The organism is Flavobacterium facile (assembly GCF_036321945.1).
Lineage (GTDB): Bacteria > Bacteroidota > Bacteroidia > Flavobacteriales > Flavobacteriaceae > Flavobacterium > Flavobacterium facile.
The window spans coordinates 1-57,671 of record NZ_JAZAYT010000025.1 but is presented as its reverse complement, the minus strand read 5'-3'; the positions used below and the strand labels follow the sequence as shown (position 1 = coordinate 57,671).

General features: G+C 31.1%; 47 protein-coding genes and 1 tRNA gene (1 of these 48 running past the window's edge). 19 read left to right on the top strand and 29 right to left on the bottom strand.

The window, feature by feature from the left end; genetic code table 11:
* The 4 genes from UEQ13_RS01690 to UEQ13_RS01675 form a co-directional block, all read right to left on the bottom strand.
* Positions 1-616, bottom strand: the beginning of a protein-coding gene (locus UEQ13_RS01690; RefSeq protein WP_329804620.1) for a M3 family metallopeptidase. 1,409 nt of this gene lie to the left of the window's left edge; 616 of the gene's 2,025 nt are visible here — the first part of the coding sequence; the start codon lies at positions 614-616; its stop codon lies off the left edge, out of view.
* 256 nt (positions 617-872) lie between these two features.
* Positions 873-1,358, bottom strand: a complete 486-nt coding sequence (gene purE / locus UEQ13_RS01685; protein WP_329804619.1) for a 5-(carboxyamino)imidazole ribonucleotide mutase — start codon at positions 1,356-1,358, stop codon at positions 873-875.
* Between the two features lie 329 nt (positions 1,359-1,687).
* Positions 1,688-2,839, bottom strand: a complete 1,152-nt coding sequence (locus UEQ13_RS01680) for a 5-(carboxyamino)imidazole ribonucleotide synthase (RefSeq protein WP_329804618.1) — start codon at positions 2,837-2,839, stop codon at positions 1,688-1,690.
* Positions 2,840-2,952: 113 nt separating this feature from the next.
* Positions 2,953-3,504, bottom strand: coding sequence for a hypothetical protein (locus tag UEQ13_RS01675; RefSeq protein ID WP_329804617.1), 552 nt, complete (start codon positions 3,502-3,504; stop codon positions 2,953-2,955).
* 80 nt (positions 3,505-3,584) lie between these two features.
* Between UEQ13_RS01675 and UEQ13_RS01670 the strand changes: the two genes are divergently transcribed.
* From UEQ13_RS01670 to UEQ13_RS01655, 4 genes are all read left to right on the top strand, one after another.
* Positions 3,585-4,157 carry an adenylate kinase gene (locus UEQ13_RS01670; RefSeq protein ID WP_329804616.1) on the top strand — a complete coding sequence of 191 codons (573 nt, stop codon included), beginning with the start codon at positions 3,585-3,587 and terminating at the stop codon, positions 4,155-4,157.
* A gap of 31 nt (positions 4,158-4,188) precedes the next feature.
* Positions 4,189-5,463, top strand: coding sequence for a hemolysin family protein (locus UEQ13_RS01665; protein ID WP_329804615.1), 1,275 nt, complete (start codon positions 4,189-4,191; stop codon positions 5,461-5,463).
* Between the two features lie 186 nt (positions 5,464-5,649).
* Complete coding sequence (gene obgE, locus UEQ13_RS01660) at positions 5,650-6,651, top strand: GTPase ObgE (protein WP_166130464.1); 1,002 nt, start codon at positions 5,650-5,652, stop codon at positions 6,649-6,651.
* 210 nt (positions 6,652-6,861) lie between these two features.
* A complete protein-coding gene (locus UEQ13_RS01655; RefSeq protein WP_329804614.1) occupies positions 6,862-9,009 on the top strand; it encodes a S46 family peptidase in 2,148 nt (715 codons plus the stop codon).
* 371 nt (positions 9,010-9,380) lie between these two features.
* Here UEQ13_RS01655 and UEQ13_RS01650 read toward each other — a convergent pair whose 3' ends face one another.
* Entirely contained in the window at positions 9,381-11,291 is a 1,911-nt protein-coding gene (locus UEQ13_RS01650; RefSeq protein WP_329804613.1) for an ABC-F family ATP-binding cassette domain-containing protein, read from the bottom strand.
* A gap of 64 nt (positions 11,292-11,355) precedes the next feature.
* Between UEQ13_RS01650 and UEQ13_RS01645 the strand changes: the two genes are divergently transcribed.
* Positions 11,356-11,748 carry a DUF983 domain-containing protein gene (locus tag UEQ13_RS01645; protein WP_329804612.1) on the top strand — a complete coding sequence of 131 codons (393 nt, stop codon included), beginning with the start codon at positions 11,356-11,358 and terminating at the stop codon, positions 11,746-11,748.
* Here the strand turns inward: UEQ13_RS01645 and UEQ13_RS01640 are convergent.
* The 7 genes from UEQ13_RS01640 to topA all read right to left on the bottom strand — a co-directional run bounded on the left by UEQ13_RS01640 (position 11,737) and on the right by topA (position 21,399).
* Positions 11,737-12,792: an NAD(P)/FAD-dependent oxidoreductase gene (locus UEQ13_RS01640; protein ID WP_329804611.1), complete on the bottom strand. Its 1,056-nt coding sequence runs from the start codon at positions 12,790-12,792 to the stop codon at positions 11,737-11,739. The two genes, UEQ13_RS01645 and UEQ13_RS01640, sit on opposite strands and share 12 nt — an antisense overlap.
* Positions 12,793-12,991: 199 nt before the next feature.
* Positions 12,992-13,888, bottom strand: a complete 897-nt coding sequence (gene porN / locus UEQ13_RS01635) for a type IX secretion system ring subunit PorN/GldN (protein WP_329804610.1) — start codon at positions 13,886-13,888, stop codon at positions 12,992-12,994.
* Between the two features lie 19 nt (positions 13,889-13,907).
* Complete coding sequence (porM, locus tag UEQ13_RS01630) at positions 13,908-15,434, bottom strand: type IX secretion system motor protein PorM/GldM (RefSeq protein WP_329804609.1); 1,527 nt, start codon at positions 15,432-15,434, stop codon at positions 13,908-13,910.
* Positions 15,435-15,486: 52 nt separating this feature from the next.
* A complete protein-coding gene (porL, locus tag UEQ13_RS01625; RefSeq protein ID WP_329804608.1) occupies positions 15,487-16,122 on the bottom strand; it encodes a type IX secretion system motor protein PorL/GldL in 636 nt (211 codons plus the stop codon).
* Between the two features lie 55 nt (positions 16,123-16,177).
* Entirely contained in the window at positions 16,178-17,569 is a 1,392-nt protein-coding gene (porK, locus tag UEQ13_RS01620) for a T9SS ring complex lipoprotein PorK/GldK (protein WP_329804607.1), read from the bottom strand.
* Between the two features lie 135 nt (positions 17,570-17,704).
* Positions 17,705-18,847: a formimidoylglutamase gene (locus UEQ13_RS01615; RefSeq protein ID WP_329804606.1), complete on the bottom strand. Its 1,143-nt coding sequence runs from the start codon at positions 18,845-18,847 to the stop codon at positions 17,705-17,707.
* A 35-nt stretch (positions 18,848-18,882) separates the two neighbouring features.
* On the bottom strand, positions 18,883-21,399 hold the full coding sequence (topA, locus tag UEQ13_RS01610; RefSeq protein ID WP_329804605.1) for a type I DNA topoisomerase: 2,517 nt from the start codon (positions 21,397-21,399) through the stop codon (positions 18,883-18,885).
* 218 nt (positions 21,400-21,617) lie between these two features.
* Here topA and miaB point away from each other — a divergent pair, with 218 nt between their 5' ends.
* The 8 genes from miaB (at position 21,618) to groL (ending at position 28,799) form a co-directional block, all read left to right on the top strand.
* Positions 21,618-23,072 carry a tRNA (N6-isopentenyl adenosine(37)-C2)-methylthiotransferase MiaB gene (miaB, locus tag UEQ13_RS01605; RefSeq protein WP_329804604.1) on the top strand — a complete coding sequence of 485 codons (1,455 nt, stop codon included), beginning with the start codon at positions 21,618-21,620 and terminating at the stop codon, positions 23,070-23,072.
* 39 nt (positions 23,073-23,111) lie between these two features.
* Entirely contained in the window at positions 23,112-23,483 is a 372-nt protein-coding gene (locus UEQ13_RS01600; protein WP_329804603.1) for a GxxExxY protein, read from the top strand.
* Between the two features lie 41 nt (positions 23,484-23,524).
* Positions 23,525-24,796 (top strand): sigma-54 interaction domain-containing protein, encoded by a 1,272-nt coding sequence (locus tag UEQ13_RS01595; protein ID WP_329804602.1) that lies wholly within the window; start codon positions 23,525-23,527, stop codon positions 24,794-24,796.
* Positions 24,797-24,888: 92 nt separating this feature from the next.
* Entirely contained in the window at positions 24,889-25,392 is a 504-nt protein-coding gene (locus UEQ13_RS01590; RefSeq protein ID WP_329804601.1) for an LptE family protein, read from the top strand.
* 58 nt (positions 25,393-25,450) lie between these two features.
* Complete coding sequence (locus UEQ13_RS01585) at positions 25,451-26,290, top strand: tetratricopeptide repeat protein (RefSeq protein WP_329804600.1); 840 nt, start codon at positions 25,451-25,453, stop codon at positions 26,288-26,290.
* 10 nt (positions 26,291-26,300) lie between these two features.
* The gene (secG, locus tag UEQ13_RS01580; protein WP_329804599.1) at positions 26,301-26,639 is read left to right on the top strand and encodes a preprotein translocase subunit SecG; all 339 of its coding nucleotides are present in this window, start codon (positions 26,301-26,303) and stop codon (positions 26,637-26,639) included.
* Positions 26,640-26,775: 136 nt separating this feature from the next.
* Positions 26,776-27,051, top strand: coding sequence for a co-chaperone GroES (locus UEQ13_RS01575; protein WP_329804598.1), 276 nt, complete (start codon positions 26,776-26,778; stop codon positions 27,049-27,051).
* Positions 27,052-27,173: 122 nt separating this feature from the next.
* Positions 27,174-28,799 carry a chaperonin GroEL gene (gene groL / locus UEQ13_RS01570; protein WP_166130397.1) on the top strand — a complete coding sequence of 542 codons (1,626 nt, stop codon included), beginning with the start codon at positions 27,174-27,176 and terminating at the stop codon, positions 28,797-28,799.
* Between the two features lie 91 nt (positions 28,800-28,890).
* Here the strand turns inward: groL and UEQ13_RS01565 are convergent, their stop codons facing one another.
* The 6 genes from UEQ13_RS01565 to UEQ13_RS01540 form a co-directional block, all read right to left on the bottom strand.
* On the bottom strand, positions 28,891-29,643 hold the full coding sequence (locus tag UEQ13_RS01565; protein ID WP_329804597.1) for a DUF2490 domain-containing protein: 753 nt from the start codon (positions 29,641-29,643) through the stop codon (positions 28,891-28,893).
* Positions 29,644-29,752: 109 nt separating this feature from the next.
* Positions 29,753-30,517: a DUF2490 domain-containing protein gene (locus UEQ13_RS01560; protein ID WP_329804596.1), complete on the bottom strand. Its 765-nt coding sequence runs from the start codon at positions 30,515-30,517 to the stop codon at positions 29,753-29,755.
* Positions 30,518-30,520: 3 nt separating this feature from the next.
* Positions 30,521-32,128 (bottom strand): SulP family inorganic anion transporter, encoded by a 1,608-nt coding sequence (locus UEQ13_RS01555; RefSeq protein WP_329804595.1) that lies wholly within the window; start codon positions 32,126-32,128, stop codon positions 30,521-30,523.
* 19 nt (positions 32,129-32,147) lie between these two features.
* Positions 32,148-34,019, bottom strand: coding sequence for a proton-conducting transporter transmembrane domain-containing protein (locus UEQ13_RS01550; RefSeq protein ID WP_329804594.1), 1,872 nt, complete (start codon positions 34,017-34,019; stop codon positions 32,148-32,150).
* Between the two features lies 1 nt (position 34,020).
* Entirely contained in the window at positions 34,021-36,513 is a 2,493-nt protein-coding gene (locus UEQ13_RS01545) for a YbcC family protein (protein ID WP_329804593.1), read from the bottom strand.
* A 66-nt stretch (positions 36,514-36,579) separates the two neighbouring features.
* Positions 36,580-36,963: a hypothetical protein gene (locus tag UEQ13_RS01540; RefSeq protein WP_329804592.1), complete on the bottom strand. Its 384-nt coding sequence runs from the start codon at positions 36,961-36,963 to the stop codon at positions 36,580-36,582.
* 175 nt (positions 36,964-37,138) lie between these two features.
* Here UEQ13_RS01540 and UEQ13_RS01535 point away from each other — a divergent pair.
* From UEQ13_RS01535 to UEQ13_RS01520, 4 genes are all read left to right on the top strand, one after another.
* Positions 37,139-37,211: transfer RNA gene (locus UEQ13_RS01535), tRNA-Met, on the top strand.
* An 87-nt stretch (positions 37,212-37,298) separates the two neighbouring features.
* Positions 37,299-38,573: a tyrosine-type recombinase/integrase gene (locus UEQ13_RS01530; protein ID WP_329804591.1), complete on the top strand. Its 1,275-nt coding sequence runs from the start codon at positions 37,299-37,301 to the stop codon at positions 38,571-38,573.
* 88 nt (positions 38,574-38,661) lie between these two features.
* A complete protein-coding gene (locus UEQ13_RS01525) occupies positions 38,662-39,546 on the top strand; it encodes a DUF488 domain-containing protein (protein ID WP_329804590.1) in 885 nt (294 codons plus the stop codon).
* Between the two features lies 1 nt (position 39,547).
* Positions 39,548-40,381, top strand: coding sequence for a hypothetical protein (locus UEQ13_RS01520; protein ID WP_329804589.1), 834 nt, complete (start codon positions 39,548-39,550; stop codon positions 40,379-40,381).
* A gap of 113 nt (positions 40,382-40,494) precedes the next feature.
* Here UEQ13_RS01520 and UEQ13_RS01515 read toward each other — a convergent pair whose 3' ends face one another.
* From UEQ13_RS01515 to UEQ13_RS01490, 6 genes are all read right to left on the bottom strand, one after another.
* Entirely contained in the window at positions 40,495-42,012 is a 1,518-nt protein-coding gene (locus UEQ13_RS01515; RefSeq protein ID WP_329804588.1) for a hypothetical protein, read from the bottom strand.
* Positions 42,009-43,022, bottom strand: coding sequence for a nucleoid-associated protein (locus UEQ13_RS01510; RefSeq protein ID WP_329804587.1), 1,014 nt, complete (start codon positions 43,020-43,022; stop codon positions 42,009-42,011). The genes UEQ13_RS01515 and UEQ13_RS01510 overlap by 4 nt, the downstream gene beginning before the upstream one ends.
* A 437-nt stretch (positions 43,023-43,459) precedes the next feature.
* Entirely contained in the window at positions 43,460-44,392 is a 933-nt protein-coding gene (locus UEQ13_RS01505; protein WP_329804586.1) for a relaxase/mobilization nuclease domain-containing protein, read from the bottom strand.
* Positions 44,373-44,726: a plasmid mobilization protein gene (locus UEQ13_RS01500; RefSeq protein ID WP_329804585.1), complete on the bottom strand. Its 354-nt coding sequence runs from the start codon at positions 44,724-44,726 to the stop codon at positions 44,373-44,375. Before UEQ13_RS01500 ends, UEQ13_RS01505 begins: the two co-directional genes overlap by 20 nt.
* A gap of 591 nt (positions 44,727-45,317) precedes the next feature.
* Entirely contained in the window at positions 45,318-45,827 is a 510-nt protein-coding gene (locus UEQ13_RS01495; protein WP_329804584.1) for a hypothetical protein, read from the bottom strand.
* On the bottom strand, positions 45,824-46,591 hold the full coding sequence (locus tag UEQ13_RS01490) for a hypothetical protein (protein ID WP_329804583.1): 768 nt from the start codon (positions 46,589-46,591) through the stop codon (positions 45,824-45,826). Before UEQ13_RS01490 ends, UEQ13_RS01495 begins: the two co-directional genes overlap by 4 nt.
* 422 nt (positions 46,592-47,013) lie before the next feature.
* On the opposite strand from UEQ13_RS01490, the gene UEQ13_RS01485 reads away from it, so the two are divergent.
* Together UEQ13_RS01485 and UEQ13_RS01480 are read left to right on the top strand one after the other, a co-directional pair.
* A complete protein-coding gene (locus tag UEQ13_RS01485) occupies positions 47,014-47,577 on the top strand; it encodes a hypothetical protein (RefSeq protein WP_329804582.1) in 564 nt (187 codons plus the stop codon).
* A 4-nt stretch (positions 47,578-47,581) separates the two neighbouring features.
* Positions 47,582-47,713: a hypothetical protein gene (locus UEQ13_RS01480; protein ID WP_329804581.1), complete on the top strand. Its 132-nt coding sequence runs from the start codon at positions 47,582-47,584 to the stop codon at positions 47,711-47,713.
* A 782-nt stretch (positions 47,714-48,495) separates the two neighbouring features.
* Here UEQ13_RS01480 and UEQ13_RS01475 read toward each other — a convergent pair.
* The 5 genes from UEQ13_RS01475 to UEQ13_RS01455 form a co-directional block, all read right to left on the bottom strand.
* The gene (locus UEQ13_RS01475) at positions 48,496-49,923 is read right to left on the bottom strand and encodes a S41 family peptidase (protein ID WP_329804580.1); all 1,428 of its coding nucleotides are present in this window, start codon (positions 49,921-49,923) and stop codon (positions 48,496-48,498) included.
* A gap of 184 nt (positions 49,924-50,107) precedes the next feature.
* Positions 50,108-50,917 (bottom strand): DUF3667 domain-containing protein, encoded by an 810-nt coding sequence (locus tag UEQ13_RS01470; protein WP_329804579.1) that lies wholly within the window; start codon positions 50,915-50,917, stop codon positions 50,108-50,110.
* 447 nt (positions 50,918-51,364) lie between these two features.
* Positions 51,365-53,332: an OmpA family protein gene (locus tag UEQ13_RS01465; protein ID WP_329804578.1), complete on the bottom strand. Its 1,968-nt coding sequence runs from the start codon at positions 53,330-53,332 to the stop codon at positions 51,365-51,367.
* A gap of 10 nt (positions 53,333-53,342) precedes the next feature.
* Entirely contained in the window at positions 53,343-54,248 is a 906-nt protein-coding gene (locus tag UEQ13_RS01460) for a PorP/SprF family type IX secretion system membrane protein (protein ID WP_329804645.1), read from the bottom strand.
* Positions 54,249-54,299: 51 nt separating this feature from the next.
* Positions 54,300-57,671 (bottom strand): Ig-like domain-containing protein (locus UEQ13_RS01455; RefSeq protein WP_329804577.1); only part of this gene is annotated, 3,372 nt, incomplete at its 5' end.

The following is a 57,671-nucleotide window of genomic DNA, read 5'->3' as shown; positions in this document are numbered from 1 at the left end:
TGGCTAAATCGGCAGCAGCTTCTTTCGCACCATCTGGTAAACCTTTTAAATCCGATTCATTGGTAAGGTGCAATTGAAAATTATTGGTTTCTGCTAACGTATTTTCACCAAAAGTTAGTTGTAATTTGGCTAATTCGGTGTCGATTTCGCGTAAACGTGTTTTTTTATCTTCCGAAAGTAACGCTCCATTTCGAGCAAAACCTTTATATTTTTTATCTAATAAAGTAGCTTGTTCAGTTGTCAGATCTAAATTCGCTCTGTTTTCATAAATCGTTTTGACTCTTTTAAACAACTCTTCATTTAAAGCAATATCGTTTCCGAATTCAGTAATTATAGGTGTTACTTCTTGTGCGATTTTTTGCATATCATCAGAAGTTTCTGCCGAATTCAAATTAAAAAAAATACTTGATAATCTGTCTAATGATTCTCCTGAAAAATCTAAGGCTTCAATTGTGTTTTCAAACGTTGGATTTTCAGTTGAATGGATAATAGTGTCAATTTCTAAACGAGCTTTTTCGATGTTCTTAAGAAAAGCGGGTAGGTAGTCTTCCGTTTTTAGTATTGAAAAAGGTGCGGTATTGTGTTTTGTGTTGAATTTTTGAGTTAAAACTGACATATGTATATGTTTTAAGTAATTTCTTTGATTTTTTTATGATTTCGGAAGCCCTTATTTTATTGGGGTTTTGAAAATAATTCAATATTTTAACAAAAATAACCGATGAAATGCTTGTTTTTGCCGACAAAGCGTATATCTTTGTAAAAGAAATAAAGCGAAATATCGCCCTTTTTTCCCCAAAAGAGAATTTTTTTTATAGTTGTCACTTAATTGTGAATAGATTTTTGGCCCCAACTTAGTGATAAGTCGGGGTTTTTTATTTCTTCAAGTTTTCTGAAGCTTTTAAAACCGTATCGCGTAAGCCTTCTTTGTAAAAAATAATTTTATCCAACACACATTTATCAGTACTTCCGATAATTTGAGCCGCTAAAATTCCAGCGTTTTTCGCACCATTTAAAGCTACTGTTGCCACTGGAACACCACCTGGCATTTGTAGAATGGATAATACAGAATCCCAACCATCAATAGAATTGCTAGATTTTACAGGCACTCCAATTACAGGAAGTGGACTCATTGAAGCGACCATACCAGGTAAATGTGCCGCGCCACCAGCTCCAGCAATAATTACTGAAATACCACGAGTGTGTGCGTTTTTACTAAAATCGAATAATTTTTCTGGCGTTCTGTGTGCAGAAACAATATCAACTTCAATTTCAATATCAAATCCTTTTAAAATGTCTATGGCTTCTTGCATGACCGGCAAATCCGAAATGCTTCCCATTATGATGGCTACTTTGCTCATTTATTGTTATTTTTAGTTTGTTGTTTATAGTTGATAAAAGCTATAATAATAAAACAGATTATAAAATTGTATATTATGTTAATGAAATGTACACCATGTAATAAGGTTCGTTCATTACATTCGCCTCTAACTTCAAATTGATAGTACATTTTAAATGGAAAACCAATTGTTAAATTTGGAGATATACTATTAAGTCTTGAATTAATCATCGAATATGATAATGATAAAAAAGAAATCACACAAAATAGAATTGTGGAATAAAAACTAATTTTTATAACTTTTTTAATCATTTTCAAATTGGCATATTTTCAAATTGACTTATTGACACATTAAGAAATCACTCTAATACTATTCTTCACTTCTTCGGCAATTTTTCTGGCTTCCATCATGTCTTCATTTACGATAGTGACGTGTCCCATTTTTCTGAATGGTCGCGTTTCTTTTTTACCGTAAATATGAGGTGTTACACCATCAATAGCCATGATTTTTTCAATATTTTCGTAAATAACCGGACCAGAAAAACCTTCTTCTCCCACCAAATTTACCATAATTCCAGCGACTTTACTATCGGTATTTCCTAAAGGTAAGTTTAAAACCGAACGCAAATGGTTTTCAAATTGCGAAGTATAACTCGCTTCAATCGTGTGATGTCCTGAATTATGTGGTCTTGGCGCTACTTCATTCACTAAAATATCGTCTGATTCTGTTTGAAACATTTCTACAGCTAATAATCCAACATGATTGAAAGCTTGTGAAACTTGTAAAGCCGTTTCAATAGCTAATTGTGCTACTTTTTCATCAATTCTAGCTGGGCAAATTACATATTCCACTTGATTCGCTTCTGGATGAAATTCCATTTCCACAACGGGATAGGTTTTTACATCGCCATTTGCATTTCTGACAACGATAACGGCTAATTCATTTTTGAACGGAACCATTTCTTCTGCAATACATTCTACATCTGGTAAATTATGCAAATCTATCGTAGAACGACAAATTTTCACACCATTTCCATCGTATCCAAATTGAGCGCATTTCCAAACGAAAGGAAATTCTAATTCGTCTTTTTCTAAGGATTTTTTCAAATCATTTAAATCAACAAATCGTTGGTGTTTTGATGTTGGAATATTGTTTTCCACATAAAAATCTTTCTGTTTTCCTTTATTTTGAATTAATCGCAACGTTTTTGGCGAAGGAAAAACAATATGACCTTCTTCTTCCAATTTATCTAAAGCGTCTAAATTTACATTTTCAATTTCAATCGTTATGGCATGACACATTTTACCAAATTGATAAACAGTTTCATAATCCATTAAACTTCCTGTAAAAAATTTATTCGCGCCAAATTGAGCTGGTGCTTCGTTACTTGGGTCTAAAACAAGAGTGGTGATGTCGAATTTGCGGGTTTCGGTAAGTAGCATTTTGCCTAATTGGCCGCCGCCTAAAATTCCTAATTTAAAATCTGAAGAAAAATAATTCATTTCGTCGTTGTTGTTTTTTTATTTGTCTCATGCAGTCGCTTCGCTCGAGTCATTAGTTGTTATTGTTGTGTTTGCGCAAAGATACTAATTTGAATTTGTTTCGCCAATGGCATTTATTTTAGTTTCTTTAAAATATCTCTTGCTGCTGCTTTGTAGGCTGCGGAATGATTGGGGTAATCTTGTGAGAGTATGGTTTTTAATTCTTCATGAATCCAAGTGTGTTTTTTGCTGAAATTGTATAAAGCTCTCATGGAATAGGCTTTTGCAGCTACTTTTTCATCTTGGATTAGCCAATCTAAACAAGTTTCAATAATTTTGATTTCTTGGTTTTCGGAAAGTTGTATGGTTTTCGATTTGGATAAAAACAGACATATTTTAGAAACCGGTCGAATTGCAGAATCATTTTTGTAAAAGGGAATCTTTGCTATAAAATCGTCTAAAAAAGGAAGAATAAGTTCTAGTTTTAGTTCGGAAATTAATTCTAAACTCCAACAGGCTTTATGATGAATTTTATCATTTTCGTCCAACGCAATTTCCATTAAAAATTTAAGTTTTTCTGGATTTTGAATTACATAATCGCGAATAAATTCTCGATTTAATCGGTGCGCTGTACTTTCTTCAATAAGTTTGTAAAAAGCTGTGTTCATAGGTGTAAAAATAATCATTTTTTAAAAAAAGCACTATTTATATTTTTATATGTTCAATAGTTTGTAAATTTGCCGTTTATTTTAATTATCACAACACAATGATTAATATAGTTTTATTCGGAAAACCGGGCGCTGGTAAAGGAACTCAGGCGGAATTTTTAAAAGAGAAATACACATTAACACATTTATCAACTGGCGATATTTTTAGATTTAACATCAAAAATGAAACAGAATTAGGTTGTTTAGCAAAAACCTACATGGATAAAGGAGATTTAGTTCCGGATTCTGTAACCATTCAAATGTTACAAAGTGAAGTTGAGAAAAATCCAGAATCTAAAGGGTTTTTGTTTGATGGATTTCCAAGAACAATTGCACAGGCGGAAGCTTTGGATGCTTTTTTAAATTCTAAAAATGATGCCATTACAGCAACTGTTGCTTTAGAAGCAGATGATGAAATTTTAGTAAAACGTTTGTTAGAAAGAGGTAAAACTTCTGGAAGACCAGACGATCAAGATGAAGAAAAAATAAGAAATAGATACCAAGAATATAACGAAAAAACCGCACCGTTAATGGAGTATTACAAGGCTCAAGGTAAGTTTTTTGCTGTTAATGGAATTGGTACAATTGAAGAAATTACAGAACGATTAAGTACAATAATCGATAAATTTTAAGTACATTGCATTTAATTCAACTATATAAAAATTGGAAATAGTCATAATATTCTTGTTGATACTACTCAATGGAATTTTCTCCATGTCAGAGATCGCACTCATATCAGCAAGAAAAAACAGGTTAGAAACCGCTGCCAAAAAAGGCAACACGAGTGCAAAAACAGCTTTAGATTTAGCTAATTCACCAAACAAATTTTTGTCTACGGTGCAAATCGGTATTACCTTAATTGGTATTTTAACTGGTATCTATTCTGGAGCAAAAATCACAACGGATGTAGAAAACTTTTTCTTATCTTATACTTTAACTTTTCCCTATGCACATAGTCTAGCTGTTGGTTTAGTAGTAGTTGTATTAACTTTCTTTTCTCTTGTTTTTGGAGAATTATTACCGAAAAGAATTGGTTTAAATCATCCTGAGGCTATTGCGAAAGCTGTTGCTGTTCCGATGAAAGTAGTTTCAATTGTTACGGCACCATTCATTTGGTTGTTAACTGTTTCTACAGATGGAATTTTAAAAATTCTGAATATCAAACCAACAGCTGATGGTAAAGTTACCGAAGAAGAAATTAAAGCTATTATTAAAGAAGGAACCGAAGTAGGTGAAGTTCAGGAAATTGAACAAGACATTGTGGAACGTGTTTTTCATATTGGTGACCGAAAAGTTAATTCTTTAATGACACACAGAAAAAGCATTGTTTATTTGGCTTTAGACGAAAGTTACGAAGAATTAAAAACAAAAATATTAAACGAATTACACTCTGTTTATCCTGTTTGTAGTGAAAATTTAGATGAAGTTATTGGTGTAGTATTATTAAAAGATTTATTTGCGAATATTGAAAAAGGCGATTTCGATTTGCAAAAAATCATGATTGATCCAGTTTATTTTATTGAACATACTTCGGCATATAAAGCCTTAGAGAATTTCAAAAAATCAAAAGTTCATTATGCTTTAGTAACAGATGAATACGGAATTTTTCAAGGAATTATTACTTTAAATGATATTTTAGAAGCGTTAGTGGGCGATGCTGCCGATTTTTACGATGAAGAATTTCAATTAGTAGTCAGAGAAGATGGAAGTTGGTTAGTAGATGGACATTATTCCTTACACGATTTTATGACGTATTTCGATTTAGATGATATGCTAAACGATTATGAAGTAACCACTGTGAGCGGCTTAATGATTACCGAATTAGGAAGTATTCCGAAACAAGGTGAAAAATTAATATGGAATAAATTAGAGTTTGAAGTAATGGATATGGATGGTGTTAAGATTGATAAAATTCTAATAAAAGCAATTACAGAATAATTTTTTTTAAAACATAAATGAAACAGCTTGAAATGGATAACATTCTGAGCTGTTTTTTCTATTTAAATAAATAAGGTAAAAAACGTATCTTTGCCAAATAAATATAATTAAAGAATAAAAATAGTTTGAATGCCAGTTTCATATAAAAGATGAAAACTGAAAAATTTAAACTGAAAACAAAATAAAATGACAGAAGGAAATTTCGTAGACTACGTAAAAATATATGTTGCATCTGGTAAAGGCGGGAAGGGTTCTTCTCACTTACATAGAGAAAAATTTATTGAAAAAGGTGGTCCAGATGGTGGAGACGGTGGTCGTGGTGGTCATGTAGTTATTAGAGGAAGTAAAAATTTGTGGACTTTATTCCATTTAAAATTTTTACGTCATGTGAAATCAGGTCACGGTGGTGATGGAGGAAGCAGTAGAAGTACAGGTCATGATGGTGAAGATAAATTTATTGAAGTTCCATTAGGAACTGTGGTAAAAGATAAAGAAACGGGTGAAATTTTATTCGAAATCACAGATGATGGAGAAACTAAAATTTTAGCTCGTGGTGGAAAAGGTGGCTTAGGAAACTGGAATTTCAGAAGTTCTACTAACCAAACACCTCGTTATGCACAACCTGGAATTCCTGGTGAAGAAGTGGACGTAATTTTAGAATTAAAAGTACTAGCAGATGTTGGTTTAGTAGGATTTCCAAATGCTGGAAAATCGACTTTATTATCTGTATTAACATCGGCTAAACCAAAAATTGCAGATTATGCTTTTACAACTTTAAAACCAAACTTAGGAATTGTAGCTTACCGTGATTTTCAATCCTTCGTAATTGCTGATATTCCTGGAATTATTGAAGGCGCTGCTGAAGGTAAAGGTTTAGGGCATTATTTCTTACGTCATATCGAAAGAAATTCAACTTTATTGTTTTTAGTTCCTGCAGATGCTGATGATATTAAAAAGGAATACGAAATTCTTTTAGACGAATTAAGACGTTACAATCCTGAAATGTTAGATAAAGACAGGTTGTTAGTAATTTCTAAATGTGATATGTTAGATGAAGAATTGCAGCAAGAAATGAAGCAACAATTAGATAAAGAACTTAAAGGTCTTGATTATATGTTTATCTCTTCTGTGGCACAACAAGGTTTAACAGAATTGAAAGACAAATTGTGGAAAATGTTAAATATATAACTTTTAACAATCTATTTTTTATATTTAAAAAGCGTCCTGATTTTCAGAGCGCTTTTTTTTTAAATCAAAAGTTAAAATTTACCTATCTGCTTTTATTGATTACTTAAATTTTTGATTGTTTTTTAAATTTAAAGTATATTCGCATCACAAATAACAAACTATTTTACGAAATCTGTAAATTCAGGTTTTAAAATTTAAACTTAACAAATTATGAAAAAATTTATTGTATCCTTAGTGGCTGCATTTATGCTAATTCCATTTAGTGTAAAGGCTGACGAAGGAATGTGGTTTTTAATGTTCATTGAAAGACTAAACCACCGCGATATGCAAAAAATGGGGTTACAATTAACGCCACAAGAAATTTACAGTATTAACAATCACAGTTTAAAAGATGCCATTGTGCAATTTAATGGAGGTTGTACTGCGGAATTAATTTCTAAAGACGGATTAGTATTAACAAATCACCACTGTGGTTATGATGCGATTGCCGAATTATCTTCTGCAGAAAAAAACTATTTAAAAGATGGTTATTGGGCAGCAAACAGAAAAGAAGAATTAAAACCTTCTAGTTTATTCGTGCGTTTCTTCGTTCGTATGGACGATTGTTCAAAAAGAATTTTATCTGTTGTCAACCCAAGTATGAGTGAAGCAGACAGAGAAAAAGCAATCAATCAAGAAATTGCAAAAATCGAAAAAGAAAACAATGAAGGTGGAAAATATACCGTTTCTGTTCGTCCATTTTTCCAAGGAAATGAATACTATTATTTCGTTTACCAAGATTATAAAGATGTTCGTTTAGTTGGAACACCTCCAGAAAGTTTAGGAAAATTTGGTGGAGATACAGACAACTGGGAATGGCCACGTCATACTGCAGATTTTTCTATGTTCAGAATTTATGCTGATGCGAATGGTAATCCAGCAGACTATTCAGCTAACAATGTGCCTTTAAAACCAAAACACCACTTACCAGTTAATTTAGGTGGCGTAAAAGAAAATGATTTCGCTATGATTTTAGGTTATCCAGGTCGTACCAACCGTTGGATGCCAGCAGGTGGAATTGAGCAAAACGTAAAATTTGCTTATCCAGCTTGGGTAGAAGGTTCTAAAACAGGAATGGACAACATGAAAAAATACATGGTGCAATCTGATGCTTTAAACTTAATTTATGCTTCAAAATTTGCAGGAGTTGCTAACTACTGGAAAAACCGTCAAGGTATGATTGATGCGTTAACTAAATTTGGTACAGCTAAATCTAAAGCTGCTCAAGAAGCTAAATTTAACAAATGGGCGAATCAACCAGCTAACAAAGCAAAATATGGAAATGTTGTAGCTACAATTAATAAATTTTATGGAATGACGAATGAAAAATCTCGTCACGATAACTATTTACAACAATTATTCAGAACGTCTGCTTTCGGAACTGTAAGCAGAACTTTAGGAAAACAATTAGAAAATTATGCTAAAGCTGATGCTACAAAGCGTACTGAAATGGCTCCAGCTATTTTAGAACAAGCTAATGAAATGTTTAAAGAATTACACATTCCTGCAGAAAAAGACATCTTAGCGGCTCAATTAAGTTTATATGCTAAAAAAGCGGGTTATACTTTAGCACCAACAGTTGAAAAATTAGCTAAGGAAAACAATGGTAATTTTACTAAATATGTAAACGCTGCTTTCGATTTAAGTATTTTTACTTCTGTAGATAGAATCAAAGCGTTCTTAGATTTACCAAGTGAAGCTATGTTAACAAATGACCCTTTATATGCGTTATCTACTGATTTAACTGCACATATTGGTAAAAGAAGTGACGAGTTAATGAAAGCTCAAAACGATTTCGGAGCATCTTTCCGTTTATTAGTGGAAGGTTTAAGAGAATCTAAAATTGGTACAACTTTATATCCAGATGCAAATTCAACATTACGTTTATCATACGGAAAAGTTCGTTCTTTACCTGCAGACAAAAGAAATGATGCTACAGTAAACAACTATACAACTTTAGACGGACAAGTTAAAAAATACAAAAAAGACGATTTAGAGTTCGATTTACCTGCAAAAGTTATTAGCATGAACGCTAAAAAAGAATACGGTCGTTATGCAGATAAAGATGGTTCTTTACACGTTTGTTTCTTATCTGATAATGATATTACAGGTGGAAATTCTGGTTCGCCAGTTTTAAACGGAAAAGGAGAATTAATCGGTTTAGCGTTTGATGGAAACATTGAAGCAATGGCTGGTGATGTTATTTTCGATAAAAAACTACAAAGAACAATTAACGTAGATATTCGTTACGTACTTTGGGTAATTGAAAATTTCTCTGGTGCAAAACACATCGTTGATGAAATGACTTTAGTGAAATAATTCACATAAGTTTTAAGAATAAAAAAAGAGTCTCGAGAAATCGGGACTCTTTTTGTTTTATGAAGTTTTTTTGGGCGTTCCCTTTCAGGTCGTGCTGTCCACTATATCTTTTTATTTTATTGCTTTTTTTAACAAAGCAAAAAACAAAAAGGATGCCGTTCCCATCACTAACGCAAATCCAGTTTTCTATAGAATAGTAGAATAACGAATTTTCTTTTGAAACTACTTGCCCTAGCCCAGATTGTAGTGGAAAACATTTTGGTTCCGCTTTTTTAGCTTTTTTAGTTGTAAAACGCGACCAAAGAAGCGCTTTTACAACTTTTAAAACCTTAAAGCGGAACCAAAATTTTGTAATGGAAAGCTGGAATTAGCTACAAATTATCAATCTCTTCTTGAACAATTTCCCAATCCGATAATAGTTTATCTAATTCTGCTTTTTTCTTGTTGTAAGCTGTGAAAAAAGAGGCGTTTTCTACATGTTTGTCGTAATTAGATGCCAATTCTTTATCGTCATTTTGAATGTCAATTTCTAATTGCTTAATTTGACTTTCAATTTTAGATAAGCGGTTTAATAACGATTTATTTTTCTTTTGATCTTCGTAAGAAGCTTTAGAAGTGTTGTTTGCCGAAACTTCTTTTTTCTCGATATCTTTTTTCTCTACTTCACGCATGTTTTCCAAGTTGCGTTGTTCTAAGAAATAATTAATATCGCCTAAATATTCTTTGATTTTTTGATCTTTAAATTCGTACACTAAATTCGACATGTCTTGTAAAAAATCTCTATCGTGAGAAACGAGTAGGAGCGTACCTTCATATTTTTGAAGTGCGGCTTTTAATACATTTTTCGATTTAATATCCAAGTGATTCGTTGGCTCATCCATCACCAAAACGTTGATAGGTTGCAATAATAACTTACATAAAGCCAAACGGTTTCGCTCGCCTCCAGAAAGTACTTTTACTTTTTTCTCTACATCATCACCACGGAATAAAAACGATCCCAACATGTCTCGAACTTTCGCACGATTCGTATCCGTTGCCGCTTCTTCCATAGTTTGAAGCAACGTAATTTCACCATCTAAATATTCTGCCTGATTTTGAGCAAAATAACCCACTTGAACATTATGTCCTAATTTAATTTCACCTTCATATTTAAATTCGTTCACAATGGCTTTGATGAACGTCGATTTTCCTTGACCATTCTGACCAACAAATGCAATTTTACTTCCACGTTCCACTAAAAGAGAAATGTCTTTTAAGATGGTTTTGTCGCCGTATGCTTTAGTTACATGTTCGGCTTCAATTACCACTCTTCCTGGAACTTTTGAAACCGGAAACGAAATATTCATGACTGAATTATCGTCTTCATCCACTTCAATACGTTCTACTTTATCTAATTTTTTAATTAAAGATTGCGCCATCGATGCTTTAGAAGCTTTAGCACGGAATTTCTCAATTAATTTTTCTGTTTCTTCAATTTTCTTAGCTTGGTTTTTCTGAGTCGCCAATTGTTTTTCACGAATTTCGTGACGTAATTCTAAATATTGCGAATACGGTTTGTTGAAATCATACGCTTTTCCTAAAGAAATTTCAATCGTACGATTCGTCACATTATCTAAAAACATTTTATCATGCGATACAATTACTACAACGCCAGGATAATTTCGTAAAAAACTTTCTAACCAAATGATACTTTCAATATCCAAGTGATTCGTTGGCTCATCTAAAAGTAAGATGTCATTCGCTTGAAGTAACAGTTTTGCTAATTCAATACGCATACGCCATCCACCAGAAAAGGTTTCGGTTTGATCGTTAAAAACTTCACGTTTGAAACCTAAACCTAATAATATTTTTTCAGTATCACCCACATAATTATAACCACCATGAATTTCATATTGGTGTTGGTAATCACTTAATTGTTGAATTAATTCCGAATACGCTTCACTTTCATAATCCGTTCTAGTAACCAATTGATGATTGATTTCTTCAATCTTCGCTTCGTAAAGTTTGATTTCTTTGAACGCTTGGTACGCTTCTTCTAAAACGGTTCTTCCGGCTTCAAAATCAATATCTTGACGTAAAAATCCAATACGAACTTCTTTTTCAGTGGCAATTTGTCCAGAATCTGGTTTGAAATCACCAGCCAATATTTTTAGCATTGTTGATTTTCCAGCACCATTTTTTCCGACTAAACCCACGCGATCGCCAGCGCCCATTCTAAAGGTTACTTCTTCAAATAAATACGTTCCACCAAAGGAAACAGAAAGATTATGTATATTCAGCATGTTTTTTTTCTAATAGTCTGCAAAAGTACTACTCTTATCTTACCTTTGCATTAAAATTATTGAAATGTTTGGTAAAGGTTCTAAAATTTATGCGATGATAACTGGTTGTTGTCCAAAATGTCACGAGGAAAGTATGTATTTTGATGGAAATCCATTTAATTTAAACAAAGTTTATGCTATGCACGAAAAATGCACGCAATGTGGATTAGTTTATAGTATTGAACCTTCTTTTTTTTATGGGGCAATGTATGTTAGTTATGGTTTAGGAGTTGCTTTTTCAGTTGCTGCTTTTGTAGTTTCTTATTTATTTTTTGAATCGTCTTTAAAAACTTCTTTTATTGCAATTGTAATTACTTTATTGGTCATGATGCCAATTATGATGCGTGTATCTAGAAATATTTGGATCAATATTTTTATTGATTTTGATAAGAATTGGAAAGAAAAATTATCTAAATAGTTTTTTGTAAATTCTATTGATAGAAATTTCGTTATCTAATTCGATGTTGTTTTCTATAAACTGATATAATTTATCTGATAAATAGGGAGCGAAGAGCACGCCTCTTGTTCCCATTCCGTTTAAAATATAGATGTTTTTTTCTGTAAAGTGTCTACCTAAAAGAGGTCGTCTATCTTTTACAGTTGGTCTGATTCCAGCTAAATGTTCTACAATTTCAAATTCGCAAGAAATTAAATCTTTTAAGTTAGAAAGTAGTTCGTTTTTGCCTTCTTCGGTTTTAGTTGTTGTTTTGTCTTCCCAATTATAAGTCGCGCCAACTTTATATAAATTATTTCCGATAGGTAAAATCCAAATGCTTGAATTGATGATTTCAGTTAGGTTTAAGTTATTAGCCTTTATAATTAAAAGTTCACCCTTAGTTCCGTCTAGCGGTAAATTATTGAAATAAGGATTGCTATGTATGCCAAATCCTTCTGCAAAAACTATTTGTTTGGCTTTGATATTTTTGTATTGAATAAAATTTTCTTCAATGATCAATTTAGAATAGTCAAAAGTATCTTCTAAATAATTATTTTCCGAAATTAAAAAGTTAGTATAAGTTTCTTTTAGATGTTTTGTGTCTAAAAATCCGGTGTGATTTACTTTACCGAATTTATAATTGTTGGAAATGAACTCATTTTGTAAAGTTTCTAAATTAGTATTTAGATAATTGGATAGAGTAGGCTTGTCAGAAGCGGAAAACCAATTGTTTTGTTCTTCGATTGAATTTAATTTTCTTAATAAAGGAATTTCAAATAGAAATTTTTCGTTTAATTTTTTCTCTAAATTTTTATAAAACGGTATTGATATTTCAAGTTGTGCTTCGGCTTCCCAAATTTTTGTAAATCTTTTTAAAACAACAGGATTGTATAAACCACCAGCTACAGTTGTAGAGTTTTGTGAGTTGTCATTGATTACCATAATTGTTTTACGGTTCAATAAACTGGTTTCTGCAAAAGAAATTCCGGCTAAACCAGAACCAATAATAAGATAATCGACTTCCATTTTAATGTGTTATAATAATAAATTCTCAATAGTGTCATTTCGACGTAAGGAGAAATCACATAAAGTAATTATGAATATGAGATTTCTCCTTACGTCGAAATGACAAATAAAGTGTTTTTGTATGGTACAAATTTAAACAAAAAAAAACTCTTACCGGAGTAAGAGTTTTTTTAGTATTATGATTGGAGAAATATTTTAATTAGTAATTCCACATATCTAATTCGAAATTACGTATTTTTTCTTTTACTCTTTCAGATTCTAATAATTGCATTTGAGAATTTTCTTTCATGTAATCTTTAATTAATCTGTCTCCGTAAACATTTTCTTCTAAGTAAATTACTGCGCTAAAACGACGTGCATTTAATAAGTGGTCAAAAGAGAATGGCATTGCTGAGTTTTTTTCATTGAAAGCTTTTGCTCCATGTAAAATATCTCTTGCTGCTGGGAAATATACCCAGAATAATTCAATTGGTGGTTCATTTTTACCAGCTTCAGAGTTCATTGTGTAAACGTCTGGAACTAATGGACAAATTCCCATCAATCTGTATTTTAATTCACCTTGACGTTTGTCAAAATACCAAAATCCTTTGATTTTGTATCCTTGAACATCAATAGCTTTGATTTCAGTTTTTACAATGTATTCTTCTGAAACTTTTGTTGCACCAGCATTTAATTCTTCAATACCTTGGTCAGTAGTATCTGTAAATACTAATGATTTTTCAATATCATCCAAAGTTTTTTTAGCTGTAAAGTATCCAGAGTCGTATACTTCAGTGATTTTTTTGTCTCTCATTGCTTGAGTCAAAACATCATATAAAGGTTTTCTATCTGGACCTAAATCTCCTTCAATAGGATAATACATAGGAAAATTAACTCTTTGATTTACATCAATAATTTCCCAAACTGTTTTACCCATTAGGATATCTCTATCACCTACGTAACCGTATGGTAATGGTTTGTCATTATCTGCATTTAACTCTGCTTCCGTTTTTTTACCGATTTCAGCAGGTGTTTTTGCGTTTAGTAAGTTAGATTGAGCGAACGAAAACGTGCTTACACTAAATACCGCTACTAATAAAAAATTTCTCCAATTCATTTTTTTATTTTTATTTAAATTATTTTATTTCGTAAGTACAAGGCGAAATAGATTTTGGTCTTTGGTCAATTCCAACGAAAGTAGCTTTAATTTCAGAAATGATTACAACATCACCTCTTCCTGCTTTCTTAATTGCAGCTTTAGCTCTACCGTCCATTCTGTTTCCTTGAACTACAATTGTTGGTTGTCCAGGAACTTTTACGTTAAATTGAGTTACGTTAGCTGTTACAGGGAAATCAAAATCTTCCATTTCAGCTGAAATTGAAACAACTTCTAAGTTTGAAGCTGGTCCACTTGCAGCAACCATACCTCTAACTTTTCCAGTTGGAGCAGGTAAACCTTTAATACGGAATTCTTTTTTGTCAGAAACCACTTTACCATCAGGTAATGTAGCACTTACATTAATCATTACTGTACTTCCAGCTCCTGGTCTTAAAACATATTTACCATTAGTTCCAGTCATACCAGCTGCATTTGCTTTAACTTTATCGTTAGAAACACCAGCAAAAGATATTGTCATTGGGTTGTTAACACCTCTATAAACAACATTCATTTTATCTGCTGAAATTGTAGCAGAGTTTGGACGAGGAACAACTACATAAGTACCTTCGAATTTTAATGGAATTTCTTTTCCATCTTCTAAGAAACCAAATTGTCCAGAGATTGTTTGTTCTCCAATACCACCAGCAGTCATAGATATAACAGCTTGTCCGTTTTGGATTTTTCCAGGACCTTTGAAAGAAGTTGGTTGAGTGTTTGCGTCATAACGACCTAAAACCACTTTACCAGTTACTTGCTCACCTTGGAAATATGCATTTTTATCTAAAACAACAATCGCTTGGAAGTTTTTCATAGAAGCTGCAGTTTTTAATGCATTTCCTAAGAATAAATTGTAAGCTCCAGCTTCTGTGTTTTTAGCATCATTTTGTAAAGCTGTTAAAAATGTTAAAGTAGATACATCTGGAAATCCTTTAGTTTTGTAATCTAAGAATTTTACACTTACACCTTCTCTGTTTTTAATATCAGCTGTTGAAAATTTCTTTTCGATTTCTTTTATGAAAGGAATGTATTTTACATCAGATCCTAATACTTTTTTAATATCAGCAACATATTTATCAATACTTGAAACAATTTCTTTTCCTCTTGCACTGTAGCCATCTCCTAAAAACCATTTTTCGTCAATACTTGATTTGTCCATTGCTTCAAATGGTAATTTACCATTTTCATCAACTTCATAACCTGAAGTAACTTCACCTTTAACGCTTTCTATAAATGTTACAAATTGTTTTGAAATTTTAGCTACTTCTGATGCTTTTTTAGCTGATTCTGCATATTTAGCTGGCTCATCACTAGCTTTAGTATTTAATGCAGATAATAAATTACCATTTGCTTCGTCAGTTAATTTATTAGATTCAGAAAATTTATCATTAAAATTTCCAAATGCTGATAATACTTCTTTTGACATGTTTAATGCCAACATTGCGATGAAAACCAAGTACATTAGGTTTACCATCTTCTGTCTAGGGGTTAATTTTCCTCCTGCCATTTCGTAATAATTAGTTTAGTTAATTAAATTGTAATTTATTTGATAAAACTAATTATCCTTTGTTTTGCATTGCAGATAACATTCCACCATATACAGCGTTTAATGAAGAAATGTTAGAAGTCATTGATTGCATTTGTTGTTTTAATTTGTCTGCATTTTCTGCGATTTGTGCATTAGCATCAGCATTTTTCTGAGCTGCATGAACCTGAGCAGTATATAAGTTGTTTAATGCTTCTAACGAACTAGATGCTTTAACCATTTCTTCTGCATATTTCTTTTGCGAAGCCATAGCATCAACTGTAGGAGCGATTCCTTTAGCAGCACCTTCGAAATTTTTAATGCTATTTCCTAAGCTTGCCATTAATTCACCATCAATTTTAGCATCTTTTAATAAGTTGTCTAATTTTTGAGATAATAAACCTTGAGCTTCAGCTGGATTTTCTTTTTTCAATGATTTTGGTTTTGCATCTTCACCTGCTAATTCAGGATAAACTAAAGACCAGTCTAAATCTTTTTCAACAGGTTCAAAAGCTGATAATGCAAAAATTAATGCTTCAGTTAATAAACCAACAATTAACATCGGTCCTGCACCAGGCCAGTGTTGAATTTTGAAAAGTGCTCCAACGATTACTACTGCTGCTCCCATTCCGTAAAGGAAACCCATTGCTTTTTTGCTTAAAATTGCCATAATTTAAATTTTAGTTAGTTAAGTATAATTAATTAGTTAAGTTAATTCTTGTTTATTATTTTGGTTTGTTACCAGTTGCATCAGTTCCCATGTAATCTTGTACTGTTCTGAAACCGATATAACTTCTAGCTGAATCAGCATATTCGAAATCACGAGTTGAAACTTGTAAGAAGAAAGCAACGTCTTTCCAAGATCCACCACGAACTACTTTTCTTTGATTTTTTGGATCTGCAACGTTTGGATTCATAGTTGAAACGAATTCATAAGCTCCAGCGTCATAAGCAGTTTCTGTCCATTCAGATACGTTACCAGCCATGTTGTATAAATTGAAATCATTTGGCTCGTACGATTTAGCTTCAACAGTATATAATGCACCATCTGCAGCGTAATCTCCTCTGTTTGGTTTGAAGTTAGCTAAGAAACATCCTCTGTCGTTTTTAGCATAAGGACCACCCCATGGGTAAGTTCCTGATTCAATTCCACCTCTAGCAGCATATTCCCATTCTGCTTCAGTTGGTAAACGGAAAGAGTTTACTTGGTCTCTACCTTTTTGTTTTTTAACATAAGAGTTTTTGTACATTGTTCTCCAAGCGCAAAACGCTTTAGCTTGTTTCCATGAAACTCCAACTACTGGATATTCTCCATAAGCTTGGTGCCAAAAATAATCATTGTGCATTGGTTCGTTGTACGAGTAAGCGAAATCTTTAATCCAAGCAGTCGTATCTGGATAAATTTCTAAAGGTGGTGCATCTTCATAGAAGTTTTTACGACCTTTTTTCTTTACTGCTTTATTTAAATCAACTTGATTGTATTTGAATTTTAATTTACTTACATCAATCGTCTTTAACCCATTAAACGATTCTGATTCAGGTAAATACATAGAATCCATTACTTCTACATAATCCGCATCTGGATATTTTGCAGTTTCAGTAATTAATTTTACTTTTTTGTTAGTTTTTCTATTTGCATATGGATCTGTATCAGTTCCAACGCTATAATAGTTTTCATACATATATTTGTCATATGCTGTCATTTTTTCTGGATCAGTATCAGCAAATCCATAGTCACCTATGCTTCCACCACCTTTTCCGCTTCTTCCGCCTTCTGCTGGTTTTGCACCTGCTTCTTCTGCTTGGATAGCTAATCTTGTTCTAATAGTTGAATCTTTCACCCATTCTACGAATTGACGGTATTCACTATTTGTAATTTCCGTTTCATCCATGTAAAACGAACGAACTGTTACAGTCTTAGTTGGAGCATCTTGAATATTGGCAACGTCATCATCTGACTTACCCATTATAAAAGAACCTCCAGGTATAAGTGACATACCAAATGGCTTTTCAGAAAACCACTTCTTGCCTTTAACTCCTACCAGCTCACCTTTATCGCCTTTACCACAGCTTGTAAATAAAGCTAATGCTGCCGATAATACTAAAAACTTTTTCATATTAATTGGGTTATAAAATTTTATTTTATTTTAGGGTTCAAACCTATCTATTTATTTTGACATATACAATAGCAATCTCAAAAAAAACTAAAAAAAGTGTATTTTATCGATAAATACTATACTTTCAACGATAAATTAATAACTTTTTTTGTGCGCTTTCCACCATCTTTCAGGAATTTCAGCATTACAAGCAGCTATATAGTCGTCATTTGTACAAGGTAATAACGTTTTTTTAACACTTTTATTGTATATTGTATTATAATTTATTTCCATCCACCATCTTTCAGATCTGTTACTTTTGTAAAAAATTAATTCTTCATCTTCAGCCAAAACAATATATCTGTTGTAATTTGTTTTCTCTTCAAATGGGTATTCATAACTTCTTAAATGATAACCTTCAATAAAATACCAAACAATTTGAGAAATTAATTCGTTTTCGTTTTTAGCAAAGAACTGATTAAATATCCCAAATGCACTAACTTTGTCACTTATTCCAGCGTATCTTGCTAAAGCACAAATTTCTCTTCCGTCAAAACCGTTAGGATTAAATTCAGTTGTGTTTCCAGAATCAGATGATTTTACAGATTTTAAATCTAAACTAATTAAATCTGCGTCTCTAAATATGGGTTCTACTATTGCTGGATTCTTAATGATTTCTCCTAGTCGATAGGTGTCAAAATATAATTTTTCAATTAAATCGATTTCTTCCTGAGAAGTATAATAAGTTTGGTACCCCACACTGCTGAAATTGTACAGATTGTTTGGTTCTTCTACTATTATTCTTGATAAATAGGAATCAGATTGCAATTTTTCTTCTTTAGCAAAATCGAATTTATTATCGATAGCCACCAGATTAACCATTTGGTCTAAATTATCGAATGAACGATACATGGCATAGGTCAAATCTTGAGACCCACCAATTATCAAAGGTATAATTTTTTGTTTAATTAAATCCGCGCAAATGGATTTTAACACAAAATAGGTGTCACTCGTTTCATTTCCAATTAATGCATCACCCAAATCTGCAATACCTTTGTTCCAATTACCTGGATATAAACTGTATAGGGTCTTTCTTAAGTTATTGAAATTGTAGTTTTCATTTTCTAAATCGGCCCCTCTATTTTCGTTTACACAAATAATTGCAATTGAAATATTTTCTAAATTAGGATAGTCAGTTTCTGTATGCATTACAACCTTTTTACCTAATGTTTGATTAGATAAATTTTCTGCAAATTTCTGAATTTCTTCCGATACAGGTTGTAAATATTCGAATATCATATTTTTTTGATTGTTTTATTTAAATTGCGAAAATATTATTTCTTTTTTGCAACTGCTTTTTTAGCCGGAGCTTTTTTAGCCGGAGCTTTTTTGGCTGCTGTTTTTTTAGCTGGAGATTTTTTTTCAATCATCTCTTTAACTTCTTCCAAAGTTAATTTAGTAGCATCAATATCTTTACTTAATTCAATTTTTATTTTTCCTTTTGTAATAACTGATCTTCCCCAACGTGCTTTTTCCACTTTGATGCCTTCATCTGTCCAATTATGAAGCACTTTGTCGATATCCTTTTGTTGTTTATCTTCAATTAATTCGTTAATATCTGCTTGAGATAAATTATCGAAATTGTATTTTTTATTTACATTTATGAAAATTCCATTCCATTTTAAGAAAGGTCCAAAACGACCTACACCTTTTTGAACAGGTAAATTGTCATACGTAGCAATTGGAGCATCTGCTTTTGTTTTTTCATCGATTAATTCGATAGCTCTGTCCATTGTAACATCTAATGGCTCTTCGCCTTTTGCTAAAGAAATAAATTGTGTTCCGAACTTCACATAAGGTCCGAAACGTCCGTTGTTGACTTCAATTTCTTCTCCTTCGTACGTTCCTAAAGATTTTGGTAATAAAAATAAATTTAAAACTTCTTCTAAAGTAATGGTACTTAAATTTTGCTCCGCTCTTAAACTTGCAAATTGTTTTACTTCATCATCTATTGCACCAATTTGCGCCATCGCACCATATTTTCCTAAACGAACCGAAACTGGTTTTCCAGATTTAGGATCTGTTCCTAAAATACGTTCTCCAGATTCACGTTCTGCAGTTGTTTCTACTTTGGTTACAATTGGATGGAAATGATTGTAAAAATTACTCATCATTTTATGCCAATCTTCATTTCCAGCAGCAATTTCATCGAAATCTTGTTCCACTTTTGCTGTGAAATTATAATCTAAAATGGTTTCGAAGTTTTTCACTAAGAAATCGGTCACAATTCCTCCAATATCTGTTGGAACTAATTTTCCTTTATCCGAACCAGAATTTTCTTTTAAAGTTTGCGATTTAATCTCGTTTGCAATTAAAGTCAATTGTTCGTATTTTCTTTCTGCTCCTTCAAAACTACCTTTTTCAACATAGTTTCTATTGATAATGGTAGAAATAGTTGGCGCGTAGGTTGAGGGACGACCAATTCCTAATTCTTCTAATTTTTTTACTAAAGAAGCTTCTGTATATCTACTTGCTGGTCGGGTAAAACGTTCCGTTGCAGCAATGAATTTATTGTTTAGTTTTTCGTTTACTTTTAAAGCAGGTAACATGCCTTCTTGTTCTTCTTCATCGTCATCATTTCCTTCCAAGTACACTTTTAAGAAACCATCAAATTTGATTACTTCGCCTGTTGCAGAAAAATATTCATTATGCGTATTTGCAGAAATTTTCACATTCGTACGTTCCAATTCTGCATCACTCATTTGAGAAGCTAAAGTACGTTTCCAAATTAAATCGTATAAACGCGCTTGGTCTCTATCAATATCAACGGTGTGGCGACTCATGTCCGTCGGACGAATAGCCTCGTGCGCTTCTTGAGCACCTTTCGATTTTGTGTTGTAATTTCTTGGTTTACTGTATTCTTTTCCGTAATACGAAGTGATTTCTGCTTCTGCCGCAGCCATGGCATCTTGAGAAAGGTTTACACTATCCGTTCTCATATACGTAATTAAACCGGCTTCGTATAAACGTTGTGCAATTTGCATGGTAATTCCAACAGGTAAATACAATTTACGAGCAGCTTCTTGTTGTAAAGTAGAAGTCGTAAAGGGTGCTGTTGGTGATTTTTTAGTTGGTTTTGTTTCTAAATCGGCAACTTTAAAATCGGCTTTTATGTTTTTTTCTAAAAAAGCTTGCGCTTCTTCTTTCGTATTGAAATTCTTGTTTAGTTTCGCTTTTACTGTTTTTCCAGCTTCGTTAGTAAATTCAGCACTGATGGAATAACTTGCAACCGCTTTAAAATTCTGAATTTCTCTTTCACGCTCCACAATTAATCGAACTGAAACCGATTGTACACGTCCAGCAGATAAGCCTCCTTTTACTTTCTTCCAAAGAACTGGTGATAATTCATAACCTACTAAACGGTCTAAAACTCTACGAGCTTGTTGTGCGTTTACTAAATTATAATTAATATCTCTCGGATTTTCAATCGCTTTTAAAATGGCAGTTTTTGTAATTTCGTGGAAAACAATACGTTTTGTTTTGGCAGGATCTAATTTTAATTCTTCTGCTAAATGCCAAGAAATAGCCTCACCCTCGCGATCCTCATCGGAAGCTAGCCAAACCATATCTGCTTTTTTAGATAAGTCTTTTAGTTTTTTTACTAATGCTTTTTTATCTGGAGAAACCTCATATTTAGGTTTGAAGTTGTCGTTCACATCTACACCAATTTCCTTTGAAGGTAAATCTGCAATATGCCCGTAACTAGATTCTACTTGGTAATCTGTTCCTAAAAATTTTTCTATGGTTTTCGCCTTTGCAGGTGACTCCACGATAACTAAGTTCTTCGCCATTTTCATTTATTTGATTTGGCAAAAGTATATTTTTTTTTTGATTAATATATATAGGTGTAGTTTTTTTGATTTTTTTAGTTTTTTGTATACGCGAAGAAATTTTAAAATATTTTGTTAAACTGATGCTGACAATTTGGCAGATAGTAAAATTTAGTACTATCTTTGCTGACTGAATTTTCGAAAGAATAGTTTTCGAAAATAAAATTATAATACTGGTTATGGAAGAAAAGGTTATAGAAGAAAGCAAACAAGGAACCTCGATGGTTTTGGAAACAAAAAAAGAAAACCAAAAAAAGTTATTTATAGAAAGTTATGGTTGTCAAATGAACTTCGCGGATAGTGAAGTTGTGGCTTCTATTTTGGCAAATGAAGGATATAATACTACACAAGTTTTAGAAGAAGCCGATTTGGTTTTGGTAAATACTTGTTCGATTAGAGATAAAGCAGAAGTAACCGTTCGTAAGCGATTACAAGTATATAATGCCATTAAACGAGATATTAACCCGAAAATGAAGGTTGGAGTTTTAGGATGTATGGCAGAACGTTTAAAAGAAAAGTTTTTAGACGAAGAAAAAATTGTAGATATGGTTGTAGGACCAGATGCTTACAAAGATATTCCAAATTTATTAAAGGATGTTGAAGACGGTCGTGATGCGATAAATGTAATTCTTTCCAAAGAAGAAACCTATGCAGATATTTCTCCAGTACGTTTAAGCAGCAATGGAATTACGGCGTTTGTATCGATAACTCGTGGTTGCGATAATATGTGTACGTTTTGCGTAGTGCCTTTTACTCGTGGTCGTGAGCGTAGTCGTGAACCAGAAAGTATCATTGAAGAAATTGCCGATTTATGGAGTAAAGGTTTTAAAGAAGTAACTTTATTAGGTCAGAATGTAGACAGTTACCTTTGGTATGGTGGCGGTTTGAAAAAAGATTTCGAAAAAGCCAGCGAAATGCAAAAAGCAACTTCAGTAGATTTTGCTCAATTGTTAGACAGATGTGCAACACAATTTCCAAAAATGCGTTTCCGTTTCTCTACTTCAAACCCACAAGATATGCATCTTGAAGTGATTGAAGTTATGGCAAAACATCATAACATCTGTAATTACATTCACTTACCCGTTCAAAGTGGAAGTACCAGAATTTTAAAAGAAATGAATCGCCAACATACTCGTGAAGAATATATTACGTTGGTTGATACTATTTATAAATTGATTCCAGATATTACTTTATCACAAGATATTATTGCTGGTTTCCCAACAGAAACAGAAGAAGATCATCAAGATACCTTAAGTTTATTAGAATATGTACGATACGATTTCGGATTTATGTTCTCATATTCGGAAAGACCAGGAACTTTAGCAGCCAGAAAAATGGAAGATGATATTCCTGAAGAAGTAAAAAAACGTCGTTTACAAGAAATTATCGAAGTACAACAACGTATTGCTTTAGAACGTACACAACGTTTTGTGGGGCAAACTGTTGAAGTTTTGGTAGAAAAAGATTCTAAACGTTCAGACAAACAATGGAGTGGAAGAAATTCACAAAGTACTGTGGTGGTTTTTCCAAAAGAAAATTATAAACCAGGAGATTTCGTACTAGTTAAAATAACGGATTGTACAAGTGGAACCTTAATTGGGGAAGCGGTTGGATATTCAGAAATTATGAATTAGTAGTAGCCACGGATTAAATGATTTTCACAGATTATATATATGGAATTATATAGAGAAAAAGAAACTTATAAAATTATAGGAATTTGTATGGATGTTCATAATTATCTTGGTCAAGGCTTGTTAGAAGTGATTTATAAAGATGCACTTGAAATTGAGTTTAAAGAAAATAACATACAATTTGAAAGAGAAAAAGAGTTTTTAATTGAATATAAAGGTAAAATTTTACAGCATAAATTTTATGCTGACTTTATTGTTAATGAAGATATTATTTTAGAAGTTAAGGCAGTAAAAGAATTTTCTAATGAACATAAAGCGCAAGTTTTAAATTATATGAAATTAGCAAAATCAGAAGTAGGATTATTAGTGAATTTTCAGACAAAATCTTTACAACATAGTAGATTTGTATTATAAAATCTGTGAAAATCCTTTAATCCGTGGCAAAATAAATAAAAATGGAATCAGTTCAAAACATAAAACAACGCTTTGAGATTATTGGAAACGATCCAAAACTCAATCGTGCCGTAGAAAAAGCCATTCAGGTTGCGCCGACAGATATTTCTGTATTGGTAACTGGAGAAAGTGGTGTGGGAAAAGAAAGTATTCCTAAAATCATTCATTCGTTATCGCACAGAAAACACGGAAAATACATTGCGGTAAATTGTGGTGCTATTCCAGAAGGCACGATTGATTCGGAACTTTTCGGACATGAAAAAGGTTCGTTTACGGGCGCAACAGGAACTCGAGAAGGGTATTTTGAAGTAGCTGATGGCGGAACTATTTTTTTAGATGAAGTTGGAGAATTACCATTAACAACTCAAGTTCGATTATTGCGTGTTTTAGAAAATGGTGAATTTATTAAAGTAGGTTCTTCGCAAGTACAAAAAACAAATGTTCGAATTGTAGCAGCCACTAACGTGAACATGTTAGATGCGATTGAAAAAGGGAAATTCCGTGAAGATTTATATTACCGATTAAGCACTGTCGAAATTAATTTACCTGCTTTACGCGAAAGAAAAGAAGATATTCATTTGTTGTTTCGCAAGTTTGCAGCTGATTTCGCTCATAAATATAAAATGCCTCCGATTAAATTATCGGACGATGCGGTGAATTATTTAATGCATTATCGCTGGAGTGGAAATATCCGACAATTGAGAAATTCTGCGGAACAAATTTCGGTTTTAGAAGCTAATAGAGATATTTCTTTAGCAGCTTTAAAATCGTATTTACCAAGTGCGGAAAGTAATTCATTACAAGTAGTTGGTGAGAAAAAAAGCACTTCAGATTTCAGTAACGAACGCGAAATTTTATATAAAGTTTTGTTCGATATGAAAAGCGATTTAACCGATTTGAAAAAGCTAACCTTAGAGCTAATGCAAAACGGAACAGCAAAAGTTCAAGAAAACAATAAATCGTTGATTCAAAAAATTTATGGCAATTCTGATGAAAAAAATACTATTTTTGAACAAGAATCGAAAATCAAAGTGTTACCTGAAGAAGAGGAAATAGAACAAGAAGAATTTGACGATGATGATGACGATTTCAACAATAATTACTTGTATGCGGAAACTATAGATGAGTCGGAAACGTTGAGTTTAGAAGCGAAAGAAATAGAATTAATTAAAAAATCGTTAGAAAAAAATAAAGGAAAAAGAAAAGCCGCCGCTGACGAATTAGGTATTTCTGAACGTACTTTATACAGAAAAATTAAACAATTTGATTTGTAAAATAATGAAATAGCCATAAACAAAGCGTTTGCTTGCAAACACAGATATAAAAGCTATACCATATGTCCTAAAAAAAACAATAATATCCGCATATGAAATTAAAGATAAAAATAATTGCAATTTTAACCTTGTTTACACTTGTTGGTTGTAATGTGAAATATAACTTTACCGGAACAGGAAAAATAAATGCTAAAACTTTTCAAGTAAATTATTTTACAAATAATGCTGAAATTGTGGAAGTTGGAATCGAAAGAACTTTTACACAAAAATTGCAAAACACTATTTTAAATCAAACCAATTTGAATTTAGTAAGTTCTGGTGGCGATTTGTTATATGAAGGTGAAATTGTAGAATATCGTATCACGCCAATGTCGGCCAATGCGGATCAACAATCTTCACAAAATAGAATGACAATTACTATTAATGTTAGATATTCAAGTAAAAACACAGAAGAAGATAATTTTGAAAAACGCTTTTCATTTTATTATGACTATCCAGCAAATCAATTACCTTCTTCCGTTTTAAGCGCTGCTTTAGACGTGATTTACGAAAGAATAACTCAAGATATCTTTAATGAATCTTTAGCAAAATGGTAATTTAATTTCAAAATTTCATACCTTACTCTTTTTACTTTTTACTTGGCTCTTTACAAAAATGAACACAAACGATTATATCAACTTACTCAATAATTCTAAGGCTATTAACGACAAGCAAACGTTAATACTAGAAACTATTGTGCAAGAATTTCCTTTTTATCAGAGCGCTCGTGCTTTGTATTTAAAAGGATTGTATAATCAGGAAAGTTTCAGATATAATTACGAATTAAAGAAAACAGCAGCTCACACAACAGATAGAAGTGTGTTGTTCGATTTTGTTACTTCTGATGATTTTAAAATTTTCCAACAAGAGGTTTACGATAAATACCAAGCCGAAATTCAGAATATCATTGTAGCCGATTTTGAATTGGTTCAAGTAGAAGAAGGATTGAATATTGATTTGAATTCGATTTCAACCGGTCAAAAAAATATTCGTTCTGAATTTGTTGCAAAGGAAGAACCAATATCGTCAAACGAAAAGGTAGAAGCTGAATTGCAAATCGGAAAACCATTACATTTCGAAAAAAACGAAACACATTCCTTTTCAGAATGGTTGCAATTGTCGAAAATTTCCCCAATTGTCCGTGAAGAAGAAGAAAAACAACTTGAAGTGTCTTCAGAATTAGAAAAAAAATTCGACTTAATTGAAAAATTTATCGAACTAAATCCGAAAATTCCTCAAGCAAAAGATACTACGTCAATACCAGCAAATGTTGCTAAAAGCAATGAAATGCCTTCGTCAATTATGACGGAAACGTTAGCGCAAATTTATCTCGAACAAAAAAAATATACGAAAGCCATACAAGCTTATGATATTTTAATTTTGAAATATCCAGAAAAAAGTAGTTTCTTTGCAGACCGAATAAAAAATATAAAAATTTTACAACAAAATAATTAATACAGAAGTTATGTCATTTACAATTTTTTTAGCATTAATCATCATCGTATGTTTCTTATTAATCTTAACTATTATGGTTCAGAATCCTAAGAGTGGAGGTTTATCTTCATCTTTTGGTGGTGGTGGTCAAATGGGAGGTGTTCAAAAAACTACCGACTTTTTAGAAAAAACAACTTGGGTTTTAGGAGGTTCATTAATCTTGTTAATCTTATTATCAACTTTAAGTTTCAACGGAAGTACAGGTGGCTCTAAATTAGTAGATGAAAATGCTGCGCCAGCAATCGTTAAAGATGCTCCAGCTAAACCAGCTACAACTCCTGCTGCAAAACCAGTAGATTCTGCAAAATAATATTTTGCTATTCATATTATAAAATGCCAGCCTGTCAGTGCTGGCTTTTTTATTTATGTAAATTTGTCAAAAATTGCGTTTGGCACAATTTCTGAAAGAATCAAACCGAAAATAATCTAAACATATACCTATTATTATGGCATTAAATATTAAACCTATTGCAGACAGAGTTGTTATTGAACCTTCTGCTGCAGAAACAACTACTGCATCAGGAATTATTATTCCAGATACTGCGAAAGAAAAACCTCAAAAAGGAACTGTAGTTGCTGTTGGAACTGGTAAAACAGATTATACAATGACAGTGAAAGTTGGCGATACTGTTTTATACGGTAAATATGCAGGAACAGAATTAAAATACGAAGGTAAAGATTACCTAATTATGCGTGAAGACGAAATTTACGCAATATTATAAACGTTTTATTTCAGGTTTCAAGTTGCAAACTTTAATTTCTGAAAAAACTATTTATTAAAATTGATTTATGGGTTGTTAACTTTAAACAAAAACAACCTTAAACTTTAAACAAAAAAAATACAATGGCAAAAGATATAAAATTTGATATAGAAGCTCGTGACGGTTTAAAACGTGGAGTAGATGCATTAGCAAACGCAGTAAAAGTAACCTTAGGACCAAAAGGTAGAAATGTAATTATTTCAAAATCATTTGGAGGACCGACTGTAACTAAAGACGGAGTTTCTGTAGCAAAAGAAATTGAATTAGCAGATCCATTAGAAAATATGGGTGCGCAAATGGTAAAAGAAGTAGCTTCAAAAACGAATGATTTAGCTGGAGATGGAACTACAACTGCAACTGTTTTAGCTCAAGCCATCGTAAAAGAAGGTTTGAAAAACGTTGCCGCTGGAGCGAATCCAATGGATTTAAAACGTGGAATCGATAAAGCAGTAGAAGCAATTGTTGCTGATTTAGCAAAACAAACACAATCAGTTGGTGATTCTTCTGAAAAAATTAAACAAGTTGCTTCAATTTCTGCTAACAATGACGAAACGATTGGTGACTTAATCGCTAAAGCTTTCACGAAAGTAGGAAAAGAAGGTGTTATCACTGTTGAAGAAGCAAAAGGAACAGATACTTACGTAGATGTTGTAGAAGGAATGCAATTTGACAGAGGATATTTATCTCCATATTTTGTTACGGATGCTGACAAAATGGTAGCAGAATTAAGTAATCCTTATGTGTTATTATACGATAAAAAAATCTCTAACTTACAAGAGTTATTGCCAATTTTAGAGCCAGTTGCACAATCTAGTCGTCCATTATTAATTATTGCAGAAGATGTGGACGGACAAGCGTTAGCGACTTTAGTAGTAAACAAATTACGTGGTGGATTAAAAATTGCTGCTGTAAAAGCTCCAGGATTTGGTGACAGAAGAAAAGCCATGTTAGAAGACATTGCAATTTTAACTGGTGGAACTGTAATTGCTGAAGAAAGCGGGTATTCATTAGAAAATACAACTTTAGAAATGTTAGGTACTGCTGAAACAATTTCTATCGATAAAGATAATACAACTATCGTAAACGGTGCTGGTGAAGCGGACTTAATTAAAGGTCGTGTAAACCAAATTAAAGCACAAATGGAAACATCAACTTCAGATTACGATAAAGAAAAGTTACAAGAACGTTTGGCTAAATTAGCTGGTGGAGTTGCTGTATTGTATGTTGGTGCGGCTTCTGAAGTAGAAATGAAAGAGAAAAAAGACAGAGTAGACGATGCGTTACACGCGACTCGTGCTGCTGTGGAAGAAGGAATTGTTGCTGGTGGTGGTGTGGCTTTAGTGAGAGCTAAAAATGCTTTAGAAAATTTAAAAGCTGAAAATGCTGACGAAGCAACAGGAATTCAAATTATAAACAAAGCAATCGAATCTCCATTACGTACAATTGTTGAAAATGCTGGCGGAGAAGGTTCTGTAGTAATTGCAAAAGTAATTGATGGTTCAGGTGATTTCGGATTCAATGCAAAAACAGGAGAATACGTTCAAATGTTAGCGGCTGGAATTATCGATCCGAAAAAAGTAACTCGTGTGGCTTTAGAAAATGCAGCTTCTGTTGCAGGTATGATTTTAACTACAGAATGTGCTTTAATCGAAATTAAAGAAGATGCAGGTCCAAGTCCAATGGGCGGAGGAATGCCAGGAATGATGTAGTCTAATTTTAGATTTACGATTTTAGATTTACGAAGTATAAAAAAACCGTCCCGATTTTATCAGGACGGTTTTTTGTTTTTTAGAAACTTTATTACTTCTTCGAATTCGTATAATCTAAATTATGGGTAATGCTCATGGAAACATTATGATTCATTGTGTTGTTTCCTATACTTGGAGTTATCAAATGATTTAAATAGCCAACTTCAAGTCGGATTGTATTTTCGTAATTAATTCCGAAACCTATTAAAAGTCTGTTTTGGTCGAAGAAATTTGCATTTACTTTATTGTCTCCTAAATTGAAAAAGAATTCGTCTTGTAAAATGGCGTAGGCTTTATTTCGGTCATTATTAAATGTAAATAAATGAAATAAATTTCGGTTCAAATACCTCAATCGGTTTTGATAATTGGTGGCTTCAACTATAACTTGATCATCACTATTTAAAACAATATTGTCAACAAAACGCTGTTCTAAACGAAAACGATGCGACATTACATTTTTATTTTCAAACCAGTTGTGATTGTATTGAATTTGTTCCCAAGTTCGGTTTTCGGTAAAAAAATCATTTAAGGATTGCTTGTAGGTTTTAATCAATCCGTAACCAGCACTCAATGTAATTTTATTGTTTAAATAATACATACCGCCAATTCGGAATAAGTTCTGTCTGTTTTGCTCAAAATTAGCATCGCCACGCCATTGTACTTCAATATGAGTACCAAACTTGTTGGTAAGTTTATATTGTCCTGTATAGGCGACCCAAACGGCTTGACCATGAATTGTTTTTTGTGCAAATGTTACTGAAAACATAAAGAACAAGACAAATACTATTTTGTGTTTTAAATTCATTTTTAAATTTTATCCTATAAATGTAAGGCTTATAATTAAATATATGAGCATAAAAAATCCGTCAAGAAATGAATCAAGACGGATTTTTCGCATTATAACTAAACTCTATTTATTCTTTTTTGCTGAAATCTAAATTCGTTATATACGATATTCTAATAGTTGGATTACTTTCTTGTAAAGTATTGGTGTAATTCCAAATGTTTTGATGGATATAACTTAGTTGAATTTGTTGGTTTTTATCAATATTATATCCTAAACCTCCAATAATTCTGTTCTGATTAAAAAAGGTTTTTCCAGCGTTTGAACCCAAATTAAAAAAGGCTTCATCGCCCAGAATTCCGAATAATTTGACTTTATCTTCCTTTTTCGTTATAGTATAATTTATCAAAAACATATATCGCAATCTGTTTCGGTAATCGTATCGATCAATTGAATAATCTGATCCGTTTTTAATTGGAATGCCTACAAATCTAAATTCATCTCTCAAACGATGTGTGAATTTAAATTTTCCTTTCGTGTGTACAAACGTTCCTTGAATCCAAACATGATCTTCAGGAATATCTGTTTTGTTTAAAGCCGGACTTCCATATACATATGTGTTGTAGTGCGAATAACCAATGCTACCATTGAATTTTTTAGTAAATTGATAATCAAAAGAGGGTCTCACAAAATATTGTTGTTTTTCTGAAACTCCGTTTGCATATCGCATGGTAGCTTCTAATGTAAACGATAATTTTTTGGTTAACATGTTTTTTCCAACATAATGAAACCAAACATCGTTGTTGCTTGTTTTTGTCTGTGCACTAGAACTATTTGGCAACAGAATTCCTAGTAGCCCAACTAGAGCTACTAAGAAATGACTATATCTTTTCATTTGTTAATTAATAAAATTTAAATTTTTTCTTGAAGATTTTGGATGTTCTGAAAAAGCCGTATGATTTTCTAATCCTTTAATGGTAACTTTTCCTCCATTAGATTCATAATCATGAATGAAATGTTCTAAGTTTTCCATAACTGTATTGTCTACAATCTTAGTCTTTTTTAAATCGATAGTAACATTAAATCCGTATGGAATTTCTTCTAATTTTCTTTTAATTCCTAAGAAATTTGTAAAAATTGCAGCTTTACTAATCGTAACTAAATACTCATTTCCTTCGAAAGCTACTTCTGTAGGCGCTTTAAAGAATGATGAAATTGGAGTTCCATGTAATAAGTGGATAATCATGTTTAAAATCATACCAGCAGCGATACCGACTAATAAATCTTCAAATAAAGTAAAGAAAATAGTTACTAAAAATATAGCTAATTGTTCTTTTCCAATTTCAAATGTATGAATGAATTCTTTTGGATGCGCTAATTTTATTCCAACCGTAACTAACATGGCTGCTAATGCGGCATTTGGAATCATTTCTAATAATGGGGAAGCGACTAATAAAAAGGCTAAAATGAAAAAACCATGAAAGAAATTTGCCCAACGCGTTTTTCCACCATTGTTCACATTTGAAGAACTACGAGCTACTTCTGCAATCATTGGTAAACCACCTAAAAAAGCAGCGAAAACATTTCCAATTCCAACCGCAATTAAATCTTTATTAGCGTTCGATTTTCTTTTGAAAGGATCCGTTAAGTCAATAGCTTTTACGGTTAATAAACTTTCTAAAGTTCCAACCAAAGCAAACATAATTACGAATTTAATAAACGTTCCTGTTTGTGAAATTCCTTCAAAACTAGCATTGAAATTAATATTGTCTACTAAATTTCCAATTTTTACCAAAGAATAAGCAGGTTCTGTATGTGCAAAATCCATATATAATTCAGCTGGAATAGCGAATAATAAAACTACAAGCGGCGCTGGAAACATTTTGATGTACTTGTTTTTGATGTATGGCCAACCTAACATAATGGCTAAACTCACCACACCAATAATAGTCGCTTTATAGTCTAAATTCATAATGAAATTCGGAATGTTAGCTAATAATTCTAAAGGACCTTTTCCTTTTGCCAATGCTGGATTGTCATTTAATAATACCGGAATTTGTTTCGCAATAATAATGATTCCAATGGCGGCTAACATACCATGAATTGCTGAAAGTGGAAAGAAATCGGCAAGTTTTCCTAGTTTTAAAACACCAAATAAAATTTGAACAAAACCCGCAATTACCATGGCACCTAAGGCTAATTTCCAACCTAAAATTGGATCGCCTTTTCCAAATTCTGCTACAGCACTAGCTACAATTACAATTAATCCAGCAGCTGGTCCTTTTATAGTTAAACGTGAACCAGAAATTAAACTGACTAATAAACCACCAATAATGGCAGTAATTAATCCCATAATTGGTGGGAATTCTGATGCTTTAGCAATTCCTAAACTTAAAGGAAGCGCTAATAAAAATACGATAAAACCAGATATGGCATCTGATGAGAAATTTTCTTTTAATCCCGCAATTCCGTCTGCAGGGATGAATTTTTTTATTTTTGAGTTCATATAAATGAATGTGTTTTAATTAAGATGATTTATAAGGTAATTCGTGATAGGTTTTAATGTGTGTTCCTAAGAAAAGTCTGGTGTAAATTCTAACGCCAGCTATTCCGGAAACCACAAAACTACTTGCCACTAAAAAAGCTAAAACTACTTGGTTACTTTCAATATGGCTAAACAATAAATCTTCGCCAATAAAAGTGGAAGTAATTGGAAAACCTGTAACGCCAAGTGCTGCTAATAAGAAAAAGAAAGCAAATTTTGGATGTTCATATACGTGTCCAGAATGTTGACTTAATAAAATTCTCTTTTCCATTGTTTTTAATTTCAATAAAGCGATATAACCAATAGTTCCCGCTATTACAATTCCTGTGATATAAAGAGATATTTCGTAATAACTTACTTTTTCGTTAAACAAAATGGCTAACACAATCCAGAAATGGTTAAAAACAATTAGTAACCAAGCTACAAACGGACTTTTTCTTTCTGAAAAGGCTTTGAATACGAATATTAATCCAATCGCAGCGAAAATTTCAGGTAAATAATTCGTCACGTAACTTGGAATGGAATTTTTGTAATACAAAGTGATGCTTCCAACTAAATACGTGCTTAAAAACAAGAAGAATAGTTTTCTTAAGTTTAAGAAATTTAATTTGTTACCAATCGTATTTAAAGGATTCCAAAGGAAAATTCTAATTATTTTTTCCAAGTGAAATTCGTTTAAACTTAATACATATAAAGCATTTTCTAATTTTTTAGGAAGGATGCTTTTGCTTACTTGTTTAGGTACGAAATTGTAAAATTGTTCTCGGATTAAATAACTTACCACAGATGGTGAAACCAATAATTGATAAGTTCTTAAAAACGCATTTCCAGCGATATGAAATAAAGCTAATGTTTCGAATCCTAACGCAATTTCAATAAATATCAATCCAATTTGAGAAATCGAACTATAAGCAATTTGACTTTTTACAGAGGATTGTACTCTAGCAATTAAAGTGGTAATGATACTTGTAGTGAATCCCATTACGCCAATAGCAATTCGCATAGACGTTTGGTGTTCCCAGAATGGCATCGTACGTAACATTAAAAAAGCACCTAAATGTACCGAAAGGGAACCATAAAAAATAGCACTTGATGGCGTAGGACCTTCCATAGCTCTTGGTAACCAAGAAGAAAAGGGCACTTGAGCAGATTTTACTGCAGCCGCACACGCCAAACATAAGGCAATAAACGAACCAATTAAGGTGTGATTTTGTAAATGTTCGTTGACCAATTCGTAATTGTGCAGTCGGATAAAAGTGATGTTTTCATGAAACAAATGATGACTTGCCCACATCGCTAAAATAATTCCAACATCACCAATTCTGTATATTGAAAATACTCGGAAAGCATTTTTCACAGGTAAATAACGTTCTCTGTAAAAGCCAATTAGTAAAAATGATGAAATTCCGATAATTTCCCAACCGATAAATAAGGTTTCAAAATTCCCTGATAAAATGGCTAAATTATATCCAAAAAAGAAGAATAAAACAGTAATAAAAAAACGTTTGTATCCTTTTTCTCGATGTAAATAATAGCGACTATATGTTGTTATCATTGAGGTTAATAAAGCACCAATGAATAAATAAACAGCTGTTACTTTGTCGAAATAAAAATCTATAAAGAAGTCGTAGTCATTTGTTTTGACTAAAGAAACTTCGAATAAATTTAAATCTTTGCTACCGTTAATTATCCAATAGGAAATAAAAACGCATAAGACTAAAAACTGAACAAAAACGGTTGTAAATGCCGTCCAAGATAGCCAAGACTCTTTCTTTTCAGGAATAAAAAAACTAATCAAAAATCCTACTATAGGAATAATGATAAATACTAATAAAAATTCATTTGTCATCATCTTATTTTATTAGAGTTATGTTTAAATTTTCCGAACTCGTTATCGCATATTCCAAAGAATTATCGATAGTTTGTATGTTATAAGAAACAGGTTTGTACTTTTCAAATTCACCATTCACAAAACGGTATAGTTCTTTAGTTTCTGGATGTAAGGCAACTAAATTCACCCAATTATTGATAAACCATTCGTAAGTTGCAGGAGATTTTGTTATGGCATATTTTACAATTTCAGGAAAATGTTCTACTACAATTAATAATCGTAATGGATCGTGAACTTCAATCATTTGACTAGGTAAACCTGGTCGTAAATCGCCATCAATTCCATTCGCAACTCCAATTAATCCCATAACATTATGAGGTAATTTGGAACCCGCACCAAGTTTATGATTGTCGACTCTAGAAAAGTAATATTCTAAATTAATTCCACCACCAACTGGGGCAACGGCATTTAAAATTCCGGCTAAATAATCGCCTTTTGGGTCAACTTTATAATCAAAAGAATTCATAAACGAACGTCTGTCTAAAAACACATGGTCCGAAACACTTCTTCTTCCAACAATACACATGGCATTTGTTGCATGATTTAATTCAGGTCGAGGTTCAAATAGTGAAACCGAACGATTTTTTATTTTCTCATGTACTTTTGAAATGCTTTCGCTAGAATTTATGGTATCAAATCGTCTAGAGCGTTCTTTGGCATTATTGGCTAAGGCATTTGTGAATGTTTTGCTGTTTTCTTTATGTGAAAAAGTATTTACTACAGAAAGTAATTCTTCATCGTAAAAAACAATTTCATCTCTAGTGGTATCATGTAAAGCGGGCAGAAACTGAGTTTCAGCTGGAATAACAATGCCTCTTTCAGCCAAAATTTCACGAACTTTTACATGATTGGCAGCGAAGCTTAATACTTTCGCATTCACACTACTTGGTCTTCCGCTACACGCACCGCAATCGTAACCGGCAAAATGGGTATTGTTTACGCTTGTTGCACCGTGGCCAACCACATACACAAGAGGTGCAAAGTTTTCCACTAAACCAATACTTTTTAAAATACCTTCCACTCGGTTTGCCATTTCTTCCACTGAAAAACCAACTTGTAAACCTTCAATAGTTTCCTTTGGGTTGGTGTTTTCAATAACTAATTGCGATTTCTTGTTCAAATGTTTAAAAGAAGAAGAAGTGGCTGGTGACATGCTCGGTTTAAAAATATTTAAAAACAATTTAAACGCTGAGGTGTACCCTAAAGTTTGAGAAATAAGCCAGCCAAATACTAAAGAATGCGATTTTTTATGGTAATGATAATCTTTAGCGCTTTTCTTTTTTCTTGGCAACTCTTTAATTAAAAATTTTGGAGTGACAGGTGCTGGACATAATTTGGTAAAGAATTTTCCATTTATAGGTTGATAGAAAAATTCGAAATTAAAAAACGCAGCAGTTCCAAACGTTTTTGCATTAGGCTCTAAAGCTTCAACATGTCTACGTAATGAACATTCTCTGTCGTCCATACAAAAGAAAGCTTGAAATTTTGTAGTTTCTTTTGACGTTTTTACACTTGTTTTATGTTGTAAACCTGTTAAGGCTTGGTTGTAAAAGGTCCATTCAAAAGCTTCTTGCCAAATGGAAAGCACTTCAAAATATTCAGAATAAGGAGATTGAGAAAATAAATTTTCGGCATCAAAAGTGATTTTAGAAATAAGTGGTTCCCAGTTTTCACCAAATTTTTTATCTAATGCATCAATTTCTAAAAGTAATTCGAAAGTAATAAGTTCTTTTAAAGTTATTTTTCTTTCATCTAAAAGTGAAGTGGGATTGCTTTCTAAAGTTGCAATCATACCGCTCCAACCTGGATGAGAAAATTGTTGATCAAAGAGATAATTTTCAAAATACAAACCTTCTCCAACTAAAATTTGAAGTAATTTATAAATAGAAGTGTCTTCTTCTAGTAATTTCTTAGCTCTTGCCGTTGAAAAAATACTAAAAACACCATTTTTATCTAATTCTTTTATGGAAGCTAAAAACCCGTCTTTATGAACTGGAAATGTCCAAACTGAAATACCTTGATCTAAATAACTACATAAGATTCTGAAAAGAATACCGTGTGTAGATTTGTCTAAGTTTATGGCGTATTTTTCTTTCCAAAGACTTCTAAGTTTTCCAATCTTAGGATGAATGGCTTCGTCGTAATTTTTTTGTAAAACATTTTCTTTCCAAGTTGAAAAGTGGTCTTCTCCTTTTTTCTGATAAATAATTTTATCTAGAATTTCTGAGTTTATTTGGTTGTTTTTTAGCTTGTTTCTGAAATCAGAAAGCGGTAAAAACGTTTTATAACCAAATATTTCAGATGATTCTTGTAAGGCAGTAAAGAAGTCTTTGTCCTGAAAAGCATGTAATGTGTTATGATGCACAAAGTCTTTCAACGGATTTTGTGCGGGTAGAAAATGCGAAAGTTTGTGAAGAGTTGCTTCTTCCACAAATCGCAATGAAGTTAAATTCATTATATTCTAAATTAAGTTAATAACAATGTGAATTTGCTTAATTAGCAAATGGTTGTAACTATTGTTTTAACTTAGGTGGTGTTTCCAATTACAGAATAAATCGTACAGAGGTGTGCTTTTTTGTAGGAGGCAAAAAGAGGTTTTGTTATAAAGTTTTTGATTTTCGGTAACAGAAGAAGTGAAAGTTTCCGAATTAGATATGAAAGTAAGCCAATCAAATTCAAAGTCGTTTTCCAGTTCTGATTCTTCGTAATAGAAATCGGAAAAATCGTTGCTTTCTTCAATTTCATGATAGAAAGAAAGTGCTTTTAAGGTATTTTTTTCAGATTGAACATAACTTGTTTCCTCGTTTATTTCAATTGAAGTAGTTGTTATTCCTGTTGCATAAGATAGTATCAATCCTAATAGTGGAGTGATAAACAATAGTTTATGGAATATTTTTTTAAGCACTGATGTGTTTTTTTTAACAATACAAATGTACTTGTTTTTTAGTTACAACAAAATAATTTAATATTTTTTTAAGTTTTACTTGCCAGAACCAAAAATGGTTGTATATTTGCACTCGAATTAAGGAAGAGATTTTCTTATTAGTTCTTAGAATTGACAAATTGATTTAAACATATATCGCGGGATAGAGCAGTAGGCAGCTCGTCGGGCTCATAACCCGAAGGTCACAGGTTCGAGTCCTGTTCCCGCTACTAAATTAGAAAAGCTTGTAAAGCTAGAAAAAAAAAGGTTTTGAATACTTTCAAAGCCTTTTTTTTATGTCCAAAATTCTTCATATCTTGGCATCAGTAAACGAAACAGTAAACGTTTTTGAATTGAAGCCTAAAAGAAAATATACCGAACCTAAAATTTATACTGGTGGCATTGAGGTGTCAAAATGGTCTAAATATTCTAATGACGAAAAAGAAAAAGCATTAAAGAAACAATGGTTTGTTTATTTTTCTTATCGTAACCCTAAAACAGATTTATTAGAAAAGCAATCTTTTATTAAGGGTGGCGTAAATCATTATAAAACTAAAGAAGAACGATTAGAAATTTTAGAAACCTACAGAAGAAACTTATCAAGGATTTTAAAGGACGGTTATAACCCATACGAGTCCGAAGACGATGTGAAAACTGAAATTATGTCTGTAAAGGACGCATTTGCTTTTGGATTGAATTTAAAAAAGAGTGCGATGAATGATAATTCGTTTATTCGTTTTAAATCTAGAATCAAACGTTTTGAAGTTTATTTAGAAAGTAAAGGTTTTACTCATAGATTTATTACTTCCGTCGATAAGCGTGTAGTGATGGATTATTTAAATCAAGTCTTAGATACTTCTAGTCCAAGAAATAGAAATAACACTAGAACGGATATTCGAACTATGTTTCAACTTTTTGAGGATAATGATATTATTCCTTTAAACTTTGTTTCTAAATTGAAACTATTAAAAGCTCCTCCAAAAAGAAACAAGAGTTATTCAGAAAATAAGTTAGAGTTCATTTATGAATATCTACAAAAGAACGATCCTAATTTGTTATTATTTATCAAGTTTGTTTCTTATAACTTTTTACGGCCAATTGAAGTTTGTCGTTTGAAAGTTGAAGATATTAACTTTAAAGAACAAACGTTGACTGTTAAAGCTAAAAACAAATTAGTTAAAGAAAAAATCATTCCAAATATCTTGATGGAAGAATTAGCTTTTTTATCAAAGTACAGTCCATCAGATTTTATTTTTACTCCAAAAGGGGAACCATCAAATTGGGAAGCTACTGATGATAATAGAAGAGATTATTTCACAAAGAAATTCAAAGAAGTGAAAGATTTATTTACTAAGAAAGCCAAAGATGGTGATAAAGACTATTTTGCTTTAGGGAGTGAATATGGAATTTATTCTTTTAGACATACTTTCATTACAAAAATTTATCGTGAAATGCGAAAAACGCTAACTCCATTTGAAACGAAAAGCAGGTTAATGTTAATTACTGGTCATGATACAATGGTAGCTTTAGAGAAGTACTTAAGAGATATAGATGCAGAATTACCTGAGGATTATAGTGATTTGATAAAGTGATGTTTATTTTATAATTAGATATTATTATTATTTAAATTAAAGTAAATGATAAAGTGAAATTATGATTGTAAATTCTTAATTTCGCAAAATGTTTTATAGAAGAAAAATTATTTTAGCGTTAATACAATTGTTGGGTGGTGAATTAGAAAAGCTGCGTATACAAAAGTTGTTGTTTTTATATAGTCAGAAGAAGAAAAATCCTGAATATGAATTTATTCCATACAAATTTGGCTGTTATTCTTTTTCTGCAAATGCAGATTTAGTTACAATGGTCAAGAATGGAAGTTTGTCTGAAAACGAATATTTTTTTATTAAAGACTCAAGTGAAGATTATTTAAAGACTTTAAAAGTTGAAGATAAAAAGATAATTCAAGAAGTAGTACAGTTATATGGTAGTATGGATCGAAATCAATTAATTAAACACACTTATATTAATTTTCCTTATTATGCAATAAATAGTACCATTGCGGAGAAAGTGTTAGATAATGTTCAAATTAACAAAGTAAATTCTTTAAAAGTAAAATTAAAGGAAAGTATTTTATATACAATAGGTTATGAAGGAGTTTCTTTAGAGAAATATTTAAATAAATTAGTTCAAAATCAAATCAAGTTATTAGTTGATGTAAGAAAGAATCCATTAAGTATGAAATTTGGATTTAGTAAGACTTTATTGAAAAAATATTGTGAAAGTTTAGGTATTGAATATATACATATTCCAGAAGTAGGTATAGATTCTAATCAAAGACAAGAATTAAATACTCAAGAGGATTATGATGCTTTATTTGATGTTTATAAGAAAACAACATTGGAGGTAACTTTGAGTTATCAAGAAAAAATCATAACATTACTAGAAAAATATAATCGTATTGCTCTAACTTGTTTTGAAGCAGAAATTTGTCAATGTCACCGCAAACCATTATCTGAATCAATAAAGAGCAATCCTAAATTTAATTATGAACTAAAACACATATAAAATGGCTAAAACTAAAGTACTTATCACTGTGAAAACATATCCGACTATTTCAGGTAAGTATGATGAATTAGTTTGTACAGCTGGTTTTTTGGAAGATGGGTCTTGGATTAGAATATATCCAATCCCTTTTAGGAAAAAATCATACGAGGAGCAATTTAAGAAATATGATTGGATAGAAATTGATTTAGTTAAAAACAGAAGTGATTTTCGTAGTGAAAGTTTTAGACCTTATTCAATAGATAGTGAAATAAAAATTTTAGGGCATCTAGACACAGGTAAAGATAGATCTTGGTCAGATAGAAAAAAAATTGCATTAAATAGAGTTCATACAAATATGACTGATTTAATTGCAGAGGCTAAAAATAAAAACATTTGTACTTCTTTAGCGGTTTTTAAGCCAACCAAAATTCTTGGTTTTACTGCAGAAAATGCTGAAAGAGAATGGGATAAGAAAAAAATTGATAGATTGAAAGCAAATAGAGATCAAACCAATATGTTTGAATATGAACATCCAGAAAATCCTTTCGAAGTTGTTCAAAAACTACCTTATACATTTAAATTTAAATTTGAAGATTGTAATGGAAAGATTAGTAATATGATGATTGAAGATTGGGAAACTGGCCAACTATTTTGGAATAGTTTAGCCCGCCATGAAGGTAATGAGGCCAAAGCAATCGAGGATGTTAAAAATAAATATTTCGAGGATTTTGCTAAAACAAAAGATTTGCATTTTTATTTAGGTACATCACAATTATTTCACTACACTTCACATAATCCATTTATGATAATTGGTACTTTTCATCCAAAAGTTGAAACACAATTAAGTTTGTTCTAAAAAAAAATCTAAATCAACCTCACTCGATTTTTGAAATAAGCGCTTGTTAGCAATTACATTTGAGGTTAAAAGTTTTTGTTATGTTTAAATAGTGTTACTGTGTTATTTTTTAACTATTTAGCTGTTGTTGGGATAGGTTTTGGGTTGTTTTTTTTGTAGCAATTTTTATTAGACTTGCAGGGTTCAACTTTTTCAATCGATTTGTTATTTTTTAAGTTTTTGAAATTAATGTAATCGGAAGTAGTAAAAAGCACTACTAAAAATATTATTAATGTAGAAGCCCATAATTTAATATAAAGATTTTTTCTTTTATCTAAAAACTCAATTTCATCATTATATTCATTATCATTTTTAAGAATAATATCTATATCTTCTTTTAAAAGTAAGTCAAGACTTCTGTCCTTAATATTATTATATTTTTGATTTATTCGTTTTTTTTCAAGTGACAAAATCCAAATCGAAAACAATAAAAAAAGAAATGATAAAAGCAAAAGTCCAAGAGCCATAATTGTTGCTTCTTTATTTATTAATGAAGTAACGTCACTTTTTGTGTAAACTTTTAAAACAAAAATAGTAAGATAAAATGTAATAAAAACAAAGATTGATTTTTGAAAATTGCTGTAGAAAGTTTCTAATGAAGAATTAACTTTATTTGAAACTTGTTCAACTTGTTCATGGATTTTATTTCTAGCTTCAATATATTTAGAAATATTACCTTTTATATAAGTGTTGTTTGCTGATAATATTGAATTGAAAGTGTTTTCATTAATCTCAATATTATTTTCTTTGAGATAAATTGAAAGTATGTTTCTTGCTATTCCAATCTTATCTTCAATCTTATTTTTTTCGGAGTAAATCCAATTAAAAACCTTTTCATAGATTTGTAACGAATCGGTTTTTAATTTATCAAATCCAAATTCAAATTCAAGTGTTTTAAAGCCACTAATCTTTAAATTTATATTGTTTTTTTTAAATTCTGATTTATCAAAAATATGTACAAGTATAAATGCAAAGTAGATTTTATTTATTATGTTTACTAAAGCAATATTGTTAGTTGTTTCATTCAAATTAAAGTCATTAGGAGAAAACTTAAATTCAGACAAATTAGTAAAGTGACATTGATTACTTATTTTATATTCAATTTCATTAATGTTTTTAGATATTAACTTTTGATTATATCCAATATATGATGATGACGATTTAGTTTCATCAAATTTATTATAAAAAATTATTCCATTTGAGAACTTATTTGAAAATATTTTAAGAAGATCTTCAAGATTTATGTTATCGATGTTTTTTATGAATTCATTTTCATTAAAAATAATAACATTGATTCCTTTTTTAAATATTTGTAGACTAATATTTAATTCTGTTAAATCTTCTAAATCATCAATATTTATAATGATAAAATTTGACTGACTAATAGAATAATTGATTTCATCAATTACAAAGTTCCATTCATAGTCATAATTTATAATTTCTGAATTAAATAAATTGTAAGATTCTTGATTAAACTTTTTAATTAGGCTACAGTCAACTTTTCCAGTATATTTTAACTCATAATTATTAAGATTATCTACGTCACTTAAAATATTTATTGTTGGAAAGAAGTCAGTTATTAATTTTATCATTTTAATAAATCTTTTAATTGGTCATAGCCTTCAGATGACAATATTTTCAAATACTTTGAACCATTTTCTTCAATAGGTTCAATTATGTTTTTAAGATTTTCAACATAATCATCAATATTAAGATATAGATTATGGTCTAATCTAATTTTATGTTGTACCTTTTTGTTTATTTTTTTCTTTGTGATTACAAATTGTGTGTCAAAACCTTTTTTTGATGGTAATTCTTCTAATCTTTTAATTATCTTATCTTTTGGGAACTCTGGATTAATAGGCGTATAATTTTTAAATACTTCATCTAATAACTCTGTAAAATTAAATTTGTCTTTATTTCTATAATGTCCAATCATTGAATTTCTTAAAATTAAAAAATCTGCATAGAATTTTTTTCTATGAGGAATTAAAACTTTATCAATTTCGTTTAATGAAAGTTCAGTATTCTTATCATCTGTGTTTTTTTGAATCAATTCTAGAAAATCATCCCACCAATATTTACTAGAATTTTTGTCAAAAACATAATTAAAAGTAATGTTATTACTATCGTCAAAATAAACTAATATGGCTTTAAAGACCTTTTTCTTAGTGTTTAGCCCTTTGATAATATCAAAATTAGTTTCACTTAGGACTTCATCGTGTTCTACTTTGCAAATTATTATTTGATTAACATTATCAGTAACAAAATGCAAATGTAGTAAACTACCTTTTTGAATTTCAATATCTAATCTATTCATTCTTTCTTGAGATATTTTTTCTTTCTCAAGTAATCTTTTTGCGTTATTTAATATTAAATCATCAAGGTTTTCTATGTTCTCTAATATTGATTTTAAAGAATTTTTTATTTCAGTATTACCATCTTTAAAGCTATACTCCCTTTTATTCGGTTGTTCTAAAATCTCTTTTACCAAAGAATCAATATATACATTTAAATTAATCGAAGTCCCATCAAGTTTAATGTTATTTACTGAATTGTTTTTAACATCAATGTGATGCAAAAAAATATTTTCTATTTTCATTTATGTTGAGTTAAATTGTTGTTGTTAATTTTTTTATATTTTATAATTCTAACTTTACAATATAATTTCAAATATAGAGAAAAGTAATACCTATACAATACGTAAAAATACCTGGTTTTTGAACTAGGTATTTTTACGGGGTATCATTGGGAGCTAACTTAAATATGCAGTTTGTAGTGCTAGTCTGAAAAAATTTATAACGTTTAAAAATTTAAGAGTACATATTTGCAATTTTAATTTTGTTTTTCATCCCTTCCTCAACTTCCTCAACAAATACTCCGTAGCCTCAGCATCTGAAATCAATTGTTTCTTTTTTGTAGCTATTTTGGGTTTAGGTATTAAAGCAGATTGCACACGAAGCATAGTATACAAGCGAGCTACTTCCGTTTCTGGAAGTGCTTGTATTACTTGGTATGCAGTTTCTGCTTTCATATTAATTATCTTCTAAATCTAAATTTTGGTTTATTATTTATTTCATTTCTTGTATTTTCCCCCAAATTACCTTTTGGTTGTCTACTATCGTTTTGCCTGTTTGTTTCAGTTGTTCTGATAGTTCGTTTTGTTTCTTCTCTAGTTTCTCTATTTCCGATATCAATCGTTGAAATAAGATTATTGTTTCTGTCTTGTTCATCTTTAAGTTTAAGTTTTAAGTTATTCCATGATAAATTTTTATGTATTTTACTTCCTTTGTAGGTAGTGTCTTTATATTCAAATGAAATCCCAGAAATAGTTCCACTTGAACTAGTATTTAATTTGGTGTTTATGTCATTTTCTTTGAGTTTTTCAATAAACTCGTTTAGTAATAGATTTTGTTTCAAAGTTTCAGTTATTATGTTTTGAAGTTGTAACCTATCGGGGGCTTCGCCAGTACGAATACATTTCTCAATTTCCCCTTTTGTTAAAATATTGGATTCTTCCTTTTGAATCAATTGTGTCAACTTGAATTTTTTTTCAAGTTCTCTAATAAGTGTTTCACTTCTTTTATAATCTTGTGAATCCGAAACAACTTCTCCTGAAAACTTAACCCTATTAGCCACCAGATGAATATGAGAATGATCTTGATCAGTATGTTTATAAACAATGTATTGGTTATCATCAAAGCCCATTCCTTCCAAATAGTCTCTAGCTAAATTTCCAAACTCATCATCTGTGAGTTTATCCGAGTAGGGTAAATTCAAAGATGTATGATAAACTACTTTTGCTAAATTGGGTCGAAGTTGTCGAACGATATTAAACTCTTTTGTCTGTTGAACTACTGAACCTGGCGAAATATTCGAATCAATAATGCAACCTTGTTCTTTGTCAACTTTTTTCTGATTGTATGCCAATACACCATAGAAATCTTTTCCTTTAATCTGCTTTGCTATCATTTAAAAGTTGTTTTTTAATTTGATTTAGCGATTCACTTAAATAGTACAATTCATCTTTTAATCCATTAAGGTTTGGGTTGTTTTGATTTACCCTTTTAGTTAATTGATTAATGTTATTTCCAATTCTGCTTAATTCAATTAAAAGCTCTCTGTTAATTCCAGACATCATATGTTTTGGAAGTTGTTTTTTTAGAGCTTTTATTCTAATAAATTCTACAACATTCACTCCGTATAATTTTGAAAATTCTTCCAAAATGAGTTGCTCTTCAAGTGTAACACGAATGTTAATTTGTAAAACTTTTAAACTCTCGAATGTTTTTTTTGGTCTTGCCATTGTTCAATAATTTTTCAGAATTTTATTAAAATGAAATCGTTAAAATTTTCATTTTGAATTCTAATAACAAGACAAATTTAGAGGAGTAAAAGATAGCGAAAACGGTTTACCGTACATAAAAATTATGTACGGTAAAATTTGATTTTTGTTAAATAAAATTCTAAAAATCATTTTTAAAATGTTACTTCAAAACTTGAATTATAAAAAATTTAGTTTCTTGATTTTACGAATTAAATAAAATATTTCGTCTAACCATTATACTGAATTAAAGCGGGGTGTGGGGTGCAACCCTGCCAAGCCATGTGACTGTAGGGAACGTTTTTGCTATCAAAAACATGGCTTGCTTCATGACTACCCGATTAGTTAGGGTTAAAGTAGAGTAGGAGTTTGTTTTGTTTTTTTAAGGAAAGTATTTTAAAACAATAAGGGAAAAGAAAATGCTGAATAGAAATAAAAAAATGAAATTATTCTAAGCTTATTTAAGATTGCAATTTATAATAGTTCAAAAAAAAAAGCTTAATTAAATTCGAGTTTAAGCAAATTTAATTAAGCAAGATTTTTAAAAAGTCATTTTTTTAAATATAAAATAATCTACTTATCAATTAGATCATGATAAAGTTTAATAAAAGGTTCAATAGCTTCTTTTTTATCAAAATAAGAATCTGGTAAGAGACATAACAATTCTAACGATTTTATATATTGATGCATTTTATGATTATTATCTTCATAATATTCACGTGGTTTTTTTGGATGCGTTTCCTGTGGTGTTTTGAAATTTGTTTTATTTCTGTTATCAATAATAAATCTACTATTCGCTTTATTTTCATAATACTCAAATATCATATCTTCAGGATATACACTTTCTTTAAAAAAGTATTCTTGTAAGATAACAATTAAAGCTCGTCTTCTTGATAATGATTCTTGCATTTTTATCATAAAGCCTTTAAGCAATGGACTTGATTCTTGCAAATCTTCATGAAAAGATTTTAAATCTTTAATGTTAAATGTTTTATCACTTCTAGAGATTTCACGAATGTTTTTCTCATATTTATTTACTATTTCTATTACTTCTGATAAATTCTTATCAATTAACTGCCTCATATTCCTTTTCCTTTGCCATTACTCCATTTAAAATTCAAACTTCTGTTTAAAGATTCTTTGAAGATATTAATTTTTAAACTCAATTCAAAAGCATTCTCTTTTACAATATAACTAGTCAGTGCATAACTATAATAGGGGACTATTTTTTCTTTTATAATTCTCTCTCGTAAAGCAAACACAAGAAGTAATGATTCGTGAGTTTTTAGATTGGCTTTAGATTCTGAAATCTTTTTTCCGATTTTTATTAAATAATTGTTCTCTTTTTCCAAAACGCTTTTAATTTCCAAAGACCTTATTTCTAATATAGTAGGATTAATAATAATCTTTGAAAATTCCTGGATGAAAAACTTTCCAAATTCCCAATTCCTAATGCTCATGTGGTCCAATAAAGCCATTTCTACAAAATCGATAATTTCATTATTTTTAAATATATTATCAAAACGAAATGGATTTTTCTCAATATGATTTAACCATCCAGTATAATATCTATCAAGATTTTCAATCATATGTCTTCCAAAATCTCTAGTTATATTGAATAGAGGAGCTTTTTCAACAAGGATAATGTTTAATTTATCTATATCGTTATTTGTGAAATTTGGATAATGAAATTTAATGCAAAAAAGCAAAGAAATCATTGATTTTATTTCATCGCTTGTAAGTAGTATTGGTTCTTTAGTAATTACATTATTAGCAAAGTATTTCGATCTAATATCTAAGAATGCAATCTGATCATGTTTTCGATATTCTAATGTTTTTATTTTCACTTTTTAGGGGTTTAAATTTCAGCGGCAAATGTATTTAAATTCGAATTAAATTCACAAATTTTTTTTAATATTTTTTTGTTTAACTAATTGAAAATCAAAAACATATTAATAATATTAATACCTAAATAGCATATATTAATATTATTAAGAAATCAAGTAAATTTTTCAAAAATAAATGAAATATTATCTTCAAAACTTGATTAAAATTCACAATACATTTCTTAAGTTTGTACCAAGAAAAATAATTTTAATCGCGTAAGCTATTAATTTGGTCAAAGAAAACTCGGAATCTTCTTTAACAACCAAACTTAATAGACTTACGCCTGTGCAAAATACTTGCGTGGGCGTAGTCTTCTGGTTGTTAGGGTCTCCGAGTACCTCTTTGACAGTTGACTATTGCTTCACGCATTTTTTTGTAACCTATGAACGAGAAAAAAGACTTCAGACCGAAAGATGAAAAATTCAATGTTTTTATCCCATTAGTAAATCTATTATTATTTGAAAAATTTGAATCACCAGGATTTGAATCTGAGAATGAAAAATTATCTCAAAATTTTATTGAATCTACTCAAACAACCAATCAGAAAGCAATTGAAGAAAATTACTTCTTTACAAATAGAATTTACAATTTTCTAACTAAATTGTCTGATGAACAAAGAGCACAAGTTTATTATAATATCGTTGAAAATGATGCATATATAGGCGCAACGACCATCATTTATATAATGAAAGATAACTTGTCATTTGATGAAGAAAGTACATTCATAAGTCAAACTGAAATCTTAAAGGACTTATTTGAGTTTAAGGATGAAGTTAAATTGAGTAAAGCGGTATTTTATTATTTTATTTTTCAATTTGAACATATTATGTATTTGATTTTTTCAGATTTACAATACATTTCAAAAACGGAATATAAAAATATAATATCAAATATTGGTGAAGATAAAAACTTCAAAATTTCAAATAATGTTAATTTTGAAAACTAAGACAATGAGTAAAGAAATAAGTAAAAAAGAGGTTAAAGAATGGTTCAGGAAATTTCGACCTGATTTAGAGATTAATGAAGCTTTTATAGAAGATTTATATAAAGAATATATAAGTAGGAGAGATAATTTTCATTAGATGAAAAGAGTTCTTTTTATAACTATGTAGTATTTAATTATAAATCAGAATTGATTATTTAATTTATTCCATCCTTGAAGGAAATGAGAAATATAATGCATTATTAGAAAGTTGGGTAGAGGAGGACCATGATGCTTTTCATATCAGAAATATCAGGGAGATATTTGATAATAATGACCCGATTGAAAATCAAGAAGAGTATCCTCATCTTGATTTTAATATTGATGTAGAAGTAAAAGTTCTGTGTGTAGAAATGATTATGGGTTATATATGCAAATCATCAGCAAGTAATGTGAACTGAATTAGATAAAAAAACTAAGTGGATTTTTAACTTTGAAATATATAAAACTTCAATAAAGAAACTCTTAGAAATAAGAAGAATTTTTTCTTAAGTACAGAAAATACATATTGTAATGGAAACTTTACGAGTAGAAATGTCTTTAGTCGAATTGTGTTGAAAATATTCCATTTATTAATCTCAATTCATAAGTTGTACAAAGGTTTTTTATAATCAGATTGTAAAAATTGATTATATTTTTTGATAGTTGTGCATAACTAATTCCGCTTCAATAATTTGTGGAATTTCTAAGCCTTTGATTTAAAAGACGGGTAAATTTTTATAAACTACACAAAAAAAGTGATTTAGAGATATGGTTTTAGGTTTAGTTTTCTTTCTTACTTACAATTTTTATATGTACTGAGTAACTCAAATATTGATTTTACAGGAGCTGCTTTTTTTTGTTTAGTTTTTCCTATTGCAAAACTGCTGTTATATGCTGTTTTTATTCTTTTATTAATTTTACTGCTTGTTCTGTCCAATCATTGCCTTTTAAATAAATGTCTGGCTTAAGTCCTTCTTTGTCCACAGAAAATCCTGTGTCTAACCAAAGTTGTCTATTGGTTGGTAGTTGAATGCGAATTGTTGAACAGTTTGTTTTATAATGCACAATATTTCCATAGTCCATCATTCCACCTGAATTTGTTCCCATTACTTCAACTTTATTGCTTTGTCTCGCTACCATTGTAAACAATTCGCCACTACTTACTGTATTTTCATTTATTAATAATGCTATTTTTTTAGGATTAATTTTCACTTTATCAAGTTTTAAAGTGTCTGTTTGTGTTCCACTCTCATTATAAAGTTTACCATAATGAGCTTTCATTTTACTCATTCTTTCGTCAAGTGCCTTTTTGGTTTTGGCGTCTGCATTTTCATAATATTCTTCTATAAATTGATACCACTTTTCGAAATTTGATTGTGTCATTCGCATTTCTGAATTATAATTTAAAATTGGTTTTGTATAGATATAATCTAACAATTGTAAACCAATACTATAATCTCCGCCACTATTGTTGCTTAAATCTAATACCCAATAAGAAGTGCTTTCTAACTTGTCTTTATATTTTTTTAATAAATATTCTGTTTGTTCATATGCGTTATTTTCAAATGATTGAAATTTCCAAATGGCTACATTTTCTTTAAATTTTAAACTTGGAGCATATTTGTCTTTCGACATTTCATATTCCGTTATATCTCTTTTTGTTTTCACTATTGGAAATGTTTTTTCATAAAAAACGATATCGAAATCAAGAATATTATCAACTATTTGAACATTATGTTCAGAAAAATCAGATTTGTCGCCTTCATAGAAAGTGCCTACATATTTTTTATTAATTTTCTTAATAGTCAATTTAACTTCTCCTGCTTTCCAATTTTCATTTTTGGTTTCAATTATTGTAGCGTAAAACAGGTTTGGTTTCACTTGTATTACTGCCAATTTATAACTTGAATTTTCATAAATTCCTTCTATAGGGTCAAGCTTTTTTGTTTTTTTTAAATGATCAGTCAATTGATTTTCTGTCAAATCGGTAGAATGAATTTGAATTTTTTTGTTTTCTATATTAGAATTTATATTTGATTTTGGTTTACTATATTTAATTCTTAAATGTTTATCTTGGAAAAATGAAATCCAATTTTGTAATTGTTTGGCACAAACACTGTCATTGGTTATTTCTTTTGACATCAAATAATGTTTGGTTGTCCAATTGTTATAATCGATAAGATTTTTTGAGTTTACTTTATCATACCAACCGGCATAATTATCTTTTACAATTTGTTTTGATTGTAAAAAAATGCTATCGCACTTGCAACTTTGTGCGAAAGAAGTTTTTGCGAAAAACAGAAGTGAAATAATCAGATATTTTCTCATAAATAATACTATTTTAAATATGTTTATTTTGCGGTAAAATGGAGATAACGGTTCTGGGCTTTGCGTTCGGGCGGGAAATCGAAGCACAAAAGTTCAGTTTTGCACAAAAGTTCAATCGAAGAACTGAACTTGAATTTTGCAAGTCTGTCCGCATGACGTAAAACCCTTATTAGCAGAAGCTTCTTTATTTCTGTTTTAAATATTCCAATGCTTCTGGACCTTTTATCAATGCTATTCCAAACCAAACAACTACTGCAAAAATAATAAAAATCAAATAACCTAAGATTGTCAAGCCTATAACGGCGAGAACTTTTAAAATAATAGTTTTCAAAGGTTTGTCTTTGTAAAATTCTTTGAAAAACAATATCAAAATTATAGGAACAAGTAAAATTGAAAATTGAGTTATATTATAAAATACACTTGGTGAATGTCTAAAAAAGAACATAATTGGATAAACTAAAATTATGCTTATCAAAGTATAAAACGATAGAATGTAAGCATTCATAACAATATGTTCGTAATAATTGTGTCCCCATTTTCTAAAAGCAATTTTTGTTGTCAGAGCAAATAATGGAATATAAAGTAGCATTAATATTGAGTTGTAATTTGACATAAAGAATATTACATCACTCATAAAATTTGAGTTAATGTGTTCTTGCGAAAAATATGTACTCATAATTTCTTTTAGGTTCAAAACCTTAAAAGAAAGAAAAGTTGCAATTCCACTCAATACAAAAACTAATAAAATAGGTTTATAGTGATTTACTCGGTTTCCGTCAATAAATTCTTTTGTCGTTTTGCCAGGATTTTTTAGAATATTCTTTACCGAATAGAGTAGTCCATTGCTTGTGTGAAATACAGTGTATTGTAATTCATTCCAAATGTACTTTTTGTCAATACGTTTAAATTTTTTCTGTCCGCAATTTGAACAAAAATTACCTACAATTACTTCACTACAATTTTTACAATTTTCATTCATATTTATTTCATTCATTTTTTTTTAATTCTTTTACTTTTTTGTAATGTGTATCATTCATAAATTTATATATAAGGAATAAAGGTATAATAAGCGATATGTTGTAAGCACTAAATTTAATACTTATAAAAATAATTCCTGCTAAAATGTAGGTAAGATAAGTCAAGAGTAAATATTTTAGTGTCTTTAAAATGGCTGCCAAAGACCTGTTAGCAGATCTTATTTATTTTCTTTTTCTTTCAATCATTTCGTGTGTATCTAGTGTTTTTTTTCTTTCTATGTTAACTAAGTAAAAAATATTTTACAAAAATTATTTTTAATAGAAAGGAAGAAGAAATTATTAGCTTTATAAACTAATAACGCCCATTATAGTTAATAAAAAATTTCTTCTTCCAAGAGAGTACAAAATGAATTATTCTAAATTAATTGCTAATTTTAGATTTAAAAAAAATTATTTACTAAAAACTAAATTTTTATTATAATAAACTCACTTCTTCTATTTTTTTGATGTTGATCTTCTGAACAAGGAGAAGCATTTGTTGGTTCACAACCACAATCGTTTACTAAAACCAATTCTCCGTAACCTCTTCCGGTTAATCGATCAGCTGCAATTCCATTTTTAATTAACCATGCTATGGTAGATTTTGCTCTTCTGTCAGAAAGGGCAAGATTGTAAGTTGCTGTTTGACGGCAATCGGTATGCGAACGAACGTCAATTTTCATAGTCGGATTTTGTGTCATAACAATTAAAATCTTAGCTAATTCTACTGCAGCATCAGGACGGATGTTTGATTTGTCTAAATCGAAATAAATCATTTTGATTCCTAATGGTCCAGCCAAATCATCACCTGGCTTGAATGGCTTCACAGTTAACTCTAAAGCAACTTTAGAATCGGTTAATCCTGATTCATTTGGAATTGTAACCAAGATTTCATTGGTGTTATAACTTGGTTTTTCGGCTCTAATTTTAAGCTTTGTATCACAATCTACTTTACCAAAGTCATATTTTCCTGAGGCATCAGAAGTTAACTCTTTCAGTTTATTTTCTACTGAGTCGTATAAAATTACTTTTGCATTAGCAATTGGCTCTTGGGAAGCATCATCAACTACAATTCCAGTTAAAAATTGTTCACAATCTTTTGGAATAGGCAAAATTTCAGTGAATTTATAAATATCATCATAACCTAAATTATCTTCTTTTCTATTAGAAGAAACAAAACCATTTTTAGTTTTAGTGTCAATTAAAAAAGCAAAATCATCCATTTTACCATTCACAGGTTCACCAACGTTTTTAATGCTTCCAACACTTCCATCCTCTTTTAATTGGGTCACAAAAACATCTAATCCACCCAGCCCTGGATGACCATCTGAAGCAAAATACAATTCGTTATTGTCAGTAACATAAGGAAATGTTTCTCTACCTTCGGTATTAATTTTATCACCTAAGTTTTCTGGAGTTCCATAGCTGTTTCCAGCATAAATAGTAACTTTATAAATATCTGATTGTTTTTTATTCCCCATTGCTCCGGGCATATTTGAAGCAAAGTATAATGTTTTTTCATCAGGGCTTAAAAAAGGGTGAGCTACACTATATTCGTTACTATTGAATGGTAATTCTGTAACATTGGTCCATTTGTCACCTTCTTTAGTAGCTTTGTATAATTTTAATAAAATAGTACGCTCGCTATCTCTACCTTTTTTACCATTATTAAAATTGTTTCGGGTAAAGTACATCGTATTTCCATCTTTCGTAAATACTGGAGTTGACTCGTGGTATTTAGAACTTACACTTTTAGAGAATTTCTCTGGTGACTCAAAGTTTCCATTATCAGTTACTTTTGCACCATATAAATTGGTATACGATTGATTGGTCCAGCTATGTTTTTTACTACTGATACTTCCTGTATCTCTTGCTGATGCAAATACCAATTCGTCTTTATAAAAAGCTGTTCCATAATCAGAAAATTCTGAATTGATTCCTGCATTTTCAATGCGGTATCTACCTGAGTTTTTCTTAATTTCTGCCAAATAATCTTTTTGAGACATACTAATTTTTGCACGATTATCTGTTCCGTTTTTCTGATAGAATTTTTCCATCATTTGGTCAGCTTTTTTGTAATCACCTGCCGATTTTAGTGTTTGAGCATATCTAAAATAATACTCAGGCTCCACTTCTTGATTCATTGCAAAAAGTTCGGTGTACCATTTATTAGCGTCTTCCAATTTAGATTGAAAGTAATAAGCGTTACCTAATTTTTGAAAGACTTCGGCAGATTTATACCCTTTTTCGGCAACTTTCTCATAAGTTTTAATGGCATTTACATATGCAAACTGCTCATAGTCCTTATTTGCTTTGTTGATTTTAACCTCTTGTGCATTTACTAAAAAGCTTTTTAGTAATATTGCGACTATAACTACTATTCTTGCTATCATATCTTAATTTTTAGAAAAATCTTGGTGAAACAACTTTTTCTGTGTTGCCTTTAAACTCATAACGTAAGAAGATTTCGTGCGAACCCGAGTTGTAGTTAGCAAGTTTGGTTGTTTCTGCATCATACGCATAACCAATCATCCAGTTTTCATTAACTTGAAAACCAGCCAATCCACTCACGGCAGCATCCCAACGCCAAGCGGCACCCAAAACAAACTTTTCGTTAAACATAAAGTTCGCTGTCAAATCTAATTGTAATGGAGCTCCTGTTACTAATTTAGTTAAGAAAGCTGGTTTGAATTTAATGTTATCACTTAAATCAAAAACATACCCTCCTATTAAATAGTAGTGCATTCTTTCTTTTGCAGTTGCTGAGGTATTGTCAATAAAATGTTCCGTTTCTAAAAAATTTGGAACCGATAATCCAGCATATAATTTATCTGAATGAAAGTAAATACCTGCACCAATATTTGGTGAAAGCTTATTGTCGATATTATTTTGGAATTGAGGGTCCGTTAAGTCATATCTATTAAGCTTAGTATAATCTACATTTAATAGATTAGCAGTTCCTTTAATACCAAAAGACAATTTATACGTTTCCGAAGTTGGAATAGTATAGGAGATGTCTGCTGAAATAGTGTTTTCATCAGAAGGACCAATACGGTCATTCACAAACGATATGCCTATTCCAAATTTAGAATTGTTAATAGGTGTGTTTATCGAAGCTACATTAGTAACAGGCGCACCATCTAAACCTACCCATTGGGTTCTGTGCATTCCAAAAATACTCATAACACCTCTACTACCCGCATACGCAGGATTTACATTAATGGTATTATACATATAATTGGTGTACTGAGAATCTTGCTGAGCAAAAGTCTGATTAACATTTCCTAATGTTGCTATAAATAGCAACATCAGGATAGTTAATGTATTATTGTTTTTAATTAACTGTTTCATAATTATTTATTAATTATTTTGAATATATAAGTAACCTGATTTGTCAATTCCATTACCATTCAAATCAACATATTTGATGATGTAGAAATAGGTTCCGGTTGGTAACAATTCATTTCTTGAAATAGTAACGCGTCCATCAGAATATCCTTTAAATACATTACTATTATTATCATAGTTATTTATTCCATATACTTTTATTCCCCAACGGTTGTAAACTTCTACGGTATTGTTTGGATAGCATTCAATACCTTGGATATAGAATATATCATTACTTCCATCTCCATTAGGTGAAACAGCGTTGAAAATAGTAAGCTTACAGCCTTCTAAAATAACAATTGTTGGATCGTCTTCTAATTCACTGTCATCATCTGATAAGTCATCAACTAACTCACCATTTCCCGTTTCTGCACTCGCCGTTGCTTGATTTACAACTGAACCAAATAAAATATCAGCTTGAGTAATTACGTAAGTTGCAGTAAATGTTGTACTATCTGATTGACCAACAGCAAGATCTATAGGACCTCCTGTTAAATCAATTCCTGGAAGAGGATCTGTTACAATAACATCAAATAGAGACATATTACCTGTATTTGTCACAGTAAATGAATACGTTATTGTTTCTCCGGCTTGAGGAAAACCATCTCCATTATTGTCATTAAAAGTCGCTTCTTTAACAATTGCTATAGCTGGTTCTTGTTCAATTTCTACAATAGTACAATCAGGACAAGTAGGATCTACAGGGCAAGTTGTACAAGGAGTAGGGTCTTCAGATTCGTCAGTTACTGGGTCACCATTAGGGTCATTACCAGTTGCAGTTGCTAAATTATATACATATCCAGCATCAATATCAGCTTGCGTTAATGTATATGCTGCTGTATAAGTTGATGTAGCTCCAACGGCAAGAGTAGTTGAACTTGAACCTGCTTGTGGAGTAGAACTCACATAAACTGGGTTTGGTAAAACTCCTGTTCCACTAAAATTAGCCGCAGTTTCTAATACATTTATCCCTGTTAATGGTACATTACCAGTATTAGTAACTGAATAAGTGTACGTAATAACATTTCCTGATAAACTACTGTCTTTTATTATCTCAATTGCTGGAGCTGGGTTTATAGTTAAATAAACTGTCGCTGTATCACAAGCTTGAGGAGTTCCGTTATCACATATAGTGTAAGTAAACAGGTCTGGTCCATAATAACCTACAGTTGGTGTATAAACAAATGTTCCATCAGGATTCATCACTACTGTACCATTTTGTGGTTGTGTATTCGATGTAACCGTTTGAGTATTTCCTTCTGGATCTGTATCATTAACCAATACACTTCCTGTAATTGTTGGTCCATTACCATTATAAGCATCATCATTAGCATTAGTATCATTTGTAGTGTTTGTTGGCTCTACTGTAATAGTTACTGTTGCTGTATCACATGCTTGTGGTGTAGCATTATCACATATTTGATATACAAAGGTATCTACTCCTACGAAACCTGGATTTGGTGTGTAAACACCTGTTACAGGATCGAATGTTCCATTTGTTGGTGGAGTAACTACTGTAGGAGTTCCAATTGTATCTCCATTTGGATCAAAATCATTTGATAAAATGTTGATTATTACTGGTTGTCCTTGCTCTGTTGTTGCAGTATCATTATTTGCAACTACATCATTTACTGGTGTACATGATGGCGTAGTACAAGGTACTGGCATAACTTCAATTGTCAACGTTGCTGTATCACATGCTTGAGGTATTCCACTATCACATACTGTGTACGTGTGAACAAATGTCCCTGTGAATCCTGTTGCAGGCGTGAATGTGTACGTTCCGTTTGCATTCAATACTAATGTACCTTCTGGCGTTGTAGTAGTTGAAGCTGTTACCGTTTGTGTATGACCTTGTGGGTCTGAATCATTCGTTAATACATTTCCAGAAACTGGTACGTTTACAAAAGTATTATTGATATCATTATCCGCATTTGTCGTGTTTACTGGGTTTATAGTTAAATAAACTGTCGCTGTATCACAAGCTTGAGGAGTTCCGTTATCACATATAGTGTAAGTAAACTGGTCTGGTCCTGAGTACTCTCCTGTTGGAGTGTAAACAAATGTTCCATCAGGATTCATCACTACTGTACCATGTTGTGGTTGTGTATTCGATGTAACCGTTTGAGTATTTCCTTCTGGATCTGTATCATTAACTAATACACTTCCATTGATTGGCTCGTATTGACTACCATTATAAGCATCATCATTAGCATTAGTATCATTTGTAGTGTTTGTTGGCTCTACTGTAATAGTTACTGTTGCTGTATCACATGCTTGTGGTGTAGCATTATCACATATTTGATATACAAAGGTATCTACTCCTACGAAACCTGGATTTGGTGTGTAAACACCTGTTACAGGATCGAATGTTCCATTTGTTGGTGGAGTAACTACTGTAGGAGTTCCAATTGTATCTCCATTTGGATCAAAATCATTTGATAAAATGTTGATTATTACTGGTTGTCCTTGCTCTGTTGTTGCAGTATCATTATTTGCAACTACATCATTTACTGGTGTACATGATGGCGTAGTACAAGGTACTGGCATAACTTCAATTGTCAACGTTGCTGTATCACATGCTTGAGGTATTCCACTATCACATACTGTGTACGTGTGAACAAATGTCCCTGTGAATCCTGTTGCAGGCGTGAATGTGTACGTTCCGTTTGCATTCAATACTAATGTACCTTCTGGCGTTGTAGTAGTTGAAGCTGTTACCGTTTGTGTATGACCTTGTGGGTCTGAATCATTCGTTAATACATTTCCAGAAACTGGTACGTTTACAAAAGTATTATTGATATCATTATCCGCATTTGTCGTGTTTACTGGGTTTATAGTTAAATAAACTGTCGCTGTATCACAAGCTTGAGGAGTTCCGTTATCACATATAGTGTAAGTAAACTGGTCTGGTCCTGAGTACTCTCCTGTTGGCGTGTAAACAAATGTTCCATCAGGATTCATCACTACTGTACCATGTTGTGGTTGTGTATTCGATGTAACCGTTTGTGTATTACCTTCTGGATCTGTATCATTAGCTAATACACTTCCAGTTATTGGTTGATATTGGTCACCATTGTAAGCATCATCATTAGCATAAGTTTCATTGGTAGTATTTGTCGGTACTACTGTAATGGTTACTACTGCTGTATCACATGCTTGTGGTGTTCCGTTATCACATACTTGGTAAACAAATGTATCTTCTCCTACAAAACCTGGGTTTGGTGTATAAACTCCTGTTACAGGGTTAAATGTTCCATTTGTTGGTGGAGTGACAATTGTTGGTGTACCTAATGTGTCTCCATTTGGATCAAAATCATTTGATAAAATGTTGATAGTTACCGG

Excerpts from the sequence above, each read along its gene's own strand:
- purE (WP_329804619.1), bottom strand. The coding sequence starts at position 1,358 with ATGAGCAAAGTAGCCATCATAATGGGAAGCATTTCGGATTTGCCGGTC.
- UEQ13_RS01680 (WP_329804618.1), bottom strand. The coding sequence starts at position 2,839 with ATGAATTATTTTTCTTCAGATTTTAAATTAGGAATTTTAGGCGGCGGC.
- UEQ13_RS01675 (WP_329804617.1), bottom strand. The coding sequence starts at position 3,504 with ATGATTATTTTTACACCTATGAACACAGCTTTTTACAAACTTATTGAA.
- UEQ13_RS01670 (WP_329804616.1), top strand. The coding sequence starts at position 3,585 with ATGATTAATATAGTTTTATTCGGAAAACCGGGCGCTGGTAAAGGAACT.
- obgE (WP_166130464.1), top strand. The coding sequence starts at position 5,650 with ATGACAGAAGGAAATTTCGTAGACTACGTAAAAATATATGTTGCATCT.
- UEQ13_RS01655 (WP_329804614.1), top strand. The coding sequence starts at position 6,862 with ATGAAAAAATTTATTGTATCCTTAGTGGCTGCATTTATGCTAATTCCA.
- UEQ13_RS01650 (WP_329804613.1), bottom strand. The coding sequence starts at position 11,291 with ATGCTGAATATACATAATCTTTCTGTTTCCTTTGGTGGAACGTATTTA.
- UEQ13_RS01645 (WP_329804612.1), top strand. The coding sequence starts at position 11,356 with ATGTTTGGTAAAGGTTCTAAAATTTATGCGATGATAACTGGTTGTTGT.
- UEQ13_RS01640 (WP_329804611.1), bottom strand. The coding sequence starts at position 12,792 with ATGGAAGTCGATTATCTTATTATTGGTTCTGGTTTAGCCGGAATTTCT.
- porN (WP_329804610.1), bottom strand. The coding sequence starts at position 13,888 with ATGAATTGGAGAAATTTTTTATTAGTAGCGGTATTTAGTGTAAGCACG.
- porM (WP_329804609.1), bottom strand. The coding sequence starts at position 15,434 with ATGGCAGGAGGAAAATTAACCCCTAGACAGAAGATGGTAAACCTAATG.
- porL (WP_329804608.1), bottom strand. The coding sequence starts at position 16,122 with ATGGCAATTTTAAGCAAAAAAGCAATGGGTTTCCTTTACGGAATGGGA.
- porK (WP_329804607.1), bottom strand. The coding sequence starts at position 17,569 with ATGAAAAAGTTTTTAGTATTATCGGCAGCATTAGCTTTATTTACAAGC.
- UEQ13_RS01615 (WP_329804606.1), bottom strand. The coding sequence starts at position 18,847 with ATGATATTCGAATATTTACAACCTGTATCGGAAGAAATTCAGAAATTT.
- topA (WP_329804605.1), bottom strand. The coding sequence starts at position 21,399 with ATGGCGAAGAACTTAGTTATCGTGGAGTCACCTGCAAAGGCGAAAACC.
- miaB (WP_329804604.1), top strand. The coding sequence starts at position 21,618 with ATGGAAGAAAAGGTTATAGAAGAAAGCAAACAAGGAACCTCGATGGTT.
- UEQ13_RS01600 (WP_329804603.1), top strand. The coding sequence starts at position 23,112 with ATGGAATTATATAGAGAAAAAGAAACTTATAAAATTATAGGAATTTGT.
- UEQ13_RS01595 (WP_329804602.1), top strand. The coding sequence starts at position 23,525 with ATGGAATCAGTTCAAAACATAAAACAACGCTTTGAGATTATTGGAAAC.
- UEQ13_RS01590 (WP_329804601.1), top strand. The coding sequence starts at position 24,889 with ATGAAATTAAAGATAAAAATAATTGCAATTTTAACCTTGTTTACACTT.
- UEQ13_RS01585 (WP_329804600.1), top strand. The coding sequence starts at position 25,451 with ATGAACACAAACGATTATATCAACTTACTCAATAATTCTAAGGCTATT.
- secG (WP_329804599.1), top strand. The coding sequence starts at position 26,301 with ATGTCATTTACAATTTTTTTAGCATTAATCATCATCGTATGTTTCTTA.
- UEQ13_RS01575 (WP_329804598.1), top strand. The coding sequence starts at position 26,776 with ATGGCATTAAATATTAAACCTATTGCAGACAGAGTTGTTATTGAACCT.
- groL (WP_166130397.1), top strand. The coding sequence starts at position 27,174 with ATGGCAAAAGATATAAAATTTGATATAGAAGCTCGTGACGGTTTAAAA.
- UEQ13_RS01565 (WP_329804597.1), bottom strand. The coding sequence starts at position 29,643 with ATGAATTTAAAACACAAAATAGTATTTGTCTTGTTCTTTATGTTTTCA.
- UEQ13_RS01560 (WP_329804596.1), bottom strand. The coding sequence starts at position 30,517 with ATGAAAAGATATAGTCATTTCTTAGTAGCTCTAGTTGGGCTACTAGGA.
- UEQ13_RS01555 (WP_329804595.1), bottom strand. The coding sequence starts at position 32,128 with ATGAACTCAAAAATAAAAAAATTCATCCCTGCAGACGGAATTGCGGGA.
- UEQ13_RS01550 (WP_329804594.1), bottom strand. The coding sequence starts at position 34,019 with ATGATGACAAATGAATTTTTATTAGTATTTATCATTATTCCTATAGTA.
- UEQ13_RS01545 (WP_329804593.1), bottom strand. The coding sequence starts at position 36,513 with ATGAATTTAACTTCATTGCGATTTGTGGAAGAAGCAACTCTTCACAAA.
- UEQ13_RS01525 (WP_329804590.1), top strand. The coding sequence starts at position 38,662 with ATGTTTTATAGAAGAAAAATTATTTTAGCGTTAATACAATTGTTGGGT.
- UEQ13_RS01520 (WP_329804589.1), top strand. The coding sequence starts at position 39,548 with ATGGCTAAAACTAAAGTACTTATCACTGTGAAAACATATCCGACTATT.
- UEQ13_RS01515 (WP_329804588.1), bottom strand. The coding sequence starts at position 42,012 with ATGATAAAATTAATAACTGACTTCTTTCCAACAATAAATATTTTAAGT.
- UEQ13_RS01510 (WP_329804587.1), bottom strand. The coding sequence starts at position 43,022 with ATGAAAATAGAAAATATTTTTTTGCATCACATTGATGTTAAAAACAAT.
- UEQ13_RS01505 (WP_329804586.1), bottom strand. The coding sequence starts at position 44,392 with ATGATAGCAAAGCAGATTAAAGGAAAAGATTTCTATGGTGTATTGGCA.
- UEQ13_RS01500 (WP_329804585.1), bottom strand. The coding sequence starts at position 44,726 with ATGGCAAGACCAAAAAAAACATTCGAGAGTTTAAAAGTTTTACAAATT.
- UEQ13_RS01495 (WP_329804584.1), bottom strand. The coding sequence starts at position 45,827 with ATGAGGCAGTTAATTGATAAGAATTTATCAGAAGTAATAGAAATAGTA.
- UEQ13_RS01485 (WP_329804582.1), top strand. The coding sequence starts at position 47,014 with ATGAACGAGAAAAAAGACTTCAGACCGAAAGATGAAAAATTCAATGTT.
- UEQ13_RS01480 (WP_329804581.1), top strand. The coding sequence starts at position 47,582 with ATGAGTAAAGAAATAAGTAAAAAAGAGGTTAAAGAATGGTTCAGGAAA.
- UEQ13_RS01475 (WP_329804580.1), bottom strand. The coding sequence starts at position 49,923 with ATGAGAAAATATCTGATTATTTCACTTCTGTTTTTCGCAAAAACTTCT.
- UEQ13_RS01470 (WP_329804579.1), bottom strand. The coding sequence starts at position 50,917 with ATGAATGAAATAAATATGAATGAAAATTGTAAAAATTGTAGTGAAGTA.
- UEQ13_RS01465 (WP_329804578.1), bottom strand. The coding sequence starts at position 53,332 with ATGATAGCAAGAATAGTAGTTATAGTCGCAATATTACTAAAAAGCTTT.
- UEQ13_RS01460 (WP_329804645.1), bottom strand. The coding sequence starts at position 54,248 with ATGTTGCTATTTATAGCAACATTAGGAAATGTTAATCAGACTTTTGCT.